Raw genomic sequence first — 56,632 nt, forward strand, 5'->3', positions numbered from 1 at the left:
CATTCGTCGAAGACCGGCATCTGCATGGCGAGCCCGGCTCCGGCGTTGAGCACGAACGAGCCGCCGTCGAACACCTGGTCGTCCTGGCCGCCGACCATGTTGAGATAGACGAGCGGCAACCCGGTCTCGATCACCCGAGACACCATGACCGCCACGCGGGTGTCGTACTTGTTGCGGTAATAGGGCGAGCCGTTCGGCACGAGCAGGATCTCCGCCCCGGTCTCGGCCAGCGTCTCGGTCACGTCGTCGAACCAGGCGTCCTCGCAGACAGGCGAGCCGACCCGCACCGGGCCGATCGCATAGGGTCCGCTCACCGGGGCGGAGGTGAACAACCGTTCCTCGTCGAAGACCGCCTCGTTCGGCAGATGATGCTTCAGCACCCGCGCCACGACCTTGCCGCCCTTGAGCACCCAGTAGGCGTTGTAGAGCTTGTCGCCCTCCCGCCACGGCCCGCCGATACCGAGCGCGGGGCCATCGGCGCAGTCACGCGCCAGCGCCTCGATCGCGGCCATCGCCGCTTCGGTGAAGGCGGGCTTCAGCACCAGGTCCTGGGTCTGGTAGCCGGTGATGAACATTTCGGTCAGCGCGACCATGTCGGCGCCGGCGGCCCGGCCGGCCTCCCAGGCGGCGCGGGCCTTCGCGGCGTTGGCGGCCAGCGCACCCACGATCGGGTTGAGCTGGGCGAGGGTCAGGCGGAACGTATCGGCCATGCGGGCTCCAGGGAATTGCTGGGTTCCGTATTACCAAACCTGCCGCCGAGGGAAAGACTGATCCCGGACGGCGGCGGTCCGCCCCACGTGTTGCCGCATGGCTTGTCACCGGGCCATGCCGGAATTAGGGTCGGCGCGGGGCGGCGACGGCGCTCCGGTCCGGAGCAGCCGCGCCCGCGCGCCGCCATGCGTCCGGTCCGGGCGGCGCGGCGGCGGCGATCGAAAAGGCGGAGCGGGAAATGATGCGCATCGACGGTGCAGGACTTCGGTCGGTTTTGCTGGCGGTCATGGTCACCGCGGCGGGGGCCGCGGCCGGTCAGGATGTCGTGACCAAGGAATACGAGGACGGCGGCATCTACGAGGGTACGTTCAAGGACGGCAAGCAGCACGGCAAGGGAACCTACCGGCTGCCCAACGGCTACGAGTATTCCGGCGACTGGGTCGAGGGCGAGATCCTCGGCACGGGCACCGCGCGCTATCCGAACGGCTCGGTCTACGAGGGCGATTTCGTCAAGGGCAAGCCGCACGGCAAGGGGAAGATCACTTTCGGCGACGGCGGCACCTACGAGGGCGACTGGGTCGACGGCGAGATCCAGGGCGAAGGCACCGCGCATTATGCGAACGGCGTCACCTATACCGGCAGCTTCGAGAAGGCGCTGCATCACGGCAAGGGCCGGATGGAGAGCCCCGGCGGCTATGTCTACGAGGGCGACTGGGTGAAGGGCGTCAAGGAGGGCAAGGGCACCATCACCTATCCCGACGGCGCGATCTACGAAGGCGACATGCTGCGCGGCCAACGCGCCGGCCAGGGCAAGCTCACGCTCGCCGACGGGCTTGTCTACGAAGGCGCATGGGCCGAGGGCCAGATGAGCGGCAAGGGCAAGCTCACCCAGCCGAACGGAGACATCTACGAAGGCGAGCTCGCGGCCGGCAAGCGTCAGGGCCAGGGCAAGGTCACCTATGCCAACGGCGATGTCTACGAGGGCGGCTTCGTCGCCGACCAGCGCCAGGGCAAGGGCACGTTCACCGGCACCGACGGCTACGTCTACGAGGGCGACTGGGCCGAGGGCCGGATCGAGGGCAAGGGCCGCGTCGCCTATCCCGACGGCTCGGTCTACGAGGGCGACTTCGCCGGCGACCTCGCCCACGGCACCGGCAAGATCACCTATGCCGACGGCGCCTCCTACGAGGGCCAGTGGAAGGACGGCGTGATCGAGGGTGAGGGCGTCGCGCGGTACACCAACGGCCTTGTCTACGAAGGCGCGTTCAAGGCCGGAAAGAATCACGGCCAGGGCAAGATGACCTATCCCGACGGCTATTCCTACGTCGGCACCTGGAAGAACGGCGCGCGCGAGGGCGAGGGCGTGGCGACCTATGCCGAAGGCGCGGTCTATACCGGCGCCTTCAAGAAGGGCCAGCGCGACGGCAAGGGCGAGATCGTGATGCCCGACGGCTTCCGCTATGCTGGTGACTGGAAGGCAGGCAAGATCGATGGCGAGGGCACCGCGACCTATCCCAACGGCGACATCTACGAGGGCAGCTTCAAGGCCGGCAAGCGCCAGGGCCAGGGAATCATGCGCTATGCCACCGGCGAGACCGCCTCTGGCACCTGGAGCGACGACAGGCTGGCCGAGCCGGACCCGGCCTCCGCCGCGCCCGAGCCGCAGCCCGATGCGTTGCCCGCGACCGACCCGGCCGCGGGCAACGACGCCACGGCGGCACCGGCACCGGCCGAACCCGCTTCCGAGCCGGCCGACGGCGCCACGGCCGGGGAAGCGCCCGCAAACTAGGACAGGCGGGGGGGGCGGACGGGGTGATTTTTCGCTTTTCCTTTCGCCCGCCGTGCGTATAGTCGCGCCCCATGACACGGAGCCAGCATATCCACGCCGCATCGGGTGCCCTGCGCGCCCTGCCGCCCCGTGCCCTTCTCCTCCTTAGCTGCCTCTGAGCGTGCCCTTGGGCGCGACCGCTCAGAGGTGACCAGCGCCAGGCAATGCTAAGGAACGAAAGAGAGATCAGGACGATGACCGACAAATCCAAGCAAGACCGCGTGGTGATCTTCGACACGACGCTGCGCGACGGCGAGCAGTCGCCCGGCGCGACTATGACCCATGACGAGAAGCTCGAGATCGCCGAGATGCTCGACGAGATGGGTGTCGACATCATCGAGGCGGGCTTTCCGATCGCCTCGGAGGGTGATTTCGCGGCGGTGAGCGACATCGCGAAACAGGCGAAGCAATCGGTGATCTGCGGCCTCGCGCGGGCGAACTTCAAGGATATCGACCGCTGCTGGGAAGCCGTGAAGCATGCGCGCCGCCCGCGCATCCACACCTTCATCGGCACCTCGCCCTTGCACCGCGCCATCCCCAATCTCGACATGGACCAGATGGCCGAGCGGATCCACGACACGGTGACGCATGCCCGCAACCTCTGCGACAACGTGCAGTGGTCGCCGATGGACGCGACCCGGACCGAGCATGACTACCTCTGCCGCGTGGTCGAGATCGCGATCAAGGCCGGCGCCACCACGATCAACATCCCCGACACCGTGGGCTACACCGCGCCGCGCGAATCCGCCGCGCTGATCCGGATGCTGATCGAGAAGGTGCCCGGCGCCGACGAGATCATCTTTGCGACGCACTGCCACAACGACCTCGGCATGGCGACGGCGAACGCGCTCGCCGCCGTCGAGGCCGGCGCGCGGCAGATCGAATGCACGATCAACGGGCTTGGCGAGCGCGCGGGCAACACCGCGCTGGAAGAGGTCGTGATGGCGCTGAAGGTCCGCAACGACATCATGCCCTACCGGACCGGCATCGACACGACGAAGATCATGAACATCTCGCGCCGCGTCGCCGCCGTCTCGGGCTTCCCGGTACAGTTCAACAAGGCCATCGTCGGCAAGAACGCCTTCGCGCATGAAAGCGGCATCCATCAGGACGGGATGCTGAAGAACGCCGAGACCTTCGAGATCATGCGCCCCGAGGATATCGGCCTCGCCGCCACCAACCTCGTGATGGGCAAGCATTCCGGGCGCGCGGCGCTCCGCTCGAAGCTGAAGGACCTCGGCTACGATCTGGCCGACAACCAGCTCAACGACGTCTTCGTGCGGTTCAAGGCGCTCGCCGACCGCAAGAAGGAGGTCTATGACGACGACCTCGTGGCCCTCATGACCGACCAGGCGTCGGAAGCCGCGGGCGACCACATGCAGGTCAAGTTCCTGCGGGTGATCTGCGGCACCGAGGCGCCGCAATCGGCCGACCTGATCCTGACCATCGACGGCAAGGACCACCAGGTGACGGCGCAGGGCGACGGACCGGTGGACGCGGCCTTCAACGCGGTGAAGAAGCTCTTCCCGCACGACGCGCGGCTCGCGCTCTACCAGGTCCATGCTGTGACCGAGGGCACCGATGCGCAGGCCACGGTCTCGGTCCGGCTCGAGGAGGACGGCAAGATCGTCACCGGCCAGTCCTCCGACACCGACACGGTCGTCGCCTCGGCCCGCGCCTATGTCAGCGCGCTCAACAACCTCGTGGTGCGGCGCGCCAAGACCAAGCCCGAGGACGAGCTGAAGTCTGCCGGCTGAACAACCCGCGGGGCCGCGCACCCAGGCGGCCCCGCCTTATGCCTCACAGGCTCGAACCCGCGTTCCACCCGGACGGGACTGCCCGGCCGTTCGGATCAAACCGCATGCTCGCAATCACGCCACGGCCCAACACATCATCGGGGCTTCCGGAGTAGACAGCCTCGCCCGCGGCGGGCCCAAACGCATGGCGTCAACGTGCGAGAATCCACGCCAGTACCTCCAGCGGACGCAGCGTCGCCTGAACACAACTCCTCCACGATCCACCGTCAAAATGCCAGCGCCGCGCCAGACGTGGCGAGCTTGGTCGCGGCCGGCGCGAGACCAAATCAGCGCGTGGCTTGCAAGAAAATGTTTGAATAGTGAAATAAAATTCCACTTTATCTCCAAATAATTTCCATTAATGATGATATTTTGATAGCGGCAGATTCCCGCGAAGGTGTGAAATGACGCCCCTTTCGCCTCTGGAGCCGGAAGCCTATAAGAGACGCGGCCTGCGGGTACGAGTCGCGGGCCGGGATCTGTTGGGGACAGGATTTGGACATGGCAAGTTGGGGCGGGCTGTTTTCGTCGGACATGGCGATCGACCTTGGGACGGCGAACACGCTCGTCTACATGCGCGGCAAGGGGATCGTTCTGAATGAGCCGTCCGTCGTCGCCTACCATGTCAAGGACGGCAAGAAGCAGGTGCTCGCGGTGGGCGAGGATGCCAAGCTGATGCTCGGCCGCACCCCTGGCTCGATCGAGGCGATCCGGCCGATGCGCGAAGGCGTCATCGCCGATTTCGACGTCGCCGAGGAGATGATCAAGCATTTCATCCGCAAGGTCCACAAGCGCACCACCTTCTCCAAGCCGAAGATCATCGTCTGCGTGCCCCACGGCGCCACCCCGGTCGAGAAGCGGGCGATCCGGCAGTCGGTGCTTTCCGCCGGCGCGCGGCGCGCGGGGCTGATCGCGGAACCGATAGCGGCGGCGATCGGCGCGGGCATGCCGATCACCGACCCGACCGGTTCGATGGTCGTCGACATCGGCGGCGGCACCACCGAGGTCGCGGTGCTCTCGCTCGGCGACATCGTCTATGCGCGCTCGGTCCGCGTCGGCGGCGACCGCATGGACGAGGCGATCATCAGCCACCTCCGCCGCCAGCAGAACCTTCTCATCGGCGAGTCGACCGCCGAGCGCATCAAGACCTCGATCGGCACCGCGCGGATGCCCGATGACGGGCGCGGCGCCTCGATGCAGATCCGCGGCCGCGATCTGCTGAACGGCGTGCCGAAGGAGATCGAGATCAACCAGGCCCAGGTCGCCGAGGCTCTGGCCGAGCCGGTCCAGCAGATCTGCGAGGCGGTGATGACCGCGCTCGAAGCCACGCCGCCCGACCTCGCCGCCGACATCGTCGACCGCGGCGTGATGCTGACCGGCGGCGGCGCGCTGCTCGGGGAGCTGGACCTGGCGCTGCGCGAGCAGACCGGGCTTTCGATCTCCATCGCCGACCAGTCGATGAGCTGTGTGGCGCTTGGCACCGGCAAGGCGCTGGAGTATGAAAAACAGCTCCGCCATGTGATAGACTACGACAGCTGAGGCTCCGGCCCAGCGCCCCGACCGCGAGGCTCAAGTGGCCCGAGACCACAGATCCGGCATAGAATTCCGCACGCCCATGCGCCGCATCCTGATTGGGGCGCTGGCCTTCGTCATGGCGTTGACCTTCCTGATCTGGCGCATCGACAGCCCGCGGGTCGAGCGGTTCCGTGCGGCATTCATCGACCGCGTCGTGCCGAACCTCGACTGGGCGCTGCTGCCGGTGACGAAGTTCGTGGATATGGTCGAGGGTTTCCAATCCTATGCGAGCCTTTACGAGCAGAACCAGGAACTGCGCCGCGAACTGCAGCAAATGAAGGCTTGGAAGGAGGCGGCGGTTCAGCTTGAACAGCAGAACGCCAAGCTTCTCGCACAGAACCAGGTCCGGCTCGATCCCAAGCTCACCTCGGTCTCCGGTGTCGTTCTGGCCGACGCCGGTTCGCCGTTCCGGCAGTCGGTGCTGCTCAATGTCGGCGCGCGCGACGGCATCGTCGACGGCTGGGCGACGATGGACGGGCTCGGTCTCGTCGGCCGGATCTCTGGTGTCGGCCAGACCACGGCCCGGGTGATCCTGCTCACCGATGCGTCGAGCCGTATCCCGGTGACGATCCAGCCCTCAGGCCAGAAGGCGATGCTCGTGGGCGACAATTCCGCCGCGCCTCCGGTCGAGTTCCTAGAATCGCCCGAGCAGGTGCGCCCCGGCGATCGCGTGATCTCCTCGGGTGATGGCGGCGTGTTCCCGGCCGGGCTTCTCGTCGGCCAGGTCGAGCTGGACAAGGACCGCCGGCTACGGGTGCGGCTCGCCGCCGATTACGAGCGGCTGAACTTCCTGCGCGTGCTGCGCAGCCACCCCGCCGAGCGGATCACCGCGCCCGGACGGCTGATCGCCCCGGCCGTCCCGCCCCGAGCCGAGCCCCTTCCCGCCGCCGAGGCGGCGCCGCAGGCGGAGGCCGGCGATGGTTGATCCCGCGACCGCCCGGCGCGCACGCTACTGCCTCCTCTTCCTCGGCCTCGCCGCGGCGATCCTCTTCGTCCGGCTGCTGCCGCTGTCCACAGTACCCGCGCGCTTCCCCGCGCCCGACCTCATTCTCTGTCTCGCGCTCGTCTGGGTGATGCGCCGGCCGGATTATGTCCCCGCGCTGGTGATTGCGCTCGTGTTCCTCGTCGATGACATCCTGGCGATGCGTCCTCCGGGGTTGTGGGCGCTGATCGTTCTTCTCGGCACCGAATTCCTGCGCGCTCGCGAAGCGACCTTGCGCGATCTGCCGTTCGCCGTGGAATGGAGCATGGCGAGCGCGTTGATCCTTGCGATGATGCTTGCCAACTGGTTCGTGCTCACGGTCTTCATGGTGCCGCAGATCGGCCTCGGGCCGACGGTGCTTCACGCCCTCGCCACGGGCCTTGCCTTCCCGCTCGTCCTCGCGGCGACGCTCGCGGCGCTCCGGCTGCGCAGCCCCGCCCGGGGCGAACCCGACACCCGAGGAGGACGGCGATGAGACGCCCCCCCCGCGACAGCCAGGAAAGCTTCCGCACGATCAGCCGGCGGGGCCTGATGCTCGCCTCGCTCCAGGCGGTCTTCATCGGGACGCTCGCCTACCGGATGCGCTACCTGCAGGTCGACCAGGCCGATGAGTTCCGCCTTCTGGCCGAGGAAAACAGCATTAAGGTGAGGCTGCTGCCACCCGCCCGCGGCTTGATTGTCGACCGCAACGGTGCGGTCGTCGCCAGCAACGAGCAGAACTACCGCATCACCATCATCAAGGAGGATGCCGGCGACACCGAAGCCGTGCTCGACCGGCTCTCTCAGTTGATCCCGCTGTCCGACGAAGACCGCGAGCGCACGCTCAAGGAGGCCGGCCGCACGCCGACGCTGCCGATCAGCGTCGCTGACCGCCTGAGCTGGGAGGAATTCAGCCGTGTCGCGGTAAACGCCCCTGCCCTGCCAGGCATCACGACCGAGGTCGGCCTGTCGCGCCATTACCCGCTCGGCCCCGACCTCGCCCATGTGCTCGGCTATGTCGGCCCGGTCAGCGACTACGACCTGTCGAAGATCGAAGACCCGGATCCGCTGCTGAAGATCCCGCGCTTTCAGATCGGCAAGATCGGGGTCGAGGCAAAGCTCGAGGCGGATCTGCGCGGCAAGGCGGGTTCGCGCCGGATCGAGGTGAACTCCGCCGGCCGCGTGATGCGCGAGATCGACCGCAAGGAAGGCGACACGGGCGCCGCGGTCCAGATCACCATCGACCGGCGGCTGCAGAACTATGTCCAGGCCCGTCTTGGCAGTGAAAGCGCCGCCTCCGTGGTGATGGACGTCAGAACTGGCGACATCCTGGCGATCAACTCTGCACCGAGCTTCGATCCCAACATGTTCGTGCGTGGCATCTCCGGCCCCGAATACCGCACGTTGACCGAGAACGACCACCGCCCGCTGGCGGACAAGTCGGTTCAGGGCGCCTATCCGCCGGGCTCGACCTTCAAGATGGTGGTCGCGCTCGCGGCGCTCGAGGCGGGCGTGATCGGAACCTCTGACACCGTCTGGTGCCCGGGCTACACCAAGCTCGGCAACCGCCGCTTCCATTGCTGGAAACGCGGCGGCCACGGCCATGTCGCCCTGACCGAGAGCCTTCAGCAATCCTGCGACGTCTATTACTACGAGGCCGCCCAGCGCGTCGGCATAGACGCGGTGGCTGCGATGGCGCGGCGGCTCGGGATCGGGGTGCGCTTCGACCTGCCGATGTCGGCGATCTCGGAAGGGCTCGCTCCGGACAAGCAGTGGAAGCAGGAGAAATACGGTCAGGGCTGGATGATGGGCGACACGCTCAACTCCGGGATCGGCCAAGGCTATGTCCTCGCCTCGCCGCTGCAACTTGCGGTGATGAGCGCGCGGATCGCGACCGGGCTCGAGGTGATGCCGCGTCTTGTCCGTTCGATCAACGGGGTGGAAGTTCCTCTGGCCGAGCCGCCCTCGCTCGGGCTGAAGGAGAACGCGCTGCGCGCCGTGCGCAAAGGCATGTTCGACGTGTCGAACTCGCAGCGCGGCACCGCCTACCGCTCGCGCATCGTCGACGAGACGATGTGGATGGCGGGCAAGACCGGCACGAGCCAGGTGCGCAACATCACGGCCGCCGAACGCGCCCGCGGCGTCACCAAGAACGAGGACCTGCCGTGGGAGCGGCGCGACCACGCGCTCTACGTTGCCTTCGCGCCCTATGAAGCGCCCCGGATCGCCGTTTCGGTGGTGGTAGAGCATGGCGGCGGCGGTTCGGTCGCTGCGGCACCGATCGCGCGCGACATCGTGCTGCAGGCGCTGAACGAGGGCTTCCCGCCGCTCACCGCCTACCCCGCCGACCAGAGGGAGGGGATCGAGGCCGGGCGCGAGCAGCTGCAGATTATCGAGCCAGAATTGCCGAGCGGAGGCCGGTCGCGGGCATGAGCTACCTTGAATACAACGTCAAGACGGTTCCCACGGGCCTGCGCAAGGTCCTCCATGTCAACTGGCCGCTGGTTCTGTTGCTGACCGCGGTCGCCTCGGTCGGCTTCCTGATGCTCTATTCGGTCGCGGGGGGGCGGATCGAGGTCTGGGCCGAACCGCAGATGGAGCGGTTCGCGGTCGGCATCGTGGCGATGCTCGCCATCGGCTTCGTGCCGATCTGGTTCTGGCGCAACCTCTCGGCGGTTGCCTATCTCGTCTCGCTCCTGCTTCTGGTCGCGGTCGAGATCTTCGGCACGATCGGCATGGGCGCCCAGCGCTGGATCGAGCTTGGCCCCCTGCGGCTCCAGCCGTCGGAGCTGATGAAGATCTCGCTCGTGATGCTGCTCGCGGCCTATTACGACTGGCTCGACATCAAGAAGGTCTCGCATCCTTTGTGGGTCATCATCCCGGTGGTAATCGTGCTGGCGCCGACCTTCCTCGTGCTGAAACAGCCCGATCTCGGCACCGCTATTCTCCTGCTCGCCGGGGGCGGCATCGTGATGTTCGTGGCCGGGGTGAGCCTTTGGTACTTCGCCGCGGTGATCGCGCTGGCCGTCGGGCTGGTGTTCACGGTGTTCGAAAGCCGGGGCACCGACTGGCAGCTGATCAAGGACTACCAGTTCCGCCGCATCGACACCTTCCTCGACCCGAGCACCGATCCACTGGGTGCGGGCTACAACATCACCCAGGCGCAGATCGCGCTCGGCTCCGGCGGATGGGCCGGCAAGGGCTACATGCAGGGAACCCAGTCGCGGCTGAACTTCCTGCCTGAAAAGCACACCGACTTCATCTTCACCACGCTGGCCGAGGAGTTCGGCTTCGTCGGCGCGGTCTCGCTGCTCGCGCTCTATGTGCTGATCCTCGTCTTCTGCATCCAGTCGGCGCTGTCGAACCGCGACCGGTTCTCGGCGCTCTTGACCTTCGGCGTCGGCGGTACGTTCTTCCTGTTCTTCATGGTCAACATGTCGATGGTGACCGGGCTGATGCCAGTCGTCGGCGTGCCGCTGCCGCTCGTTTCCTATGGCGGCACAGCAATGATCATCCTTCTCGGCGCCTTCGGCCTCGTCCAAAGCGCCCATATCCACCGACCGAGGTGACGATGCCGATCCAGATCCACTTCGCCGCCGGGGCCGATCGCTGGCCGGCCTACCGCGAACCGCTCGGGGCCGCGCTGGCCGACCTCGGGATCGCGGCCGAGCTGTCGGTGACCGTGCACGACCCGGCGGCGGTCGATTACATCATCTACGCGCCGGACGGGCCGGTCACCGACTTTTCGCCCTATACCCGCTGCAAGGCGGTCCTGAGCCTCTGGGCCGGGGTCGAGCGGATCGTCACCAATCCGACGCTGACGCAGCCCCTGACGCGGATGGTCGATGAGGGCCTGACGGAAGGCATGGTTGAATATGTCACCGGCCATGTCCTGCGCCACCACCTCGGCATTGACACGCATATCCACCGGCAGGACGGCGTCTGGCGCCAAGCCTCGACGCTGCCGCCGCTCGCGCGCGAGCGGCCCGTGGCGATGCTCGGTCTCGGGGCGCTCGGCCAGGCCTGCGCCGCCGCACTCGCGGCGCTCAACTTCCCGGTCATGGGCTGGAGCCGCAGCCCGAAGTCGATCCCCGGCATCGACTGCCATTCCGGGGAGGTTGGCCTTGCCTACGTCCTGTCGCGCGCCGAGATCGCCGTGCTTCTGCTGCCGCTCACCGAGGATACGCGCGACCTGGTGACCGCGGGAAGACTGGCGCTGATGCCCGAAGGCGCTGTCATCATCAATCCCGGCCGCGGCCCGCTGATCGACGACGCAGCACTTCTCGCGGCGCTCGATGCAGGCCAGATCGGCCACGCGACGCTGGATGTCTTCCGGGAAGAGCCGCTGCCCCCCGGCCACCCGTTCTGGGCGCATCCGAAGGTCACCGTCACGCCGCACATCGCCGCCGAGACCCGCCCCGCCACCGCCGCCCGCGTCGTGGCCGAGAACATCCGCCGCGGCGAGGCGGGAGAGCCCCTCCTCCACCGCGTCGACCGCTCGCTCGGCTACTGAGCCTCAGCGCAGCTTCGGCGGCCGCGCCGGGTCCATGCCCGGCGCCGAGGGCGCCAGCACCTGCGCCGTCTCCGACTGCGGTTCCGGAAGGTCGAACCTGAGCGCCACGCGGACGATCCGCGACGTGAGCGCGTCGTCCGCTGTCAGGAAGGCGACGTCGATCTCTCCCGCCTCGATTCCGGAAAAGACCAGCGCCTCGGACACCGCCTTGGCGAGCGCCGCCTCGGCCCCGGCCCGCGCTCCTTCGAAGGCGAGGAGATGCCCGCGCCGGCCACCCTGGTAGCCGACAGCCACCAGATGCGCCGCCCGCGCCAGCCCGGCGAGCCCCGCGAGCTTGGCATCGAGCGCCGCGACCACCGCCTCGGGCAGCCCCGCCGGGGCCGCAACCGAAATCGGCCGCGCCTCGGCGTGCTCCGGCGCATGGTCGAGCGTCCCGGCGAGCCAGGCGAGCGCCTCGGCCGGCATCAGGAATTCCGACGGCGCGACGCCGAGATTGAGCCCGAGCCCGACGCCCTGCCCCGCCAGTTCCCGCGCCACCACCCGACCAGGCAGGGCGACATAAGGCACCACCGCCTCGGCGAAGGCCGCAAGCCGTTCCTCGCTGTCGAAGGCGACCGCGAACGGCCCTTCCTCCAGTACGAAGAGCTGCGGTGCGACCGCGTCGTCCACCGGCTCCGCCTGCAGGAGCAGGAACAGCTCCGCATCGGCCAGCCGCTCGTAGAAGCGCAGCCGAGCCGTGTCGTCCTCGGGCGCTGCCGCCATCGCCGCATGGGCACGGTCCAGAATCGTCTCAACCATCGTTTAAAACCTCCGAAAGCCGCGCCCGCGCGGCCGGCAGGAGCTCGGCCTCGAACCAGGGATTGCGTTTCAGCCAGCCGGTATTGCGCCAGGACGGATGAGGCAAGGGAAAGACGCGCGGCGCGTGGTCGCGCCAGCCTGCGACCGTCTCCGTCACACCACGCTTCGCCACCCCGGAACCGAGGTGCCAGCGATGCGCGTAGCCGCCAACGAGAAAGGTGACGCGGACCTCCGGCAACCCCGCCATCACCCGGCCGTGCCAGGTCTCCGCGCAGCGTCGCGGCGGCGGCAGGTCGGCGCCCTTCGCGCTGTAGCCCGGGAAGCAGAAGGCCATCGGCACGATCGCCACCCGGTCGCGGTCGTAGAAATCCGCCTCGTCAAGGCCGAGCCAATCCCTGAGCCGGTCACCCGACGGGTCGGTGAAGGGTCGGCCCGAGGCATGGACCCGCGCGCCGGGCGCTTGGCCGGCGATCAGCACCCGCGCCGCGGGCCAGAACCACACGACCGGGCGCGGCTCATGTGCGGTCGCGGTCCGCGCGAAGTCCCCGGCGCAAAGCCGGCAGGCGGAGATCTCCTCGGTCACGGTCATGGCCGCACTCTGCCCGGCTGGCCGGCGCGAGAAAACCCGGAATCTCCTTACTTCGACGATCCTAGAAATATCTATTGCGTCGGAACGATATTTCTATAAATTTAGAAATATGAAACACACAGCCACCCCTGCCCCGATCTCGGAGATTCCCGTCGAAGTCGCCGCCTCGACCTTCGCCGCGCTCGGTTCCGAACAGCGACTCGCGGTGCTCGGCGCTCTGGTGCGGGCAGGGTCCGAGGGGCTGACGATCGGTGCGCTCGGCGAACGGTGTGGCGTGACCGGCTCCACCCTGACGCATCATCTGAAGATTCTCGCGCATACCGGCCTCGTGAGCCAGACGAAGCAGGGCCGGTCGATCATCTGCGCGGCCGTCGCCTACGAGCGGGTTCGCGCACTTTCGGACTTCCTGCTGCGCGAGTGTTGCGCCGATTGCGCCGACAAGAGGCACCATCATGGCTGAAACCGCCCATTCCCATGCCGGGCACGGCCACGGCGCGCGCGTCGACCGCGCCTGGCTTCTGCTCGCGGCGCTCCTGGCGGCGGTGGCGGTCATGGATGCCGCGGCACTCTGGCCCGTCGTGCGCTTCACCGGCGGCGCGCTTCTGGATACCGCGCCCTTCATCGCCTTCGCGGTCCTTGCCATCGGCGGTCTCAAGGCCAGCGGCGCCGAGAACCTCGTCGCCCGCGCCTTCCAAGGGCGCGAGACGCGGATGATCGTGCTCGCCGCCGTCGTCGGCGGGCTCGCGCCGTTCTGCTCCTGCGAGGTCATCCCCTTCATCGCAGCACTCCTCGCGCTCGGCGCGCCCTTGAGCGCGGTGATGGCCTTCTGGCTCGCCTCGCCGCTGATGGACCCGGCGATGTTCCTGATCACCTCAGGGACGCTCGGGCTCGACTTCGCGCTCGCCAAGACCGCCGCTGCGGTGGGGCTCGGGCTGATGGGCGGATTCGGCACCTGGGCCTTCGCCGCGACGCCCGTCCTCCGCGATCCGCTCAGGGCGCGGAGTGCGCCGACGTGCGAGACAAGCTGCTGCAGCTCGAAGACACCGTTTTCCGGGACGCCGGTCTGGCGGTTCTGGAATGACCCCGCGCGCCGCGCCACCTTCCGCTCTGCGGCTCTGGAGAATGCGGGTTTCCTTCTGAAATGGCTGACGCTCGCCTATGCGGTCGAGGCGGTGATGATCCGCTATGTTCCCGCCGAGTGGATCGCCGGCCTCGTCGGCGGTCCCGGCCTCGGGCCGATCGTGCTCGGCGCGCTTCTGGGCGCACCGGCCTATCTGAACGGCTACGCCGCGGTGCCGCTCGTCGACGCGCTGCTCAATCAGGGCATGTCGAACGGCGCGGCGATGAGTTTCATGCTCGCGGGCGGCGTGAGCTGCATCCCCGCCGCGATCGCCGTCTGGGCGCTGGTGAAGCCGCGCGTCTTCGCGGCCTATCTCGGCTATGCCTTTGCCGGCTCGGTCATCGCCGGCCTTCTCTGGCAGAGCATCGCCTGACCGTTCCACCGACCGTTGCCCCCTGTGCGGTTTTCCGCTAAGCCCGGCAAAACAGGGCCGTAGCGGGGAGGGAGAGCGCGGATGTATCGCGTCTGGAACTACGTCACCAACTATTCTCTGCTGCTGATCGCCGGCGCCCTGATCGCGCTCGTCTGGGCCAATATCGACGCGTCGAGCTACCATCATTTCGTCGACTTCGTGATCGTCGACAACTTCTTCATCGGCCATCTGCACGAGGAGGGCGGCCACGCCGTCCGCACGCTGACGCTGCACTACCTCGTCAACGATGTCGGCATGGCCTTCTTCTTCGCCATCGCCGCGAAGGAGGTCTGGGAGGCGATCATCCTCGAAAACGGTTCGCTCCGCGGCCGCAAGGCGATGACGCCGCTGATCGCGACCGCCGGCGGCATGTTTGGCCCGATCGCCGTCTATCTCGGCCTCGCCGCCGTGCTCGGCGTCTACGAGACGGTGAGCCGCGGCTGGGCGATCCCGACCGCGACGGATATCGCTTTCTCCTACCTCGTCGGCCGCATGGTCTTCGGTGCCGGGCATCCGGCGATCCGGTTCCTGCTGCTGCTGGCGATCGCCGACGATGCGGCCGGCCTCATCATCCTCGCGATCTTCTACCCGACGGGCGATCTTGCGCCGGAGTGGCTGATCGTGTCCTTCGGCGCCGCCGTCGCGGTCTTCTTCTTCTTCAACTGGCTGCCGCGCCGGATGGACCGCGGCAACCAGCTGCGCCCGAACTCGACCTGGGTCCGCCAGAAGCTCTCGTTCTGGCCCTACCTGGTCGCCGGCTGCCTGAGCTGGTACGGCTTCCAGGAATCCGGCATCCACCCCGCGCTCGGCCTGCTGCCGATCGTCCCGACGATTCCGCATGCCGACCGCGCCTTCGGGATCTTCGCCGAGGCCGAACAGTACCTCACCGACCTCCTCAACTGGATCGAGCACCACCTGAAGTATCCCGTCGAGATCGTCCTGTTCTTCTTCGGTCTGCTGAATGCCGGGGTCGAGTTCTCGGCGATCGGCGCGCCGACCTGGCTCGTGCTTCTCGGCCTCATCGTCGGCAAGCCGGTCGGGATCTTCCTCTTCGGCTGGTTCGCCGCCTATCCGATGCGGCTTGGCCTGCCGCAGGGAATGCGGCCCGTGGACCTCGTTGTGATCGGCTGCGTCGCTGCGATCGGCTTCACCGTTGCGCTCTTCGTGGCCTCGGTGGCCTTCCCGAGCGGCCCAGTCCAGGATGCGGCGAAGATGGGGGCACTCTTCTCCTTCGGGGCGGCACTCATCTCGCTCGCGGCGGGACGGATCTTCAGGGTCGAGAAGGTCTCCGGCTGAACCGGCACACCTCTGCCCGGGCGGCGTGATCGCCCGGGCGTTTCGCCATAATGCCGGCCAAGTTCCGGCGTAGCATGTATGTTAAGAAAAACGCCGTAACCACGGTCAGGCAGGCAGGGCAGCGCCAGGGCAATCGGATGCTCGAATTCGAGAATGTGAGCAAATCCTTCTGGACCGGAAGGGGCCGCAAGGTCATCCTCGACCGCGCTTCCTTTCGGGTTGAGCTCGGCCAGTCGCTGGGGATCCTCGCCCCGAACGGCACCGGCAAGACCACGATCATCAACATGATGGCCGGCCTCGAGAAGCCTGACGAGGGGGTAGTGCGCAAGTCCTGCCGCGTGTCGTTCCCGCTCGGCTTTATGGGCGGCGTCGTGAGCCGCCACACAGCGCGCGAGAACGCGCGCTTCATCGCCCGTCTCTACGGGCTCGATCCCGACTATGTCGAGGCGTTCAGCCGCTGGGTTTGCGGGATCGACGAGTATTTCGACATGCCCGTCGGCACGTTCAGCTCGGGGATGAAGGCACGGTTCAGCTTCTCGCTCCTCCTCGCGATCGAGTTCGACATCTACCTGATCGACGAGGGGATGCCCTCGACCACCGACGCGGAGTTCAACCGCAAGGCCGGCGCGATCCTGAAGGACAGGCTGAGGACCGCGACCGTCGTCGTCGTCTCCCATCAGGCCGAGACGCTGGAGAAATTCTGCCGCTCGGCGGCGGTTCTGCGCAACGGACGGCTACACATGTTCGACACCCTTGAAGAAGCGAAACGGATGTATGACTACGCCACCTAAGGCCCAGAAGTTCCGCATCCGGCGCCCCGAAACGCCGGCCACGACCAACCCTGGTTCCGCCGCGGACGACCTTGCCGCGATCGCGGCCGAGGGGCTCACCGGACGGCAGCTTCGTACGGCGCGCCGCCTTGCGCAGAAGCACGGTATCACGGCAACGACCGACTTCGACGCGGTGCTGAAGCTCCGCCAGCAGGGCATCGACCCGTTCCAGCCGAGCGCGGTCCTCAAGGTGATCACCTCCCGGAAGGCCACGCCCGATGAGGGCCGGGTTCAGCTGCCGCAGCCCGTCCGCACTCCGCCCGCGCCCGCCCCGCAGGTCGTGACCGAAGCCGACCGCACGCGCGAGATCATGGCGATCCAGCGCGACATCGTGCGCCGCCGCCGCCGCAACTTCGCGATGCTGATGGCGCGCCTCGCGGCATTGGTCCTGCTGCCGACGCTGGTGGCGGGTTTCTACTTCTTCCGGATCGCAACGCCGCTCTACGCTACCGTCAGCGAGTTCGTCATCCAGCAGGCCGACGGCCAATCCACGGGACTCGGCTCGATGCTCCGGGGCACGCAATTCGCGACCTCGCAGGATTCGATCGCCGTCCAGGGGTATCTTGGGTCGCGCGACGCGATGCTGCGGCTCGACTCCGATCTCGGCTTCAAGTCGCATTTCTCGCAGGACTTCATCGACCCGTTGCAGCGGCTCGACGCGGGCGCCTCGAACGAGGCAGCCTACAAGATCTATCAGCGCAACGTGAAGATCGCTTACGACCCGACCGAGGGGCTGATCAAGATGGAGGTGATCGCGGCCGATCCCATGATCAGCCAGAAGTTCTCCGAAGCCTTGATCGGCTACGCAGAACAACAGGTCGACCAGCTTTCCGCCCGCCTGCGCGAGGACCAGATGCAGGGCGCGCGCGAGAGTTACCAGGATGCTGAAGCCAAGGTTCTTGAGGCGCAGGAGCGTGTCCTCTCGCTGCAAGAGGAGCTCGGCGTCTTCGATCCGATGACCGAGTCGCACACCTTGATGAGCCAGGTCGCGACCTTCGAGGTCGAGCTGCAGAAGAAGCGGCTCGAACTGCAACAATTGCTCGACAACGCGCAACCGAACCAGGCGCGTGTCGCCGGTGTGGAGGGCGACATCGCCCGGCTTGAATCGATGGTGTCGAACATGCGCGCGGGCCTGACCGAGAGCACCGGCGGCGCGACCTCCCTGGCCCAGGTCACGGGCAAGCTCCGCATCGCCGACGCCGATCTGGAAAACCGCCAGCTGTTGCTGGGCCACGCGCTGCAGCAGCTCGAAACCGCGCGGATCGAGGCCAATCGCCAGGTCCGCTACCTCGAAACCAGCGTCAGCCCGGTCGCGCCGGACGAACCGACCTATCCGCGCGCTTTCGAAAACACGCTCTTGGCCTTCCTGATCTTCGGTGGCATTTACCTCATGCTGTCGCTGACCGCGTCGATCCTGCGCGAACAGGCGACCTCGTAAGGAGCCGAAGATGACCGAGATGAAGGACGTAAACGTCGGCGGGTTGACTGTCGGCAACGACCGGGCACTGACCGTGATCGCCGGCCCCTGCCAGATCGAAAGCGCCGACCACGCCCAGATGATCGCCGGAATTATGGCCGAGGCCTGTGCCGCCGTCGGCGCCCAGTACGTCTTCAAGGCAAGCTACGACAAGGCCAACCGCACCTCTCTCTCGGGCAGGCGCGGGCTCGGCATCGACGCGGGGCTAAAGGTGCTCGAAGGCGTGCGCGGAACGATGGGCCTGCCGGTCCTGACGGACATCCACGACGCCGAACAGGCCCGTATCGCCGCCGCCGTGGTCGACGTGATCCAGATCCCGGCCTTCCTCTGTCGCCAGACCGACCTCCTCGTCGCCGCGGGCGAGACCGGCTGCGTGGTCAACATCAAGAAGGGCCAGTTCCTCGCGCCCTGGGACATGGCCAATGTCGCCGCCAAGGTCGAGAGCACCGGCAACACCAGGATCCTCCTGACCGAGCGCGGCGCGAGCTTCGGCTACAACACGCTCGTTGCCGACATGCGGTCGCTGCCGACCATGGCGAAGACCGGCTACCCGGTGATCATGGACGCGACTCATTCGGTGCAGCAACCGGGCGGGCTTGGCGGCGCCTCGGGCGGCCAGCGCGAGTTTGCGCCCGCGATGGCGCGCTGCGCCGTCAGCCTCGGCATCGCCGGCGTCTTCGTCGAGACGCACGAAGCCCCCGACAGCGCGCCCTCGGATGGTCCGAACATGGTCCCGCTGGCAGATATGCCGAGACTTCTCGAGACGCTGATGGCGCTCGATCGCATCGCCAAGGCTGACCCGGTCCGGATCTGAGTAAAGGGGCGTTTCGCGGAAGGGCCCCGTTCCGCGACCGAACCCGAGCGATATGATCAGTCCTGCACGCTGCGGTCCAGAATCGCGGCGTTCAACCAGCGTATCTGGGTTGCACCGCGCAAGCCGGCCTTGGTGGCCGGATCGTTCGCAAGGAACCGCTCCGCTTCCTCGCGGGTTTCCAGATCGAGGAGAAGGACGCTGCCGGTCTTTGTCTCCCGGTCGTCCTGCCGCAAGCTGCCGGCCAGCAGAATTACCGAGCGGTTCGCGCATTCGTATTGCCAATGCGCCTCCATAACGCGGTCATCGGCCCGGATGGCCGCCCCGTTCGCCGCATCCTCGCTCACGATCAGCCAAGCCATCACCACCTCCTGCCTGTTCCGGACGCGCGCCTGCCCGCCTCCCAGCCGATGCGCCGTCCGGGCGCACCGGGCAGCGTATTCGGCGCCTTCAGACCGCCTGCCCCGCCGCCCAACCCGATGACCAGGCCCACTGGAAATTGTAGCCGCCGAGCCAGCCCGTCACGTCGACCGCTTCGCCGATGAAGTAGAGCCCCGGCACATTGCGCGCCTCCATGGTCCGAGAGTCGAGCCCGTCGGTATCGACCCCGCCGAGCGTCACCTCCGCCGTCCGGTAGCCCTCCGACCCCACCGGTTTGACCTGCCAGCGATGCACCGCCGCCCCGAGCCGGTCAAGCGCCGCATTCGACTGGTCGGCGAGGCGCCCCGAAACACCGGACAGGGACAGCACCATCGCCGCCACCTTCTCCGGCAGGAACCGCGCGAGCGCGGTCTGCACCGCGACCCGCCCCGCCTCCGCCCGCGCCGCCTTCAGCTCCGCCGCCACATCCCGGCCGCGCGCCAGATCGACGCTCAGTTCCTCGCCCTCGCGCCAGTAGGAACTGATCTGCAGGATCGACGGCCCCGAGAGCCCGCGATGGGTGAAGAGCAGTCCCTCCTCGAAGCCGATCCTGCCCGCCGTCACCCGCGCCTCGACCGACACGCCCGCGAGCGGCCGCAGCCGAACCAGCTCCTGTTCGGCGAAGGTCAGCGGCACGAGCGCCGGCCGGGTCTCGGTCACGGCAAGTCCGAACTGCTCGGCGATCCGGTAGGCGAGCCCGGTCGCTCCCATCTTGGGGATCGACTTGCCGCCGGTGGCGACAACCAGCCGGTCACTCCTTATCGGCCCGCGATCGGTGGCCACGACGAAGGCGCCGTCCGCCTCGATCCGCCGCACCGTATCCGCCAGCCGCACCTCGACCCCGACCTCCGCCATCTGGCCGAGCAGCATGTCGACGATCTGGCGCGCCGATCCGTCGCAGAAAAGCTGGCCGAGCGCCTTTTCGTGCCAGGCGATTCCCGCAGCGTCGATTCTCGCGATGAAATCGGCCGGCGTGAACCGTCGCAACGCCGACACCGCGAACCGCGGATTTCGCGACAGGAACCGCTCCGGCGGCACCGCCAGATTCGTGAAATTGCACCGCCCGCCGCCGGATATCCGGATCTTTTCTCCGGGTCGCGCGGCATGGTCCAGCAGAATGACCCTGCGCCCGCGCCTGCCGGCCTCGATGGCACACATCATGCCGGCCGCCCCGGCGCCAAGGATCAAAACGTCGGTCCGCTCCATGGCTCCGCGACTACTCCGGTTTGCGTGCATTCTCAACATCGGAAAGCGGAACTTTGGCCTTGCAGGCAGCAGCAGCCTTGGTTATGAACCCGCGCAGTTGGGGCGTGGCCAAGTGGTAAGGCGTCGGTTTTTGGTACCGTGTACCGTAGGTTCGAATCCTACCGCCCCAGCCATGAAACTCAGAAAATCCAGCAAGATCAAAGGCCGGACCCGGCCCACGCCCGCGCCTGTATCACAGGCGTCGCAGCCTGTGACACAGGCCGCGACACAGCCCGGGACCCGCTGCGAGTCGCCACGCCCGCGGCGGCCGCGTCGCGCCGGCCCCTACCTGATCCGCCGCGGCCGCATCTTCTATTTCCGCAAGCGCCTGCCGCGCGGGGAGTCAAACCCGCTGTCCAACCTGTTTCTCGTCCTCTCGCTGCGAACCGACCTCCCGCTCATCGCCGTGACGCGCAGTGCCGCGCTGCTCACGGTCTGCGAGCAGAAGGAAAAAGACATCGTGGACGCGCTGACCAAGAACATTCTGACCCCGGCCGAGGCCAAGGCCCTGCTGACCGAGATGCTGCGGGCCGAGCTCGAACGGATCCTCGCGCTGCAGCGCGGGATGGACATGATCCCGGACGCGGCGCTCGCGGCCCGCATCGCCGCGCTCTAGGCCGAAAACGCCCAGCTCCGCCGCGCCGCGCGCCTGGCCGACTGGGCCCAAGTCGCGGCGCTCATCGACGGCGCCGGCCGGCGCCTCTCGCTTGCCCGCCCGGAGCCGATCGACGCCGATCTCGGCCGCCAGGCGCTGTCGCTGAAAAAGCGCATCAACGAGGCCGAGCTCGGGGTGCTCGAGGGCGACGACGTCCGCCAGGCCGCGCGGGCCATGATCGTCGATCACGGCGGCGACGATTTCGAACGCTTCGTCGCGCCGCCGGTGCTTCTGTCGGCAACCTGGGACCGGACGCTGGAGAACCATCCGACCAAGGCGATGAAGGGCAATATCGACGCGATCGCCAAGCTGGCGCTGGCCTATTTCGGCGACGTGCCGGTCACCACGCTGACCGAGGATCGGCAGCAGGCGTTCTTCACCTGGATGTCGCGCCTGCCCAAGACCCAGGGCAGGAAGCATGGCAAGAACCGTTACACCTCGACGGGAAGGGAGATCTGCAAACATGCCGAGATCGCCGAGGCCGATGCGGCGGATGCCGCGGTCATCGCCGAGATCTGCCCCCGCGACGACATCTCGATCGCCGAGAAACGCGCCCTTCTTGCCGAGAGGCTGCTCCCGCGCCTGACGCTGGCGACGATCCAGCGCAACCGCAACGGCTTGAATCGGATGTTCAAGGCCGCGCGCGACCTCGGCGCCGCGGCGCCCAAGGCGCTGCCCTACAGGGCCATCGAGCGCCTCGTCGCGGCGCTCGGGCAGGACGATCCGCTGCATGTCCGGGTCACGCAGTCCAAGATCCGGATGCCCTGGACCGAGGAACGCCTGGCCCGGCTTCTCACCTGCCCGATCTATTCCGGCTGCGCCACGAAGAACAGGCGCTGGAAGCCGGGCCGGCTCATCCTCCGTGACGCCACCTACTGGGTGCCGCTGATCGTGCTCACGCTCGGCACGAGGATCGCGGAAGTGCTGCTCCTGAAGCGCAAGGACATCCGTCTGCGCAACGGCGTCCACTGCCTGGCGCTCGGCACCGGCTGCGACCAGAGCGGCAAGACCGAGAGCGGCACCCGCATCGTGCCGATCCCGCAGCTGCTGCTCGACCTCGGCTTCGTCGACTGGTTCCGGTCGCTCGGCGACGCGCACGGCGTGCTCCTCTTCCCCGAGGCCGCCCGCCGCTCGACCAGCGGCGACGTGACCAGCGCCTTCGGCAAGCACCTGCGGGGCATTCTCGCCCATCTCGGCCTCGCCGATTTCGACGAGGACTTCTACGCGATGCGCAAGACCTTCTCGAGCATGCTGCGCAGCGCCGAGGTTCACGATGACCAGCGCCGGGCCATCGCCGGCCATCGCGGCTGCAGCCTCGCCCCGTCGGAGACGCTCGCCGTCGCGGTCACGCTCGGCGAGGACGGCGCGGCGGAACGCATCACGGTTACCGGGAAAGGTGATGAGCCGGTGTTCCGGTTCGAGCGCGCCGCGCAGGGCTCCGGTGCCGAGCTGACAAGGGCCGCGCGGCGGCTCAAGGAGATCGTCGCCGGGCATGCGCTGGCCCTGCCGAAGAACGCGTCGAAGCGCGCCGCCTTCGAGCACCTGCAGGCGCTGGCGTGATCGTCATGCCAGGGCCGATGCGACGGCGTCCGGACGGGCTCTGCCGCATCGGCCCGATCCCGCCGGCGGCGGCATCGGTCCGCCCATGATCTGCGGGACCTCCAGGCTTAGCCCCGGGGCCCGATCCCGGTCACGTTCCCTTGTCGGCCGCGAGGCAGGCAAGGGCAACGGCCCGCTACCGGACAGATGGCCCGCCTGATTGACACGCCGTCTCATGCGTGTCGCGAGTCCATTGCCTGGTTTGGGACCGGTCAAGGGCGGCCTAATCCGCCGTGATGCCTCCAAGGCCTCTTGGACCTCGACCGATGCAGGCGGCACTGTCCACAACATCAAGAACCCCTTCGAGCAGGCCAAGACCGCAAAATACGCGCTGCTCGAGAAGGTGAAAGAAGCTCCGACATGGCAGAGATTGCGCATTGGCCGCTTCACCGTCGGCCATGCCGCATTCTTCCCGGATGTCGGCGACGCTGACCGCCTCAGTGATCCCGCCAACCCCGTTGCTTTGATCGGCGATCAGAATGACCTCCCCGCATTGTCCGGATGGGTCGAGAGGGCCTTCGACTTCTGGTTAGCGAGCGATGACGGCAAGCAGGGCGGCATCGGATAGAAAGGCGTACGGGCCTTTATCGATATTTTCGCCCGAGCTGCGACGACGCGTCCGCTTCTTTCGGCCAGGCTGAAGGAAGAAGAGGACAGGCGTATCGAACTTACCGAGCGCCAGGCGGGGATCCTTGATTTTCTCCAACGGCAAAGACGAGTCATGATCGCCGGCGGCGCGGGCACGGCGAAGACCTTAATCGCCAAGGAAAAGGCCATTCGGCTGGCCGGTGAAGGCATGCGGGCGCTGCTGCTCTGCTACAACCGTGGCCTGGCCGATCACCTTCGGGAACAATGCGCAGAGATCGAAGGGCTGGACGTCGCCTCGTTTCATCAGGTCTGCGATCTCTGGAACCGACGCGTGCTGGCCAAGACCGGGACCGATCTGCTCGCCGAAGCACGGCGGGACTATCCCGGCGCGGACCTCTACAACGAGCTCATGCCGATCGCGCTTTCGAACGCCGTCGATCGCAACGGGGGGATCTACGACGCCATTATCGTGGATGAGGCGCAGGATTTTGCCGATGATTTCTGGTTGCCCGTCGAAATGCTACTGACGGACCCCGAGGCCGCTCTGCTCTACGTGTTTCTCGACGAGAACCAAGACATCTATCGCCGATCGGCAAGCATCCCGGTTCCGGGTGAACCTCTCGTTCTCGATCGCAACTGCCGAAACACAGCGGCCATCCACGATGCGGCCTACCGTTACTACCGCGGCGGTTCAGTGCAGCAACCGGAAATCGCCGGCTCGCCGGTCGAAATCCTAACCGCGCCGACGCTGGAGCTCCAAGCACGGCAGATCTGCCAACTTGTTACCCGTCTCACGCAGACAGAGCGCATCGCCGCGCATGACATAGCCGTCTTGCTCTGCTCTGCCAGCAACCGAGAGACTTGTGAGAAGTTTCTGCGTCAATGCAACATGCCCAAGTCTATTCGGTTGGGTCGGATCGAGGATTATGGTCCAAACAGTCTCACAGTGGACATCGTGGCGCGCTTCAAAGGCCTCGAACGCGCCGTGACGATCGTTTGGGAATTTGGCGACTGTGACCCGGAGCGGGATCGCGAGACTCTATACGTTGGCCTCTCGCGCGCGAAAAGCCTGCTCTACGCGTGCGGGACTAAGGAGGCCTGTGCCGCGAAGTTCGAACGAGTTTGATGCGAGGGCGGGGAGCGATCGTTCGCCGCGATTCGTGATTCGCTCGGACGTCTACAATGTTGAAGGTTTTCCGATGCGGGCCGCGGCGTGAGGGTGGCGCTTGGCGGGTGATCGGCCGGCGTTGACAGAACTCGCAAGCAGGAAGCCGCGGGAGCTTGGCACTGCATAAGGGGAAAGAATGCTGATGGTGGGGGCCGTTGACCGTGTTCGATGTGGGCGTGATCACGGCGTTGTCGGTCGCTTCGGTCTTCGATGATACATCGCGCTTCAGACGCACATCGAGTGCGGTCGCTTAGGCGACAGTGACCCACCGCATTGTGTAAGAGGCCACGCGCGGAGCCTCCGGCGTAGCGCAGCGCACGGCCGGCCGAGCCGTTGTGCCGCGATCCAGATCAAGTAATCATGACGGATTAACACCGTGTGGGATACAAACCGGTTTCGTTTTTTCCGCTATTGACACCATATCCTAAGATGTGATATTTTTTTATTTGATATCAGCATCTTAGCTCGAAATCCTACCGCCCCAGCCAATCAGTTATCGAAATCGAGACAGCGCGAGGCTTCTCTCGGATAGTCACGCGTTTTCCGTGACTTGCGCGGCAGCGCTACCGGCGCAGACCGCCATGTCACCGCAAAAGCGGGCGCAAATGTCCGGAAGTCTGCGATTGGCATTTTCGCGGTGCGAGGTGTGGAGAGGGTCGATCAGAGCGCACTTACGACGCGGCGCTGGTCGTTCCAGCCGGACGGCAGCACATGGGTCTTGCACCAGTCTGACGTGAAGCCGTGCGGCTGTTTGCCATCGAGAACATCCCGGACGATCCTGGAGGCTAGGAAGGCGAGATCGATCATCTGCTGCACGCGGCGCTTCGAGATACCTTCGGCCACGGCGATCTCGTCAAAGCTGCGGCCTGCACTGTGCGTCGTCAAAGTGGACTGTCGCGCCAAGATCCGATCCACCAAATGCGGCGATCACACACCTAGATCAGCCGCCGAGCTGTCCTGAAAACTGAGACCCCTACACCTCAACCGCGGATGACGGAAAGCCCATCGGCGACGGCCAGTTCTTCGCGGCCGTTGCACCCGCCCTGTTTTCCGGCAATGTCTTCGCCGAGCGTATCGAGGCGCTCTACGCCTCGATCGAAGCACAGGAGGGTGCACGCATGCCCAACTCCGGCAGAACCGCGAACAGACGTCGGCTGGAGCGCGAGGGACTCGCGATCGAGCGTGATCTTCACGACCGGCGCCGGGCTTTCATCGGATGAGTGCAGAGGCTGTCGCCAGGGTGGAGGCCATTCTCAGGCAATCGGGCGTGATTGCCGGCCCCTGCGAGATCCGGCCGCTCACCGGCGGCTATGCGAATACGGTGCTGCGGATCGACACGTCGGATGGCCGGATCCTGGCCAAATCATTCGGGAAGCCGATGGCCGGCACGCTCTTCCCGAACCTGCCGGCCGACGAGGCCGAGGCGCTGCGGCGGCTGTCGGGCTTCGGCGTCGCGCCGGAACTGGTCGGCTTCTGGCCGGAGCACGATCTTCTTGCCTATGCCTATGTCGAAGGCGCGCCCTGGGACGGGGACGTTGCCGCGGTCGCGCGTCTGCTCCTGCGCAAGGAGGCCGCCGACGCGAAAGGATTCCGCAAGGTGTCGTTGACCCCGGCCGAGATCCTGCGCGAGGGCGACGCGCTTTTCGCCCGGTGCGAGGATGGCGCCCGGCCGCCGCGTCCGGTTCCGGCCGACCTCTCGCCGCCACGGCGCTGGTCGCTCATCCACACCGACGTCGGCCCGGGAAACCTCATCGGCTCGGGGGACGGGCTGCGGCTGATCGACTGGCAATGCCCGGCGATGGGAGATGCCTGCGAGGACATCTACGACTTCCTCTCCCCGGCCTTCCAGATCCTCAGCGAACGGACGCCGCTGGCGGCCCCGGAGACGGCCGCCTTCTTCGCCGCCCTCGACCGGAGCGATCTGGAGGCGCGCTACCTCGAGCTGCGGCCGTACTTCGCTTGGCGCATGACGGCCTATTGCCGACTGCGCGCCGAGCGCCACCCCGATGCCGCCGTCCGGGAACGCTACCGGCAGGCGGCGGCGGCCGAGATCGACCATCTTGCGGGATGACCCATGGACATTGACCTGACGATCCACTCCTTCAGCCTGTGGCACCATTTCGCCCACAAGCCCGGCTTTGACACCATCGCCTACGCCGATCTCGCCGAAGCTTTCGGGCTTTCGGGGATCAGCCTGTCGCTGAACGATCCGAATTACCGCCACCTCGGCGGGCGGGAGACCTCGCGCATGGACCGGCTGAGAGACCGATTGCAGCGCTTCGGCATGAGTCTCGAGATCGACACCTCCGGAACCGATCCGGCCCACATGATGGAGATGCTGGACGTCGCGGCGCGAATGGGCGCCACAAGCCTGCGAACCTACACGCGGCATGGCGGAACGACCGCCGAGATGATGGAAGCCACCACGCGGGATCTCGCCGCCGTGGCGGAGGCGGCGCGCCGGCACGGCGTGGTGATCGTGCTCGAGAACCACGAGGACTTCACCGGCCCGGAGCTCGCGCGCATCGTCGAGACGGTCGATCATCCGAATTTGAAGATCCTCTTCGACTACGGCAATTCGCAGATGGTTCTGGAGGATCCGGACGCGGCTCTGGACGCGGTCCTGCCGCATGTCCATTCGGTGCATGTCAAGGATCACGTCATGGTCCGGCCCGAACACGCGGGCCAGCTTACGGTCGCCGGCGTTCCGATCGGCGAAGGGTTCCTTCCCATCGCCGGCCTGACGAAGCGCCTTCTCGACGCCGGCCTCCGCCGCCTGACCTTCGAGAACGTCTGGGCCTACCGGGCGCCGATCCGGGGCGGGCGGACACCGCTGGCGGGAGTGGAGTTGGGCAAGGGCGCATTCGCTTTCCTCGAGCCCCCCTTCGACCCGGCCAGGCTTGTGCTCGATCAGTCCGAATTCGACGGCAAGCGGCTGGTCGAGCTGGAGTACGAGGCGTTGGTACGTGGGATGGCCTGGTTCAAGGACAGGCTGGCGGAACTGGGCTGCGCCGGGAAATGGTCCGCCCGCTGACGGGATTTGCGGAGCGTCGCCGCGCTGCTGGAATCGCCTTGTCACGATGCGCTCCGAACCGGACTTCCTATGCGGGTCCGAACATGCTCATACCGAAGGCTGGCGTCGGGTTGCCACCCTGTTACGCGGATCCGTAAAGGGATTCAGCTTGTGATCCCAGTGCTTTAGCCGCGATGCATGAGGAGACCGGCACTCCCAGGTGCCAAGGCGAGTGGCAAGCGCGCAAGTACGGCTTCCGCCAGCCGATCAGCCCCACCTGAGCGGCCCGGTTCGAGTGTCAGCTCATGATCGTGCTCTGGTGGATCCGGTCGACGTTGTCTCTTTCCCGACGCATGGATCTCACCATGAAACCGTGGGACCAAACACCTAGAGCCGGGCTCGCGGCATGGTCGGCAAGGCACCAGATACATTACGCCGGGTTTGCCTCGGCGGCACATGCATTGGCGGCGCCCCTCTGGACCGCTCGCATGCTTCACCCTAGCCTCGGCGACGGAAAGGGGCGGGACATGCTGCGCTATCTCCTCGGACGCCTGATCTCGCTCGGCCTGAGCCTCCTGGTCGCGAGCCTCGTCATCTTCACCGTGATAGAAATCGTGCCCGGCGATCCCGCCGCCTACATGCTCGGCCTCAACGCGAGCGAGGACACGGTGGCCGCGCTCCGCGAGAGGCTCGGGCTGAACGCCACCCCACCTATCCGCTATATCGACTGGATCACCGGCATGGCGCGGGGCGATTTCGGCCTTTCCTATACCTACAAGGTGCCGGTGGCCGATCTCGTCGCCCAGCGCCTCGCGGTGTCGCTGCCGCTCGCGGCCTATGCGCTCGCGCTCGCCACGCTGATCGCCTTCCCGGCCGGACTTCTCGCTGCCGCGCGGCGCGGGCGGGCGGCGGATGCGGCCGTGATGGGCGCGACGCAGATCGGCATCGCCCTGCCCAACTTCTGGTTCGCGATGCTCCTCGTCCTCGTCTTCGCGCTCCATTGGCAGATCTTCCCGGCCGGCGGCTTTCCGGGCTGGCAGAGCGTCGGCGCGGGCCTCAGGGCGCTGACGCTGCCCGCGATCGCGCTCGCCCTGCCGCAGGCCGCGATCCTCGCCCGCGTGCTCCGTTCGGCGCTGATCGAGACGCTCGACCATGACTACATCCGCACCGCCCGCGCCAAGGGGCTCACGCGCGGCCAGACGATCCTGCGCCATGCGCTCCGCAATGCGATGATCCCGGTCCTGACCATCCTCGGCATGCAGTTCTCGTTCCTCATCGCCGGCGCGATCATCATCGAGAACGTCTTCTCCCTGCCCGGCCTCGGACGGCTGATCTTCCAGGCGATCACCCAGCGCGACCTGATCGTGGTGGAAAGCGTGGTAATGATCCTCGTCTTCGCGGTGATCCTCGTGACCTTCCTCGTCGACCTCGCCTATGCCTCGATCGACCCGCGCCTGAGGCGGCGGGCATGAGGCTGCTGCTCCTCCTCGGCGCCGCGCTGTCGCTCGCCGCGCTTCTCGCGGCGCTCGTCTCGCTGGTCTGGACGCCCTATGACATCACCGCCATGGCGATCGCCGAGCGGCTTCAACCGCCCTCCCCCGCCCACTGGCTCGGCACCGACCATTTCGGCCGCGACATCGGCGCGATGCTGATGGCAGGTGCCCGGACCTCGATCGCGGTGGCGCTCGTCGCGGTCGGCATCGGCATGGGCGCAGGCGTGCCGCTCGGGCTTCTGGCTGCCGCCAGTAGAGGCAGCCTGATCGACGAGGCGGTGATGCGCCTCAACGACCTCGTCTTCGCCTTCCCCTCGCTCGTCATCGCGATCCTGATCACCGCGGTCTTCGGCCCCTCGGCCCTGAACGCGATCCTCGCCATCGGCATCTTCAACATCCCCGTCTTCGCCCGCGTCACGCGCGGGGCGGCGCTCTCGCTCTGGACGCTCGACTTCATCCGCGCCGCCGAGGTCGCGGGCAAGGGACCGGCCCGAATATCCTTCGAGCACATCCTGCCCAATGTCGCGAACCTCCTGATCGTGCAGGGCACGATCCAGTTCTCCTTGGGCATCCTCGCCGAGGCGGGGCTTTCCTATGTCGGTCTCGGCGCGCAGCCCCCCACCGCCTCATGGGGCCGGATGCTTGCGGAGGCGCAGACCATGGTGACGCTCGCGCCCCATGTCGCGATCTTCCCCGGCCTCGCCATCGTCCTCACCGTCCTCGGCCTCAATCTTCTCGGCGACGGATTGCGCGACCATCTCGACCCAAGGCTGAGGCGGATCCGATGACGTTGCTCTCGGTTCGGGGCCTGTCCCTGTCCATCGACGCGACCCCGATTCTCACCGGGGTCTCCTTCGACATCGCGCCGGGCGAGACCTTCGGCCTCGTCGGCGAATCCGGCTCCGGCAAGTCGATGACTGCGCTTGGCGTGATGGGCCTCCTGCCGCGCGGCGCGGTAGCCTCGGGAGAGGTGCGTTTCGCCGGTGAAAACCTGCTATCCCTGCCGGAACGACGCCTCACCGAGCTGCGTGGCAACGAGATCGGCATGATCTTCCAGGAACCGATGACGGCGCTCAACCCGATGCAGACGATCGGCGACCAAGTGGCCGAGACGCTCCTGATTCACCGCGCCGCAACCCGGTCCGAAGCCCGCGCCGCCGCCCGCGACCGGCTCGCCCGCGTCGGCCTGCCCGGGGAACGGTTCCCGCTCTCGCTCTACCCGCACGAGCTGTCGGGCGGCCAGCGCCAGCGCGTCGCCATCGCCATGGCCATCGCGCTCCGGCCGAAGCTCCTCATCGCCGACGAGCCGACGACCGCGCTCGACGTCACCACCCAGGCGCAGATCCTTGACCTCCTGAAGCGCCTGACGGCGGAGGAGAGCATGGCGCTGATGCTGATCACCCACGACCTCGCCGTTGTGGCGGGCATGGCGACCCATGTCGCGGTCATGCAACGGGGCCGCATAGTCGAGGACGGCGCGACCCGGACGGTGTTCCGCACCCGCGCGCACGACTACACGCGGAAGCTCTTTGCCGCCTCCGGGCACCGGCCCGCGCGCGTGGCCCGGCCCCGGCCCGAGACGCTCCTCGAGGTCGAGGAGGCGGTGCGCGAATACGTCCTTCCCCGCCCCTCGGCCTTCGCGCCGCATCCGCGCCTGCGCGCGGTGGACGGCGTTTCGCTGACGATACGCAGGGGTGAGAGCCTAGGCCTCGTCGGCGAATCCGGCTGCGGCAAGTCGACGCTGACCCGGGCGATCCTCGGGCTCGACCCGATCCAGTCGGGCCGGGTGCGGCTCGGCGGAGCCGAAGTGACGGCGGGGCGGACGATGCCACGCGCGCTCCGCGCCCGGATGCAGGTCGTGTTCCAGGACCCCTACGGCAGCTTCAACCCCCGCCACCGCGTCGGCCTCCTCGTCGCCGAGCCCTTCCACCTGACCGGCACCCCGAAGGACGCAAGCGACCGCATCGCCGCGGCACTTGAGGAGGTCGGGCTCAAGGCCAGCGACATGACGAAATACATCCACGAGTTTTCCGGCGGCCAGCGCCAGCGCATCGCCATCGCACGGGCGCTGATCATCCGGCCCGACCTTATCGTGCTCGACGAGGCGGTTTCGGCGCTCGACGTCCGGGTCCGCGCCCAGGTGCTCGACCTCCTCGCGCGCTTGCAGCAGAGCCACGGACTCGCATACCTTTTCGTCAGCCACGATCTCTCGGTCGTGCGCGCCGTCACCGACCGGGTCCTCGTCATGCGGTCCGGCCGGATCGTCGAGGAGGGCGGGACCGAGGCCGTCTTCACCCGCCCGTCCCATCCCTATACGCGGCAGCTCGTCGCGGCGACGCCGGTGATCCCGGCCAATTGGTAGGAGGAGGCCCATGACGATTGACCGGCTCTGGTTCGACCCGACCGAATGGCTCGCCGGCGGGGCCTGGCGCCCAGCGTCGCAGACGCTGCCGGTCGAGGACCCCTCGACGGGGTCCGAGATCGGAGCCCAGGCGAGGGGCGGGACGGCGGAGATCGACGAAGCAGTCGCCGCTGCCGAGGCTGCAAGGACCGGCGACTGGGGCCGCATGACGGCGGCCGAACGCGGCCGCATCCTCATGAAGATCGGCCGCATCGTCGAGACGCGCGCCGAAGACCTCGCGATCCTCGAATCCACCGATGTCGGCAAGCCGCTGAAGCAGGCCCGCGCCGATGTGGCAGCCCTCGCGCGCTACATGGAATTCTACGGCGGCGCGGCCGACAAGGTGATGGGCGACACGATCCCCTATCTCGACGGCTACACCGTCTACACGCTCCGCGAGCCGCATGGCGTCACCGGCCATATCGTGCCCTGGAACTACCCGATGCAGATCATCGGCCGCTCGGTCGGCGCGGCCCTCGCGATGGGCAATGCCTGCGTCTTGAAACCCGCCGAGGAGGCCTCGCTCACCGCCATCGCCTTCGCGCGCATCGCCACCGAGGCGGGCCTGCCTGCCGGTGCGCTGAATGTCGTCCCCGGCCTCGGCGAGGAGGCGGGTGCCGCGCTGTCCGCCCATCCCGGCGTCCAGCATCTGAGCTTCACCGGCTCGGTCGCGGTCGGCCGCCTCGTCCAGGCGGCAGCGGCGCGGAACGTCGTCCCCGTGACGCTGGAGCTTGGCGGCAAGTCGCCCCAGATCGTCTTCGCCGACGCCGATCTGGACGCTGCGCTCCCGTTCCTTGTCAATGCCGGCATCCAGAATGCCGGCCAGACTTGCTCCGCCTCCTCGCGGATCCTCGTCGAGCGGCCGCGATACGCCGAGGTCGTCGACCGCATGGCCGGGCGCTACCGTGCGCTGAAGGTCGGCCGCGCGCGCGACGATCTCGACGTGGGCCCGCTGATCTCGGCGCGCCAGAAAGCCATGGTCGAAAGCTACCTCGCCCGCTCTGACGACCTCACCGTCGCCGCGCGCGGCGAGATCACGGCGAGCGCGCCCCGGGGTGGCCATTACGTCGCGCCCATGCTTTTCGCCGATGTGCGCCCCGACCACGTCCTCGCCCGAGACGAGATCTTCGGGCCCGCGCAGGTCGTGATCCCCTTCGACGACGAGGACGAGGCCGTGGCCATCGCCAACGGCACCGACTACGGGCTCGTCGCCTCGGTCTGGAGCGGGAACGGCGCCCGCCAGATGCGGATGGCGAAGCGGATCCGCGCGGGTCAGGTCTTCATCAACAACTACGGCGCGGGCGGCGGGGTCGAACTGCCCTTCGGCGGCGTCGGCCGCTCCGGCCACGGACGCGAGAAGGGATTCGAGTCGCTCTACGGCTTCTCGGTCCTGAAAACCGTCGCTGCGCGCCACGGCTGAACGCGTCACCGACCGCGATCAGAAGCCTGCGCTTTGCCCTGCCTATCCTGCGGGCGGTTCCGGCTTTCAGGACAATAGAGCCATTGAACACGTCGAACGCCTGCACAAGGGCACCGTCGAGGAACTGGAGGGGCTCCTCAATGCCAAGAACGTGCTCGGCGACCCGATCGGATCGGACCGGGCGACGATCATCCCGATCGCCAGCCACGGCTTCGTCTTCGGTGCCGGCGGCGGCGTGATACAAAAAAGGGCGAGGGCGGCGGCACCGGCGAGCGCGGCCTCGCGCTGTGCTTGATCCGCGCGACGCCCCGGATCGCGCTCGACCTCTGCCCCGACTTCACCGGGCCGTGCTTGACCGGGCGGGCGGAGGTGTCACTGCGGCAAGAACGCGGTTGAGTTCGCGCCCGCAATCGGCAGGCTGGATGGCGGGAGGACGGCGATGCGACTCGAAGGCAAGACGGCGATCGTGACCGGCGCGGGATCGGGCTTCGGCGCGGGCATCGCGCGAAAATTCGCGGCCGAAGGCGCGCAGGTGATGGTGGCCGACATCAACTCCACTGCGGCCGAGGCCATCGCGGCCGAGATCGGCGGCATCGCCCGGCGCGTCGACGTCGCCTCGGCTGAGAGCGTGGCTGAGATGGCCGCGACCGCGACCCATGCCTTCGGCGCGGTCGACATCCTCGTCAACAACGCTGGCGTGACGCATCTGCCCACCCCCTTGGAAGAGGTGAGCGAGGCCGATTTCGACCGGGTCTTCGCCGTGAACTGCAAGGCGGTCTACCTGACGGCAAGGGCGCTCGTCCCGGCGATGAAGATAAGGCGCGCGGGTTCCATTCTCAACGTCGCCTCGACGGCGGGTCTCTCGCCCCGGCCGCGGCTCAACTGGTACAACGCCTCGAAGGGCTGGATGATCACCGCGACGAAGGCGATGGCGGTGGAACTGGCGCCGGCCGGCGTGCGGGTCAACGCGATCTGCCCGGTCGCGGGCGAGACGCCGCTTCTGAAAAGCTTTCTTGGCGAGGACACGCCGGAGGTGCGGGCGAAGTTCCTTTCAACGATCCCGATCGGGCGGTTCTCGACGCCCGAGGACATGGGCAATGCGGCATGCTTTCTCTGTTCAGACGAGGCGGCGATGATCACCGGCGTGGCGCTCGAGGTGGATGGCGGGCGCTGCATCTGAGGGCGGAGCCGGGGGCGCCGCCCGTCGTCCATTGGTTCTCGAACCAATGGCGCACCAACGGACACCCCCCGGGATATTTCGAAGAAGAAGGGGTGGGGCATGAAGGTCGTCAATCTCGCGGAAAAGCTCGCGCAGTTCGATGCGCATTGGCAGCCGAAGGTCGTGGCGGACTACAATGGCAACGACATCATGGTGGTGAAGTTCCGGGGCGAGTTTCCGTTTCATGAGCACCCTGACACCGACGACCTGTTCCTGGTTATCGCGGGTGAGGTGCTCCTCGATGTCGAGGAAGAGACCCATCGGCTGGGTCCGGGCGAGCTGTTTGTCGTGCCGAAGGGGGTGCGCCACCGGCCGCGGTCGGAGCGCGAGGCGCAGGTGCTGCTGATCGAGCCGAAGAACACACCCAATACCGGCGATCCGGCGACGGCGGCGGTGAAGGAGCGGATCTGATGCGGCCGGGGGCGCGCAACCTCATCACCGATGTCGCGGGGCTTGTGGTCGGCAATGCCGAGGACCACGGGCTCCGCTCGGGCGCGACCGTTCTTTCGGGCGCGCGGCCCTTCGTCGCGGCGGTGCATGTGATGGGGGGCGCGCCTGGCACGCGCGAGACCGACCTGCTCGCCCCGGACCGGCTGGTGGGCGAGGTCGATGCGCTGGTCCTGTCGGGCGGCTCGGCCTTCGGGCTCGATGCCTGTTCGGGCGTCGCGGACGGTCTTCGCGCGACGGGGCGCGGCTTTGCCGTGGGCGAAGCGAGGGTGCCGATCGTGCCGGGAGCGATCCTCTTCGACCTCCTGAACGGCGGGGACAAGGACTGGGACGAGAACCCGTACCGGCGGCTTGGCCGGGCGGCGCTGGACGCAGCCGGGGCGGCGTTCGCGCTTGGCACGGCTGGCGCTGGGACGGGGGCCACGGTGCATGGGCTGAAGGGCGGGCTCGGCTCGGCCTCGGCGGTGCTGGACAATGGCGTCACGGTGGGCGCGCTGGTCGCGGTCAACGCGCTCGGCGCGGTGACGGTGGGGGACGGGCCGCAGTTCTGGGCGGCGCCTTGGGAGATGGGCGCGGAATACGGCGGTTTGGGCCTGCCCGGCACCTTCGCCCCCGGCGCCGAGCCGGTGCCCGTAAAGCGCCCCGGCGAGGCCACCACGATCGCCATCGTCGCGACCGATGCCGCGCTCGACCGGGCGCAGGCGCATCGGATGGCGGTCGCGGCGCATGACGGCATGGCGCGGGCGATCGTCCCCGCGCATACGCTCCTCGACGGCGATCTGGTCTTCGCGGCGGCAACCGGGGCGCGGCCGCTCGCCGATCCGGTCGCCGACCTCTTCGCGCTTGGCCATGCCGCCGCGTGCTGCCTCGCCCGCGCCATCGCCCGGGGTGTCCATGCGGCGGAAGCGCGGCCGGGCGACCTCCTGCCGAGCTGGCGGCAGAAGTTCGCTCCCTAGCCGAGGAGCGCCGCCATCAGCGGGTTCCCGGGTGTCTCGAGCCCCTCGATGACGTCGAAATGGTGGCGCTTCGGCTCGATCGTCACCGGGCAGGCCCAGGCATTGCCGAGCCTGCGCGCCTGGTCGAGGAAGGCCGGGCGCTCGTCGCCGCCGACCCAGACATGCACGCTGGTTCCGGAGCGGCGCGGGTGCAGCGCCGGGCTCTCGGCCCGGGCTTCGGCCGCATCGAGCCGCAGATCCGCGTTCATCCCGGTCTCGATCAGCGGCCGCAGGTCGGCCAGCGGCGAGATCGGCACGATCCGGGCGATTCGCTCCGCCACCGGTGCCGACAGCGCGACATCGGCGGAAGCCATGCGCGCCGCGAGATGTCCGCCCGCCGAGTGGCCGGTGAGGACCACGGGACCCGCCACCGCGCCGGCCATCACCGGCAAGGCGGCGGCGATCTCGGCAGTCATTTCCGAGATCCGCGCCCGGGGTGCGAGCGTGTAGGCCGGCATCGCGACGGCCCAGCCGCGCGCCAGAGCGCCGGCGGCGAGATGCGAGAAGTCGCGCGGCCCGAAGGCCAGCCAATAGCCGCCATGGACGAAAACCATCAGCGCCAGAGGCTCCGCCTCGGGCAGAAAAAGGTCAAACCAGCCGGCTTCGGCGGGGCCGTAGCACAAACCGAGCCGCGCCCGCGCCCCGAGTGCCGCGCGGAACGCCACCGCGCGTTCCGCCCAGCGCGGCGGATAATCGGTGCCGCCGGGGATAAACTTTGCATTCGCGTAAGTGTCGTCATATCTCATGTGCGACCACCGCCACCCGGCAGGACGCTGGACTTTCGCGCCGGCCTCGTGCATTTGATCAAATTGCCAATACAGGGGGATTCCATGCTCGATTCCGTCACCGACCTCCGGTCGCTCTTGAAAGACCCGTCGCTTCTGGCCACGCAGGCCTATGTCGCCGGAGAATGGATCGACGCCGACGACGGCGCAACGTTCGAAATCACCAACCCGGCGCGCGGCGACGTGATCTGCACCGTGCCCGATCTTTCCCGCAAGGAGACCGCCCGGGCGATCGCCGCCGCCGACGCGGCGCGCAAGGCCTGGGCCGCCCGCACCGGCAAGGAGCGCGCCGGCGTTCTGCGCAAGTGGCACGACCTGATGGTCGCCAATGCCGACGATCTCGGCGCGATCCTGACCGCCGAGATGGGCAAGCCGCTGGCCGAGGCCAAGGGCGAGATCCTTTACGGCGCCTCCTTCGTCGAGTGGTTCGCCGAGGAAGCCAAGCGGGTCTATGGCGAGACCATCCCCGGTCACCAGCCCGACAAGCGCATCACGGTGATCAAGCAGCCCATCGGGGTCGCGGCCTCGATCACGCCGTGGAACTTCCCGAATGCGATGATCGCCCGGAAAGTGGCCCCGGCGCTCGCGGTGGGCTGCGGCTTTGTCGCGCGGCCGGCAGCCGAGACGCCCTTGTCGGCGCTCGCCATGGCGGTGCTCGCGGAACGCGCCGGGGTTCCGGCGGGGCTCTTCTCGGTCATCACCTCGAAGCGGTCGTCGGACATCGGCAAGGAGTTCTGCGAGAACCCGATCGTCCGGAAGCTCACCTTCACCGGCTCGACCGAGGTCGGCCGGATCCTCCTGCGCCAGGCCGCCGACCAAGTGATGAAATGCTCGATGGAGCTTGGCGGCAACGCGCCCTTCATCGTCTTTGACGACGCCGATCTCGACAAGGCGGTCGAGGGCGCGATGATCTCCAAGTTCCGCAACAACGGCCAGACCTGCGTCTGCGCCAACCGGATCTACGTCCAGGCCGGCGTCTATGACGCCTTCGCCGAGAAGCTCGCGGCGGCGGTGAAGAAGCTCAATGTCGGCGACGGGCTCAAGGACGGCATCACCACCGGCCCCCTGATCAACGAGGCGGCGGTCGAGAAGGTCGAGGAGCATATCGCCGACGCGCTCGCCGGTGGCGGGCAGGTCGTGACCGGCGGCCAGCGCCACGCGCTCGGCGGCACGTTCTTCGAGCCGACGGTCGTCACCGGCATCACGCCGGACATGAAGGTCTCGACCGAGGAGACCTTCGGCCCGCTCGCGCCGCTCTTCCGGTTCGAGACCGAGGAAGAGGTGATCGCGCATGCCAACAACACGATCTTCGGGCTTGCGAGCTACTTCTACGCCCGCGACATCGGCCGCATCACGCGGGTCCAGGAGGCGCTGGAATACGGCATGGTCGGCGTGAACACCGGCCTCATCTCCACCGAGGTCGCACCGTTCGGCGGCGTCAAGCAATCCGGCCTCGGCCGCGAGGGCAGCCATCACGGCGTCGAGGACTACCTCGAGATGAAATACATCTGCCTCTCTGTCTGAGGCGGCAACAGCGTCGGGAACCGGCCGCGGGATGCCTATCCTGCGGCCGGTTTCGTTTTCTGTGAGCGGCGGGTCATCTCCTGTTATCGTATCCTGAGAGGCCCGTTGGTCGGCTTCGCAGACGATTTCGGAGATGTACCCTTGGCCGAGGCACGTCTGACACTCCTGGGCGGGTTCGCCCTGCGGGACGCTCGGGGCGCGGCCTGCGAGATCCCCGGCGCAAAGCCCGTCGGACTGCTCGCCGCGCTGGCGCTCGCGCCCGAAGGGCGGCTCGGCCATGACCAGATCACCGCGCTCCTCTGGAGTGACCGCGCCGCGCCGCAGGCACGCGACAGCCTCAAGCATGCGCTTGCCGACCTCCGTCGCCGCCTCGACGCCGCCGGGCTCGACGCGCTGGATGTCGACCGCCAGTCGGTGCGGCTCGACCTCGGCCGGATCGCCGTCGACGCGTGCGAGTTCAAGGCCCTCGCCGCCGCCGCGGACCCCAAGGCGAAGTCACGGGCGCTGGAACTCTACGGGGGTGAGCTTCTCCACGGCGTCAGCGTGCGCGACCCGGCCTTCGACGACTGGCTCCGGCAGGAGCGCGCCACCTGCGCGGCGCTGGCGGAATCGACGGCGGCCATGCTCCTTGCCGATGCGGAGGCCGGGGCGGATAGCGCGGCGGTCCGCGAGGCCGCGACGCGGCTCCTCGGCCTCGATCCCTTGCGCGAGGACGCCGTGCGTGCACTCATGCGCCTGCACGCCGAAGCTGGCGAGCGGGCGACCGCGCTCCGCTGCTTCGAGGAATTGCGCGAACGGCTGACGGCCAACCTGCAGATCGAGCCTGCCCCGGAGACCGCGGCCCTTGGCGCCGCGATCCGCGAGGGCCGGATCGCGGTCAGCGTCACCGCAGCCGACCTGCCGCTGCCCGACCGCCCGTCCATCGCGGTGCTTCCCTTCCACACCCTCCCAGACGACCACGACCAGGCCTATTTTGCTGACGGCGTCGTGGAGGACGTCATCAACGCGCTCTCGCGCTACCGCTGGTTTTTCGTGATCAACCGCAACTCGAGCTTCGCCTTCCGTAACAGCGATCTGCCGATCAGAGAAATCGGCCAGAAACTCGGTGTCCGTTATGTCGTGACCGGCAGCCTGCGGCGTGCCGGGAGCCGCATCCGGCTCTCGGCCGCGCTGATCGAGGCGGATACCGGAATCCAGCTCTGGGGGGATCACTTCGACCGCGACCTGACCGACATCTTTGCCCTTCAGGACGAGCTGACGCGCCGGATCGTCGGTGCCATCGAGCCGGAGCTTCTGGTTGGCGAGGCCCGCCGCGCGCTCGACCGCTCGCCCGGCCAGCTTGCCGCCTATGACTGCCACATGAAGGGGATGTGGTTTCACAACCGGCAGCAGGGCGCCGAGGATTTCGCGCAGGCACTCCACTGGCAGCGCCGCGCGATCGAGCTCGATCCCGGGCTTGCGCGCGCCTACATGGTTCTGGCGCGCACGCTCTATGCGCGGAGCCTATTCGGCTTCAGCGACGATATCGCCCGAGACCGCGCCGAGCTGATGGCGGCGGCGGAGAAGGCCGTGGCGCTGGAAGAGGGGGACGGCTATTCGCACTACGCAATGAGCCTCGCCTGCCTGATGGACGAACGCCCGGTCGAGGCGCTGGCCGCGGCGGAACGCGCGGCCGCGCTCAACCCGAACCTGGCTCTGGCGCAGAACGCACTTGGCTGGACCCGCATCACCAACGGCCTTTTCGCCGAGGCGCTCGACCCGCTCGAGACCGCGCTCCGCCTCAGCCCGCGCGATCCCCTGACCTATCTGTTCCTGAGCCGCATCGGTCTCGCCCACTACCACCTACGCGACTACGGCAAGGCGCTGGAGTTCTCGCGGAAGGCCTTCGCGCTCCGGCGGCAGCCGTTCATCGCACTGGTCATCCTCGCGTGCCTCGGGCAGCTCGGCAGCCCGGAGGCCGAGCCGGTGCGGCAACAGCTTGCCGCGCTCGCGCCGGCCGGCGACCGGGACTATTGGCGGTTGCTGTTCGTCTACTCCGATCCGGCCGACGAGGACCATTTGCGCGACGGGCTGCGAAAGGCCGGTCTCGACGCGTTCCCGGAACCGAGCCAGTCCCGCAAGGCACCGAGCGCGCAGATCAGGCGGTAGACCGACCGTTGCGCCCCGGGCATCCGCTCGGCGCCATGGCTCTTCGTGCCGTTCGCGACGATTTCCCACGGCAGGAGCGGGATCTGCGTCATCCGGTCGGTTTCGCGGGGGGCTGTGTTTTTGCTGAGCATCGCTTCGTCTCCTGTTATCGTGAGGGCCTGTGCCATCTGTAAAACCCAGCATGCGCCCGGATGCGGGAGCGGGACGGGAACGCGGCGGGAAACGATCGGGAAATCGGCACCGAAGAAGGGGAAATCGCATCGTGGCCGAGGCAACCCTTTCGATTCTTGGAGGTTTCGCCCTCACCGACACGGCCGGTGGCGACTGCGCACCGGCCGGTGCCAAGCCGCGCGCCCTGCTCGCGGCGCTCGCCCTCGCCCCCGATGGCCGCCTCGGGCACGACCAGATCGCAGCACTCCTGTGGAGCGACCGCGCGGCGCCACAGGCACGCGACAGCCTGAAACACGCTCTGGCGGGGCTGCGCCGGGTGCTTGATCCGCTCGCGCCGGGCCTCCTTGACAGCGACCGTCACTCGGTAAGGCTTGATCTCACGCGGCTTGCCGTGGACGCCGTTGACTTTCGGCGCCTCGCCGCGGCGGAGGACGGCGCCGGCTGGGCCGAAGGCCTCGCTCTCTATCGCGGCGACCTTCTCGACGGGATCGCGGCGCGAGATCCGGCCTTTGACGACTGGCTGCGGCAGGGACGGCTGGAATTCAGCGCCATAGCCGAGTCGCTGGCGGCACGTCTCATGGCCTCGGCCGAAACCGAGGGCGACGGTGAGGTCACCCGCTCCGCCGCGATGCGTCTGCTCGTCCTCGATCCATTGCGCGAAGAAGCGGTGCGCGCGCTGATGCGGCTCCACGCCGCGCAGGGCGAACGCGCGGCAGCGCTGCGGCTCTTTGCCGAACTGCGCGACCGGCTGGCCGAGGAGGTGCAGGCCGAGCCGGACGGCGACACCGTGGCGCTGGAAGCGGAGATCCGCACCGGTGCGGGCCGGGCACCGGGTGCCGCGGCGCCCTACCCGCCGCTGCCCGACCGCCCGTCGATCGCGGTGCTGCCGTTCGCCAATCTCTCGGGCGATCCCGATCAGGACTATTTCGCCGACGGAATCGTCGAGGAGATCATCACTGCGCTGTCGCGCATCCGCTGGCTTTTCGTGATCGCCCGCAGTTCCAGCTTCACCTATCGCGGCCGCGCCGTCGACGTGAAGCAGATCGCCCGCGAGCAGGGGGTGCGCTACGTCCTGGAAGGCAGCCTGCGCCGGGCGGCCGATCAGGTTCGGATCACCGCCCGGCTCGTCGACGCCAGGACCGGCCTACAGCTCTGGGCCGACAGCTTCGACGGGGTCATGAGCGACATCTTCGACCTGCAGGGCCGGATTACCGCCCGCGTCGTCGGCGAGATCGCGCCCCGTATCGAGGAGGCCGAGATCGACCGGGCGACGCAGAAGCCGACAGCCCGGCTCGATGCCTACGACTATTACCTGCGCGGGCTCTCCTCGGTGCACCTGTGGACGCGGGACGGCAACGCGACGGCCATCGCGATGTTCGGCGAGGCGGTCAAGCGCGACCCGGATTTCGCGGCCGCCTACGGAATGGCGGTGCGCTGCCATTCGCAGCGCAAGGCCTGCGGTTGGGTCACCGATCCCGCCGCCGAGAAGCGCGCGGTCCGCGACCTCGCGGCGCGGGCGATCGCGACAGGCGGCGGGGATGCCGTCGCGCTCACGACGGCGGGGCTCGGCCTTGCCTTCGTCTGCGGCGAGATCGGCGGCGGCGGGTCGCTGATCGCGCGCGGGCTGGAGCTCAATCCCAACCTCGCCATGGCCTGGGGGTTCAGCGGCTGGATCAATGCCTGGGCGGGCCAGCCGGAGGAGGCAATCGCGGACCTTTCTCGCGCAATCCGTCTCAGCCCGCACGACCCCCATGCCGCGACGACCCACGGGGCGATGGCCTGCGCCCATTTCTTCGCCGAGCGGGACGACGAGGCCGTCCATTGGGCGGAAAGCTCGATCCGGCTGCGGCCGAGCTACCAGGTCGCGCATTGCATCCTCGCCGCCGCACTCGCCCGGTCCGGCCGGGCCGAGGACGCGCGGCAGGTCGTCGAGAGGCTCCGCCTGAGCGATCCGGGTCTGCGCATTGCGACCCTGCTCGAGGCGTATCCGTTCCAGCGCCCGCGCGACGCGGCGCGGCTCTCTGACGGGCTGGCCACCGCCGGCCTGCAGGAATGATGCGCTGAGGGGTCAGAACCAGCCAGCCGCGCGTAAGGACTTCTCGAACGACCGCCCGACCGGGATCACCGTCCCATCGGTCGCGACAAGAGAACGTTTGCGGTTTTCCAGGAGCGTCTCCGCGACCGCGGCGCGCGACACCCACCAGGACCGGTGGACCTGCAAGCCTTCGCACCCGGCGAGATCCTCGACCGCGTCGCTCATCCGGTGCAGCACGAGGCCGTCGCCCGAGTCCGTGTGCACCCGGAGGTAGTGATCCTCCATCTGCAGGTACCGGATCACACCCGTCAGCCCGTCGGGCCGCCGCCGCAGCATGCCGACGGTCGGCAGCGTCGGGCCGGGATCCGGTGAGGCGTCCGGCACCACGTCCGGCTGCTCGGTGCCGAGGACCGGCCAGCGCTCGATCAGGACGTACTGGATCACCGAGAAGACGGTGTTGATGACCACCACGTTGAGATAGGTGGCCCAGGGCGCCGGCAATCCGGCGTCAGGCGCGACGATCGTCTCCATCAGCCAGCGCACCTGGAACGTCAGCGGCACCGCCCCGAGAAAGGCCGAGGCCAGAAGCAGCGCCCAGCCCGGCCAGTTTCCGGCCCCGAAGGACGCACGCACCCCGCGCGCGATCAGGATCATCTGCAGCCAGCCGAGCGTGACCGAGGCAGTCCAGAACAGCATGAGCCCGCGCAGGTCTTCCCCCGCGCGCACCGCGTCCCCGGCCTGCCAGACCATGAAGGCCGCCGTCGAGAGAATCGCGATCAGGTAGCGCAGGGAGACGCTGTCGAGGATCCGTTGCGCTGCGGATCGGGGAGAGGGGTCGGTACGGTTCACGCTTCGCGAAGCGTACCACCGGCGGGATTGGCGAAACAACCGTGCCGGATCACGAAAGCCGGCTGGAACGGGCCGGGCGAGGACGCCAGAGCTGCCTCCATCGCAACCGGCATCCACTCGGACGAAAGGACATCAAGTGAAACAGAAGCTTGCGCTCTGCGCCCTGATCGCGGCACTCGGCACCGGCGCCGCGTCGGCCGCCGACATCGACCTCACCATCACCGGCTTCGGCGACGACACCGGCCTCGCACGCATCGTCGTGATGGACGGCGAGGCCGGCTATCGCGGCGAGATCCCGGTCGCCCGGATAGCCTCGGTCCCGATCCGCGCCGGTCGCGCCGAGTGGCGGGCGGACGACCTGCTGCCCGGCCGCTACGCGATCATCGCCCATCACGACCGCGACGGGGACGGCGCGCTCAACCGCCCGTTCCTCGGCCTGCCGCAGGAGCCCTACGGCTATTCGAACGGCGTCTGGACGAGCTTCGGCCTGCCCGATTGGGAGGCGGTCGCCGTCGATCTCGGCGAAGCGCCGGTCCGGCAGGCGATCCGGCTGCGCATGAATGCTTTCGCGGCCGTCTCGCAGATGGCGCTTGTCGGGCTTCCCGCGCTTGTCGCGGTGTTCGGCGCACTCGCTTTGCTGCGGCGGCTGCGCCGCACGGCAACGATCTGACCATTCTGGAACAGGAGAGAACCATGACCCGTGAAACGCTCATTCGCGCCGGTGCCGCCGGCATGATCGTCGCCGGTGCGGCGCTCGGCTATTCCTATGTCTCGCATCCGCACCACATGACACCCGAGACCATCGCCAGCCCCGGCTGGATCGCGATCCACGCGCTCTTCGCGCTGTCGCTCGTGCTCGGCCTGCTTGGCACGACCGCGCTCTATGCCGCGACGGCTCTGCGCAGCGGGGCGCTTGGTCTCGCCGGCTATGTGACGCTCTTCGTCGGCATGATGATGATCTTCGGCCTCGACTACTACGAGGTGCTGATCGCGCCCTACCTGGCGCTTCACTATCCCGCGGTCATCTCCGATCACGGCGCCGGCGACGCGATGGGCGCCGTGGCCGTGGCCTTTCCGCTGGCCGGCCTGCTCGCGGTCCTTGGCTACGCGGCCCTCGGTGCTGCCTGGCTCCGTGCCGGGATCATGCCGCGCGTGCCCGCCGTGGCGCTGATCGTCGCCGCGCTCGCCTTCGGCGCCGGGCTGAGTCCCCTTGGCGGTCTCGTGGCGGCACGGATCACGGCGGCGGCTTTCGGCCTCGCGCTGATCGCGATCGGGGCCGCCGCGTGGCGCGCCGCCGCGACCCGGAGGGCGGAGGCGTGACGGGCGCGTTCGGCACCGAAATGCCGATGGTTATCGAATAACCGAGGCCCGATGTTGCCTATCATGCGCGCCGGCTCCATTGCTGCCACATATTCGATCTCAACGAGGGAATCCCGATGCTGCACAAGTTCCGCACCTCCGCCATCGCCGCGCTCCTGATCGCTTCCACGGCCGCCGCACCCGCAAGCGCCTGGGGCCAGCGCGAGCAGGACATGCTCAAGGGCGCCGCCGCCGCGGCGGCGGTGGGCTACCTGCTGATGAACTCGCGCGCCAAGGCCCAGCAGCCGGCCCGCGCGCAGACCAGCTACCGGCAACCGCAGACCAGTTATTACCAGCCGCAGACGAGCTACCGGCAGCCGCAGACCAGCTACCGGCAGCCGCAGTCCAGCTATAACCCGCAGCCGACCTACCAGCAGCCCGCGCGCTACGAGCAGCCGAGCTACGGTTCCTCGGACGTCTATTCGACCCCGGCCGGACGCGCCTTCAACAGCTATCCGCTCTCGGATCGCCGCCGCATCCAGGCGCGTCTGTCCGAGTGGGGCTACTACAACGGCGGCATCGACGGCTCGTTCGGCCCGATGACCTACCGTGCCGTCACCGCCTTCGCCGGCGACTCGCAGGGCACGACCGAGCTTACCACGGTGGCCGGCGCCTACGACTTCTACGGCCGACTTCTGCGCTGAAGCCTCCCGGTCGGGAGGCCAGCGCTTCCCGGCAGGATGAGACACCAGAGCGGCGGGCGCATGTCGATCGCGCCCGCCGCCCCCCTTGGCAGAGCCGCAGCGCCGGCACTCTCCCCGCGCCCCGAGGGCGGCCCCCACCGGTTCGGCGTGAAATATTTCCCACCACCGCCAAGGATTGACGCCCCGCCCGCGTCATAGTTCCGTCATGCGCATGCAAACCCCGGACGAAGAGCTGGCCGAAGCCGCCGCAGGAGGAGACCGCAACGCCTTCGCGGCGCTTCTCGCGCGGCATTACGACCGGCTCCACGGCCTGTCGTTCCGCCTGACCGGCAGCCGGACCGAGGCCGAGGATCTCGCGCAGGACATCTGCCTCGCGCTCCCGGCGAAACTCGGGAGCTACCGGCGCGAGGCGCGGTTCACGACCTGGCTCTACCGGGTCACGGTGAATGCCGCGCATGACCGCCGCCGCCGCATGGCCGCCCACGCGAGGGCTGCCGACGGCTGGGGTGATTGGGAAATCAACCGCCGGGCCGGGATCGCCGAGGCGGCGGAGGCCGGGGACTGGCTCGCCGCGACCATGGCGCGGCTCTCGCCGGAACTGCGCGACACCGTCGCGCTCACGCTCGGGGAGGAACTGAGCCAGAAGGAGGCCGCCGAGGTGCTCGGGCTGTCCGAAGGCACGGTCGCCTGGCGGATGAGCGAAGTGAAGAAGCGCCTGCGCGAGATGGCGCGGGCGGAGGGCATGCTATGACCGACGATCTCGACCGCCTGCGCACCGCGTTGAAGTCGCACCCCGCCCCCGACGGGGCGGCGAAGGCCGAAGCCCTGCGGCTGGCGATGGAAAATTTCGATCGCCACCAAGAAAGCGCCAAAGCGTCGCGTCCCATTCAGGACCGCCCCGACCGGGCGGGTGTCCTGCAAGGAGTACGCGAGATGATTTCGAGACTGACCACGAGACCGGCACTGGCCGCCACCGCCTCGGTCGTCGCCATCGGCGTGGCGATCGCCGTCTACCCCGAACTGCGGCGGAGCGTTCCGGCGCCGTCCCCCGTCACCACGGCGACCAGCGAGGCCGAGATCGGCGAGACCCGCGCGCGGCAATCCTCCCCCGAGGTCGGACGGGACGACCGCACCGCCCTCGACAACCTTGCCACCCTGACTGAGCCCACCGCGCCAGCCATAACCGCGCCCCCCCGGCCGGAACCCGCCCCGGAAGCCGACGCTCTCGCCGACATGCCCATCGCACCCGCGGCGCCCCCCCTGCGGAAGGAGGCCGCCGCCGCGCAGAGCGGCATCGTGGCCGAGGAAGCGTTCCGGCCCTCACCCTCCGGCGATGTCGCGGGCTACGCCCTGCCCGAGGCCGAGCCGGTGCTGGCACCGGCGCCGCTCACCGAGGCCTATCCCGAAGCCGACCCCAATCCGGTGAAGGTCACCGCCGAGGAGCCGGTATCGACCTTCTCCATAGACACCGACACGGCCTCCTACGCGGTGGTCCGCTCCTCGCTCACCAACGGCTATCTGCCGCCCGCCGAGGCCGTGCGGGTCGAGGAGATGGTGAACTACTTCCCCTATGCCTACCCCGCGCCGGGGGAGGGCGACGCCCCGTTCCGCGCCTCGGTAAGCCTCTTCGAGACGCCGTGGAACGCCGAGACAAGGCTTCTGCGCATCGGCCTGCAGGGCGAGCTTCCCGCGACCGACGACCGGCCGCCCCTCGACCTCGTCTTCCTGATCGACACCTCGGGCTCGATGGACGATCCGAAGAAACTGCCGCTCCTGAAGCAGTCGCTCGCGCTGATGCTCGGCGAGTTGCGCCCCGAGGACCGGATCGCGATCGTCACCTATGCCGGCTCCGCCGGCCTCGTGCTGGAACCCACCGAAGCCGCCGACCGCGCCACGATCCTCGCGGCCCTCGACCGGCTCGACGCGGGCGGCTCGACCGCCGGGGCGGAGGGCCTGCAACAGGCCTATCAGACCGCCGAGAGCATGGCCGAGAACGGCCGGATCGGCCGCATCCTTCTGGCCACCGACGGCGACTTCAACGTCGGCATCCACGACCCCGAAGAGCTGAAGCACCTCATCGCCAGGAAACGCGAGAGCGGCATCTACCTTTCGGTCCTCGGCTTCGGTCGCGGCAATCTCGACGACGCGACGATGCAGGCGCTGGCCCAGAACGGCAACGGCACGGCGGCCTATATCGACACGCTCGCCGAGGCGCAGAAGGTGCTCGTCGACCAGCTTTCCGGCGCCCTCTTCCCCATCGCCGACGACGTGAAGATCCAGATCGAGTTCAACCCCGCGGCCGTCGCCGAATACCGGCTGATCGGCTACGAGACCCGCGCCCTCGCGCGCGAGGATTTCAACAACGACCGGGTCGACGCCGGCGAGATCGGCGCGGGCCACCAGGTGACCGCGCTCTACGAGATCACCCCGGTCGGCAGCCCTGCGCGCCAGACCGACCCCCTGCGCTACGCCGAGCAGCAACTGGCCGGCGACGCAGCCGAACTTGGCTTTCTCAAGCTGCGCTACAAGGCGCCGGGCGCGGCGACCTCGCGGCTGATCGAGACGCCGATCCCGATCGCGCCCGCCGAGGCCGAAAGCGACGCTCGCTTCGCCGCCGCGATCGCCGGCATGGGCCAGCTTCTCTCAGACCCGAAATACCTCGGGCAATGGGGCTGGGACGACGCCATCGCGCTTGCCGCCGGCGCCAGGGGAGACGACCCCTATGGCTACCGTGCCGAGGCGGTGCAGCTCATGCGGCTGGCCCAGAGCCTCTCGCGCTAAGGCAGCCTTCGGATCACGGCCGGGAGGGACGCTTGCCGGCCCTCCAGTCCCGCACCTGGTCGCTCAGCCCGTCATGGTCGCCCATCGGGCGGACGGGCGCATCCTCCCACCAATCGTCCCGCAGGGGCCTTTGTTCCGGATTGCGCGGATAGACGATGCGGTTCTCGCCCTTGGACGCCTCGCCCACGACAAGCAGCCGCACCTCGGCATCGGTATTGTTGATGAAGGTATGGCACTGTCCGGTTCCGGCCGGAAATCCGACGGCATCGCCGGGCGCAAGCCGGTGCAGATGACCGTCGAGCCAGACATCGGGCGTACCCTCGATGACGTAAACGAACTCCTCCTCGGCACTTTCGGCATGCGGGTAGGAGGTTCGGCGGCCGGGCAGAAGGCGTTCGTGATGGATACCGATCATTGTCAGCCCGAAATGCCGGCCGAACGGCGCGCCGATGGCGAGCCTTTCGTCGTCACCATCGTAGCAGGTCGTATCCCCCGCCTCGATCTCGCGCCAATGCGCGATGCAGTCCGGGCGTTCGTCTGCCGGCATCTTCGGAGCCTCCTTGGCCGTTACCCCCGGCAGCGTAGACGCGGCCGTCCAAAAGCAGAAGGGGCGCCGTCGGCGCCCCCCTTGTTTCACTCTTTGACGAATGTTCAGGCCTTCTCGACCGCCTTCGCCTCGACCGTATCGCCCCTGGCGATCTCGATCCGGCGCGGTTTCAGCGCCTCGGGAACTTCGCGGACGAGATCGACATGCAGCATGCCGTCGACATGCACAGCGTTCGTCACCTTGACGTGCTCGGCCAGCGCGAAGCGGCGCTCGAACGCGCGGGTCGCGATGCCGCGGTGCAGGTAGGTCTTGGCCTCGTCCTCGGCGGCCTTGCGGGCCGAGACGATCAGCGCGCCGTCCTTGACCTCGACATTCAGCTCATCGCCCGAGAATCCGGCGACGGCGATGGAGATGCGGTAGGCATTCTCGTCGGTCTTTTCGATGTTGTACGGCGGATAGGTCGGCTGGGCCACGTCGGCCGACAGGACCCGGTCCATCAGGTCGGCGACGCGGTCGAATCCGACGGTCGCGCGGTAAAGCGGGGTGAAATCATAGGTTCGCATGGTCATCCTCCATTGAGCGATGTCTCTCGCCCTCCCTCCTCGGGACGAGCGATTGATGATCCGGAGCCCTCAAGCGGCACCCCGGCAAACATCACATGTGAAGGCTTTTTGCGGTTTTCAAGGGTCAGGGACGCACGAACCGCGCCCCGGTGTCCGCCTTCGTGCCGGGGAGAATCCGGCGCGGCTCGATCCGGCGCGAACCGCCGGCCACGAGCACACCCTGCCCGGTCCTCAGCGCCCTGCGCAGCTCCGCGACCGGCTTTTCTAGTTCCATGCCGACCGAGACCACCTTGCCCTCTTCACGCGTGCCCGCGGCGATGATCGCGACGATCCTCGGCCTGCCGGCCGAGCGGTCGAAAACCGGCGCGCCGGACGAGCCGAAATGGACATCGCAATCGAAAGCGATGAGCCCCACGTCACGGCCGACGACCCGGCAACCGTCCTGCCACGACAGCGCGGCATCGCGACCTTTCGCGAAGGACACGACGTCGATCTGGCGCACCTGATTGCCGAGGCGCGCGATCGCAAAGGGCGCGGCGGTGGCGGCGGGGATTGGCTCCGCAAGCTCCAGAAGCGCGACATCGTGGCGGACGCTGTCGAGGTCCTTCGGATTGGCCGGATCATAGCGCGGATGCCCCACCGCGCGCGCGACGCCGCTCTCGGCCACCGCGACGCCGTCCCGCAACCCGGCGCGGAAACGCATGCCGGCGATGTCCGGCGCCTCGTCCGAACTGCCGCCGCGAAGGCAATGCGCCGCCGTTAGAACGAGGTCTGGCGCGATCAGGGCGCCGGTGCAATAGCCCTGCGCGCCGATCTCGACCCGGCCTACCGCCTCGAAACCGAGCACATCCTGGCGGAGCGTCAATCGCTTGAGCGGCGGCGCCTCGGCCGCCGCGGCCCCCGCGAGCGCGGCGACGGCCAGGGCGGCGAGGCCGATTATCCGCGCTGACGGCCTCACGGCTTGACGAATTTCGCGCCGATCGAGCCGGCCTCGACCGATGGCGACGCGCCAAGACGGGGCGCGGCCCTCTGGAACGGGCTTTCCCCGGCGGCGAAAGCCGCCCGCAACTCGTTCAGGGGCTGCGCCATCTGCGTCGCGAGCGCGACCCGCTTGTCGTCCATCTCCGCCTTCGCCGAGACCACCGAGACGATCTGCGCGTTGCCATCATTGACCGCGAAAACGGGTGCGCCCGAGGAACCGAAATCGACCGAGCAGGTCAGCACGAGCACGCCGGGCTGGCGGCCGAGCACGAGGCAGGCATCCTGCATCGAGGGCGCTTCGGACCGGTCGAACGCGTAGGACACGATGCTCACCTCGTCGCCGCGCATCGGATCGGTGCCCACGTCGAACGGCTGGATCGACGGCAGCCGGATCGGCTGGTCGAGTTCCAGCAGCGCGAGATCGTAGGCCACCCGGTCCATCGGGTTCGGCCCCTCGTAAACGTAGTCGGGATGCGCCATCGCCCGCTTCACACCGCGATAGGCCGCGGCGCGGCCGTTGCGCCATCCGGCAAGGAAGGTCAGTTCGGACGCGTCGATTTCCGAGCCGGTGCGCTGATCGACGAGACAATGCGCGGCGGTCAGCACAAGCGAGGGCCCGATCAGCGCGCCGGTACAGAAGGAGTTGTCGGCGATATTGAGCCGGCCGACCGCCTCCCAGCCGCGGGTCTCGTCCGCCGAGGTCATTGCATGGAGCGCCGCCGCGTCCTCCGCCGGGGCCGTCAGGGGCCAGCCCGCCAACATCAACGCCGCAATCCATGTCCGCATGTCGTCTCCCCTCCGTCATCCCGCACTTACCCGTCCGTTGGGGCAAATTTGTGACCGAGGGCAACCCGGCGCCGCGCCCACCTCGTCACGGCCTGCCACTTTCACGGGGTCTCGGCGAAGATCCGCTCTCTTGTTCGCGCGGCGACGGCGTTACCGCGCCAACGCCCTCGGCCGGGGTCCGCCGGTCGCCCAGTCCAGAAGCTCCACCGTATGAACGACGGGCACACCGGTCCCGGCACCGATCTGCATCATGCAGCCGATGTTTCCGGCCGCGATCACGTCCGGCGCCCGCGCCTCCAGCGTTGCGACCTTGCGCCGCTTCAGCTCGGCCGAAATCTCCGGCTGAAGGAGATTGTAGGTCCCGGCCGAGCCGCAGCAGAGATGCGCGTCGGCCGGCTCGACGACATCGAACCCCGCGGCCTTCAGGAGCGCCTTCGGCGCCGTTCGCACCTTCTGGCCGTGCTGCAGCGAGCAGGCCGCGTGATAGGCGACCACCAGCGACTCGGGCGCCTTGCCCGTCGGCCCAAGCCGCTCCAGCAGCTCGCTCACGTCGCAGGCGAGGCCCGCGATCTCCGCCGCCTCCTCCGCGAGCGGGTCGGTGCGGAACATGTGCCCGTAATCCTTCACCGTCGTGCCGCAGCCCGACGTGTTGATCACCACCGCGTCGAGCCCGCCCGCGCGCTTCTCGGCGATCCAGGCGCGGATATTGGTCGCGGCCGAGGCGTGGCTCTCGCCAGTCTTTCCCATGTGATGGGTCAGCGCCCCGCAACAGCCCGCGCCCTTAGCGACCACCATCTCGCAGCCAAGCCGCCTGAGAAGCCGGATCGTCGCGTCGTTGATGTCGGTGTTGAGCGCCTTCTGCGCGCAGCCCGTCATGAGTGCGACCCGCATCCGCCGAGTTCCCGTCGCCGGGAAGACCTGCGGCGCGTCGTTGCGGCTCGCCGGCGGCACCCTGTCCGGCGCCATCGCCACCATCGCCCTGAGCCGCGCATCGGGCAGCCACGCGGCGAAGGGCCGCACGAACCGGGCGCCGGTCAGCGCCAGCCGAAACCGGCCCGGATGCGGGATCACCCGCGCCAGCAGCCATCGCAGCGCCCGGTCGCGCCACGGACGGCGATAGGTCGCCTCGATATGGGCCCGCGCGTGATCGACAAGATGCATGTAATGCACGCCCGAGGGGCAGGTCGTCATGCAGGCAAGACACGACAGGCAACGGTCGATATGCCTGACCGTCTTCTCGTCCGCCGGCCGCCCGGTCTCCAGCATCTCCTTGATCAGGTAGATCCGCCCGCGCGGAGAATCGAGTTCATCACCCAGAATCTGGTACGTCGGACAGGTCGCGGTGCAAAAGCCGCAATGGACGCAGGCGCGCAGGATCTCGTTGGCGCGCTTGAGTCCGGGGTCCTTAAGCTGCTCTTCGGTGAAGTTCGTCTGCATCGTTCAGCCCATCAGCCCCGGATTGAGAATGCCGCGCGGATCGAACCGGGCGCGCAAGCCCGCCGAGATCGCGGCGAGTGCCGCGGGCTCCGGCGCAAAGGTCGCGACCCGGGCGCGGGTCGCCGCCGCCGCGCGAACCAGCGTCGCATGGCCCCGGAGCGGGCCGAGCGCCGCGCGCAAGTCGCTCCCTTCCGAAACCAACGCCCAGACGAGGCCGCCGCCCCAGTCGAGCATCCACTCCCCGCCGATCCGCACGACAAGCCCCGGCGCGTCCGAGGGCCGGACCGAGATCCGCCAGACTTCGCCCGCCTTGCCGTGGAACGGCGCCACCTCCCTGACCCGGCGCCAGAGCGCCGCGACCCGCTCCGCATCCCTTTCAACCGCGACCGGCCCATGCGCCCCGAGAGCCGCGGCGAGCCGCTCCGCCCGATATGCGACCGAGGCGGCAAAGCCCTCGATGCGCACCAGCGCCCCCTCGCCCGGAAGGAAAGCCGCGCCGGTCACGTCAAAGGGCGTGCCGAGCGCCGCAGAGAGAACCCGCACGGCCGCGTCCGCACCCTCGACCCCGATGACGACCGTCGCCGCCGCCTCCGGCGCCGGCAGCACCTTGAACGCCGCCTCGGTCAAGACGCCGAGCGTGCCCCAGCTTCCCGCCATGAGCTTCACGAGATCGTAGCCGGTGACGTTCTTCATCACGCGCCCGCCGTTCTTCACCACGGCCCCCGTCCCATCGACGAAGCGCACGCCAAGAAGCGCATCGCGGCACGCCCCCGCCTGCACCCGCCGCGGCCCCGAGACGTTCGCGGCCACCATGCCGCCCACCGTCGGCTCCCCCTCGGTACCGAGAAGCCCGCGCCAGTCCGCGGGCTCGAAGGCGAGCCGCTGCCCTTCCGCCGCAAGTGCGGCCTCGAGCGCGGCCAAGGGCGTGCCCGCCTTCGCGACGACCGTCAGCGCGCCCGGCTCGTAGAGCGTGATCCCGTCCAGCCCAGAGGTCTCCAGCACCTCGCCCGCGACCGACGCCCCGACGGGCCGCGTCCCGCCGCCCCGCACCACGAGCGGCCCCGCCGCCCCCCGGACCGCCTCAGCCAGCTCCTCTTCGGATGAAACCCTCACGCTGCCGCCTTCACCTTTTTGAAAATATCCTCCGGGGGTCCGGGGGTGGAAAACCCCCGGCGCCTCCGACTCACCGCGCCCGCCGCCCGGCACTCATGTGCAGCGGGAACACCTTAGCGGGATTGAGCAGCCAGCAGGGATCGAACACGTCCTTGACCCGCATCTGCGCTTCCATGTCCGCCGCCGAATACTGCACCTCCATGAGGTCGCGCTTCTCGATGCCGACGCCGTGCTCGCCGGTCAGGCAGCCGCCGACCTCGACGCAGAGCTTCAGGATCTCCGCCCCGAGCGCCTCGCAGGTCTCCAGATCCCCCGGCTTGTTGGCGTCGTAGAGGATCAGCGGATGCATGTTGCCGTCGCCGGCATGAAAGACATTCGCCACATCGAGCCCGAAGTCGCGGCTCATCTCGCCGATCCGCTTCAGCACCTTTGGCAGGGCCGAGACCGGGATCGTCCCGTCGAGGCACATGTAGTCGTTGATCTGCCCTACGGCGCCGAAGGCCGACTTGCGGCCGAGCCAGATCTTCTGCGCCTCCTCCGCCGACCGGCTCTCGCGGAACTCGACCGGATCGTGCCGCGCCGCGATCTGGCGGATCAGGCCGAGCTGCTCGTCGATCTCGGCCTCCGCACCCTCCACCTCGACGATCAGGAGCGCCTCGCAATCCGGATAGCCGGCATGGGCGAAGGCCTCGCAGGCGTGGATGCAGGGCCGGTCCATGAACTCGATCGCGACCGGCAGCACGCCCGCCTTGATGATGTCGGCGACGCAGGCGCCCGCGACCTCGTTCGAGCCGAAGGCGATCAGCACCGGCCGCGCCCCCTCGGGCTTGGGCAGGATCCGCAGCACCGCCTCGGTGACGACGCCAAGCTGCCCCTCCGAGCCGCAGATCACCCCGAGAAGGTCGTACCCCCCGGCATCGAGATGCGCACCGCCGATCTCGACGACCGTGCCCTCCATCGTCACCAGGGTGACGCCCATCAGGTTGTTGGTCGTCACCCCGTATTTCAGGCAATGCGCCCCGCCAGAATTCATCGCGATATTGCCCGCGATAGCGCAGGCGAGCTGCGAGGAGGGATCGGGCGCGTAGAAGAAGCCCTCCTCCTCGACCGCGCCGGTGACCGAAAGATTCGTGCGCCCCGCCTCGACCCGGATGAAACGGTTGTCGTAATCCACGTCGAGCACCCGGTTCATACGCGCCACCCCGAGGATCACGCTGTCCGCCGTCGGCAGCGCGCCGCCGGCGAGCGAGGTTCCCGCCCCGCGCGGCACCACCGGCACCCGCTCCTCGTGACAGACCTTGAGCACCGCCGCGACCTCGGCGGTCGAGCCGGGCAACACGACGGCGAGCGGTGCGCAGCGGTAGGCGGCAAGCGCGTCGCATTCATAGGCGCGGGTCTCGGCGGGATCGTCGATCACCGCCCCGTCCGCCATCGCAGCACGAAGCCGCGCGACGATTTCTGCCTTGCGTTCAAGAACGGAACGGTCAGCGATGGGAAGATCCATGGTGCACCTCGAAACTGGTAAGAAATTATAACCAGTTTTCGAGAAACGCAATCGAAACCTGCGCGCGCAGCCCTCGCTTCGGGAAGAAAACCAGGAACCCGCACATCAATGTGATCCCGATTCCGGCCCCGCCGTGGCACTCTGCGGCCATGTTCCGCCTGAGTCTCGTCGTCCTCACCCTGGCAGCCGGACCGGCCTGCGCCGACCCTCCTCAGGTTACCGGTGCGCGTGCGGAAGGCCACGGCGACAACCTCACCTTCAGCGTCACGCTGACCCATCCCGATACCGGCTGGGACCATTATGCCAGCGGCTGGGAGGTGCTCGCGCCCGACGGCGACCGGCTCGGCTATCGCGAGCTCACCCATCCCCATGTCGAGGAGCAACCCTTCACCCGGAGCCTCTCCGGCGTGGCGATTCCCGATGGCATCGACCATGTGCTGATTCGCCCGCGTTGCACGCTCGACGGCTGGGTCGCGACACCAGTCAGGCTGGATTTGGCCGATTAGATTGCCTCTGGAAATGATCTGACAAGAAATTGTCGCAATTCCGCGCAATGCTTACGCCGCGTCAAGTTGACCGGACATTAGCGTACCAAGAATCGTTTGGGTTGTGTTACGCTCCGGCCGTGCCGTCACCTTGCGCACCATTGCGCAACCAAAACAAACAATCGGGAGGATGTCATGAGCCAGGCGAAGCGCCGCGACGAGATTGATCTGATCGTGGACGATATTCTGGCAAAGCCCGAGCGTGCCGAAGAGCTGAAGCGCCTGCTGCGCGACCGTCTCGGAGCGCCGGCCGAAATACGGCAGAGCCGGCTGCGGGTCGTGGTCTCGAACGACGATCCTGACAGCCTGTGGGACAACATGCCGATCTGATCGAATTGCCGTAAAGGCGATCGAATTTCCCACCCTAATCAAAACGCCCTGACGCGCCCTTTCGGGCGCGTCAGCGTTGGCCCTCGCGAAGCCAGGCGAACACGCTGAGGCCCAGCGCGATCAGGAGGAACGCCCAGGCGGGCAGCAGCGGCGCGATGCGGATATCGGTGGTCCGGTAGGCGTCGCGCGGCGTGATCCCGACCCAGCCGCGCCCGATCGCCGGGCGCCCCGCGCGCACCGTGCGGACATCCGGAAGCCCGTCCTCGATCCGCAGGAACCCGCCCTGGCTCGCTTCCGCCGCCGGCGCGAGCGGCACCTCTGAGGCGATCGTCTCCTCGAACTCGCGCGGCGCCGCCGGGCCGAGCGCCACCACCCGGTTCAACTCGCCATCGGTCAGCCGATAGAGCCCGATCTCGGTCGCCGCGAATTCGGCCTTGTAGCGCCCCGGTGCGGCTTCGGTCAGTTGCAAAACCGTCTCGGTGCCGTCCGGCGCGGTCACAGTGACTTCACGGGCGCCCTCGCTCAGCGTGCGCCGGGTGATCGTCAGCGCCTGACCCTCGGCGGTCGCGACCAGCGCCTCCTCCTCCAGCTCGGGCTCCTTCATCATCCAGTGCGCCAGCCGGCGCAGCAGTTCGAGCTGCGGCCCGCCGCCCTCGAACCCGCGCCCCCAGAGCCAGGCCTGATCGGAGCCGAGAAGCGCCACCCGCCCCTCGCCCACCCGGTTGAGCACCAGGAGCGGGCGGCCACCGGGCGCCTCCATCACCACCTGCCCGGCAGGATCGGCAAGCTCGAGATAGCGCATCCAGCGCCCCCAATTGGGCGCCCCGACCGTCCCGGACGCCCCGCCCTCCGGCGTGAACACCTCTAGCCCCTCAGCCACCGGATGGCGCTGGCCGAGATCGGAGACGCGCGGCGTGAAGCCGCCTCCGATCACCCGCGCCGTCGGCCGCGCCGGCAGGATGTCGCCGAGCCCCGAGTGGTAGAGGCTCTCGGCCGAGGCGAAATCCGGCCCGGCCGCGACCAGCACCGCGCCGCCGGCAAGCACATAGTCGCGGATATTGTCGAGATAGGCCGACGGCAGGATGCCCCGCAGCCGGTATCTGTCGAAGATGATCAGGTCGAACTCCGTGATCTTCTCGACGAAGAGCTC

At 68.2% G+C, this 56,632-nt stretch carries 54 protein-coding genes and 1 tRNA gene (2 of these 55 cut by a window edge); 38 read left to right on the top strand and 17 right to left on the bottom strand.

Features of this window, described 5'->3' with window-relative positions:
- Positions 1-710, bottom strand: the 5' portion of a protein-coding gene (locus R5H32_RS11125; protein WP_318338755.1) for an NAD+ synthase. Its footprint begins 949 nt before the window's first position; 710 of the gene's 1,659 nt are visible here — the first part of the coding sequence; the start codon lies at positions 708-710; its stop codon lies off the left edge, out of view.
- A gap of 242 nt (positions 711-952) precedes the next feature.
- Here R5H32_RS11125 and R5H32_RS11130 point away from each other — a divergent pair, with 242 nt between their 5' ends.
- From R5H32_RS11130 to R5H32_RS11165, 8 genes are all read left to right on the top strand, one after another.
- Positions 953-2,500: an MORN repeat-containing protein gene (locus R5H32_RS11130; RefSeq protein ID WP_412099017.1), complete on the top strand. Its 1,548-nt coding sequence runs from the start codon at positions 953-955 to the stop codon at positions 2,498-2,500.
- Positions 2,501-2,733: 233 nt separating this feature from the next.
- Positions 2,734-4,296 (top strand): 2-isopropylmalate synthase, encoded by a 1,563-nt coding sequence (locus R5H32_RS11135; protein ID WP_318338756.1) that lies wholly within the window; start codon positions 2,734-2,736, stop codon positions 4,294-4,296.
- Positions 4,297-4,836: 540 nt separating this feature from the next.
- The gene (locus R5H32_RS11140) at positions 4,837-5,874 is read left to right on the top strand and encodes a rod shape-determining protein (protein WP_263338377.1); all 1,038 of its coding nucleotides are present in this window, start codon (positions 4,837-4,839) and stop codon (positions 5,872-5,874) included.
- A gap of 34 nt (positions 5,875-5,908) precedes the next feature.
- Entirely contained in the window at positions 5,909-6,835 is a 927-nt protein-coding gene (gene mreC / locus R5H32_RS11145; protein ID WP_318338757.1) for a rod shape-determining protein MreC, read from the top strand.
- Positions 6,828-7,367: a rod shape-determining protein MreD gene (locus R5H32_RS11150; RefSeq protein ID WP_318338758.1), complete on the top strand. Its 540-nt coding sequence runs from the start codon at positions 6,828-6,830 to the stop codon at positions 7,365-7,367. The genes mreC and R5H32_RS11150 overlap by 8 nt, the downstream gene beginning before the upstream one ends.
- Positions 7,364-9,304: a penicillin-binding protein 2 gene (mrdA, locus tag R5H32_RS11155; protein WP_318338759.1), complete on the top strand. Its 1,941-nt coding sequence runs from the start codon at positions 7,364-7,366 to the stop codon at positions 9,302-9,304. The genes R5H32_RS11150 and mrdA overlap by 4 nt, the downstream gene beginning before the upstream one ends.
- Positions 9,301-10,440: a rod shape-determining protein RodA gene (gene rodA, locus R5H32_RS11160; protein WP_318338760.1), complete on the top strand. Its 1,140-nt coding sequence runs from the start codon at positions 9,301-9,303 to the stop codon at positions 10,438-10,440. The genes mrdA and rodA overlap by 4 nt, the downstream gene beginning before the upstream one ends.
- Before the next feature lie 2 nt (positions 10,441-10,442).
- On the top strand, positions 10,443-11,384 hold the full coding sequence (locus tag R5H32_RS11165) for a glyoxylate/hydroxypyruvate reductase A (protein WP_318338761.1): 942 nt from the start codon (positions 10,443-10,445) through the stop codon (positions 11,382-11,384).
- A gap of 3 nt (positions 11,385-11,387) precedes the next feature.
- Here the strand turns inward: R5H32_RS11165 and R5H32_RS11170 are convergent, their stop codons facing one another.
- Both R5H32_RS11170 and R5H32_RS11175 read right to left on the bottom strand, forming a co-directional pair.
- Positions 11,388-12,182 carry an SseB family protein gene (locus tag R5H32_RS11170; protein WP_318338762.1) on the bottom strand — a complete coding sequence of 265 codons (795 nt, stop codon included), beginning with the start codon at positions 12,180-12,182 and terminating at the stop codon, positions 11,388-11,390.
- On the bottom strand, positions 12,175-12,771 hold the full coding sequence (locus R5H32_RS11175; protein WP_318338763.1) for a uracil-DNA glycosylase family protein: 597 nt from the start codon (positions 12,769-12,771) through the stop codon (positions 12,175-12,177). The genes R5H32_RS11170 and R5H32_RS11175 overlap by 8 nt, the downstream gene beginning before the upstream one ends.
- A gap of 109 nt (positions 12,772-12,880) precedes the next feature.
- On the opposite strand from R5H32_RS11175, the gene R5H32_RS11180 reads away from it, so the two are divergent.
- From R5H32_RS11180 to kdsA, 6 genes are all read left to right on the top strand, one after another.
- Positions 12,881-13,231 (top strand): metalloregulator ArsR/SmtB family transcription factor, encoded by a 351-nt coding sequence (locus R5H32_RS11180; protein ID WP_318338764.1) that lies wholly within the window; start codon positions 12,881-12,883, stop codon positions 13,229-13,231.
- Positions 13,224-14,264, top strand: coding sequence for a permease (locus R5H32_RS11185; protein WP_318338765.1), 1,041 nt, complete (start codon positions 13,224-13,226; stop codon positions 14,262-14,264). The genes R5H32_RS11180 and R5H32_RS11185 overlap by 8 nt, the downstream gene beginning before the upstream one ends.
- 81 nt (positions 14,265-14,345) lie before the next feature.
- Complete coding sequence (locus R5H32_RS11190) at positions 14,346-15,599, top strand: Na+/H+ antiporter NhaA (protein ID WP_318338766.1); 1,254 nt, start codon at positions 14,346-14,348, stop codon at positions 15,597-15,599.
- 137 nt (positions 15,600-15,736) lie between these two features.
- Positions 15,737-16,390 (top strand): ABC transporter ATP-binding protein, encoded by a 654-nt coding sequence (locus tag R5H32_RS11195; RefSeq protein WP_318338899.1) that lies wholly within the window; start codon positions 15,737-15,739, stop codon positions 16,388-16,390.
- Positions 16,374-17,867 (top strand): capsule biosynthesis protein, encoded by a 1,494-nt coding sequence (locus R5H32_RS11200; protein ID WP_318338767.1) that lies wholly within the window; start codon positions 16,374-16,376, stop codon positions 17,865-17,867. The genes R5H32_RS11195 and R5H32_RS11200 overlap by 17 nt, the downstream gene beginning before the upstream one ends.
- 19 nt (positions 17,868-17,886) lie before the next feature.
- Positions 17,887-18,720 (top strand): 3-deoxy-8-phosphooctulonate synthase, encoded by an 834-nt coding sequence (kdsA, locus tag R5H32_RS11205; RefSeq protein WP_318338900.1) that lies wholly within the window; start codon positions 17,887-17,889, stop codon positions 18,718-18,720.
- A gap of 56 nt (positions 18,721-18,776) precedes the next feature.
- On the opposite strand, the gene R5H32_RS11210 is transcribed toward kdsA, so the two are convergent.
- Both R5H32_RS11210 and R5H32_RS11215 read right to left on the bottom strand, forming a co-directional pair.
- On the bottom strand, positions 18,777-19,079 hold the full coding sequence (locus tag R5H32_RS11210; protein WP_318338768.1) for a YciI family protein: 303 nt from the start codon (positions 19,077-19,079) through the stop codon (positions 18,777-18,779).
- 88 nt (positions 19,080-19,167) lie between these two features.
- Positions 19,168-20,343 carry an NAD(P)/FAD-dependent oxidoreductase gene (locus R5H32_RS11215; protein ID WP_318338769.1) on the bottom strand — a complete coding sequence of 392 codons (1,176 nt, stop codon included), beginning with the start codon at positions 20,341-20,343 and terminating at the stop codon, positions 19,168-19,170.
- 98 nt (positions 20,344-20,441) lie between these two features.
- On the opposite strand from R5H32_RS11215, the gene R5H32_RS11220 reads away from it, so the two are divergent.
- The 5 genes from R5H32_RS11220 to R5H32_RS11240 all read left to right on the top strand — a co-directional run bounded on the left by R5H32_RS11220 (position 20,442) and on the right by R5H32_RS11240 (position 24,350).
- Positions 20,442-20,516: transfer RNA gene (locus R5H32_RS11220), tRNA-Gln, on the top strand.
- Positions 20,516-20,998: a hypothetical protein gene (locus tag R5H32_RS11225; RefSeq protein WP_318338770.1), complete on the top strand. Its 483-nt coding sequence runs from the start codon at positions 20,516-20,518 to the stop codon at positions 20,996-20,998. The genes R5H32_RS11220 and R5H32_RS11225 overlap by 1 nt, the downstream gene beginning before the upstream one ends.
- A 174-nt stretch (positions 20,999-21,172) precedes the next feature.
- Positions 21,173-22,597, top strand: coding sequence for a hypothetical protein (locus R5H32_RS11230; protein WP_318338771.1), 1,425 nt, complete (start codon positions 21,173-21,175; stop codon positions 22,595-22,597).
- A gap of 214 nt (positions 22,598-22,811) precedes the next feature.
- Positions 22,812-23,204: a hypothetical protein gene (locus tag R5H32_RS11235; protein ID WP_318338772.1), complete on the top strand. Its 393-nt coding sequence runs from the start codon at positions 22,812-22,814 to the stop codon at positions 23,202-23,204.
- A 120-nt stretch (positions 23,205-23,324) separates the two neighbouring features.
- On the top strand, positions 23,325-24,350 hold the full coding sequence (locus tag R5H32_RS11240; protein ID WP_318338901.1) for an AAA family ATPase: 1,026 nt from the start codon (positions 23,325-23,327) through the stop codon (positions 24,348-24,350).
- 702 nt (positions 24,351-25,052) lie between these two features.
- Here the strand turns inward: R5H32_RS11240 and R5H32_RS11245 are convergent.
- Both R5H32_RS11245 and R5H32_RS11250 read right to left on the bottom strand, forming a co-directional pair.
- Positions 25,053-25,277: a hypothetical protein gene (locus tag R5H32_RS11245; RefSeq protein WP_318338773.1), complete on the bottom strand. Its 225-nt coding sequence runs from the start codon at positions 25,275-25,277 to the stop codon at positions 25,053-25,055.
- A 95-nt stretch (positions 25,278-25,372) separates the two neighbouring features.
- The gene (locus tag R5H32_RS11250; RefSeq protein WP_318338774.1) at positions 25,373-25,585 is read right to left on the bottom strand and encodes a hypothetical protein; all 213 of its coding nucleotides are present in this window, start codon (positions 25,583-25,585) and stop codon (positions 25,373-25,375) included.
- Between the two features lie 23 nt (positions 25,586-25,608).
- Between R5H32_RS11250 and R5H32_RS11255 the strand changes: the two genes are divergently transcribed.
- From R5H32_RS11255 to R5H32_RS11295, 9 genes are all read left to right on the top strand, one after another.
- Positions 25,609-26,463, top strand: a complete 855-nt coding sequence (locus tag R5H32_RS11255) for a phosphotransferase (protein WP_318338775.1) — start codon at positions 25,609-25,611, stop codon at positions 26,461-26,463.
- A gap of 3 nt (positions 26,464-26,466) precedes the next feature.
- Positions 26,467-27,426 carry a sugar phosphate isomerase/epimerase family protein gene (locus R5H32_RS11260; RefSeq protein WP_318338776.1) on the top strand — a complete coding sequence of 320 codons (960 nt, stop codon included), beginning with the start codon at positions 26,467-26,469 and terminating at the stop codon, positions 27,424-27,426.
- 506 nt (positions 27,427-27,932) lie between these two features.
- Positions 27,933-28,877, top strand: coding sequence for an ABC transporter permease (locus tag R5H32_RS11265; protein WP_318338777.1), 945 nt, complete (start codon positions 27,933-27,935; stop codon positions 28,875-28,877).
- A complete protein-coding gene (locus R5H32_RS11270; protein WP_318338778.1) occupies positions 28,874-29,686 on the top strand; it encodes an ABC transporter permease in 813 nt (270 codons plus the stop codon). Before R5H32_RS11265 ends, R5H32_RS11270 begins: the two co-directional genes overlap by 4 nt.
- Positions 29,683-31,260 (top strand): dipeptide ABC transporter ATP-binding protein, encoded by a 1,578-nt coding sequence (locus R5H32_RS11275; protein WP_318338779.1) that lies wholly within the window; start codon positions 29,683-29,685, stop codon positions 31,258-31,260. Before R5H32_RS11270 ends, R5H32_RS11275 begins: the two co-directional genes overlap by 4 nt.
- 10 nt (positions 31,261-31,270) lie before the next feature.
- A complete protein-coding gene (locus tag R5H32_RS11280) occupies positions 31,271-32,719 on the top strand; it encodes an aldehyde dehydrogenase family protein (RefSeq protein ID WP_318338780.1) in 1,449 nt (482 codons plus the stop codon).
- Between the two features lie 439 nt (positions 32,720-33,158).
- Entirely contained in the window at positions 33,159-33,899 is a 741-nt protein-coding gene (locus R5H32_RS11285) for an SDR family oxidoreductase (protein WP_318338781.1), read from the top strand.
- A 99-nt stretch (positions 33,900-33,998) separates the two neighbouring features.
- The gene (locus tag R5H32_RS11290; protein WP_318338782.1) at positions 33,999-34,349 is read left to right on the top strand and encodes a cupin domain-containing protein; all 351 of its coding nucleotides are present in this window, start codon (positions 33,999-34,001) and stop codon (positions 34,347-34,349) included.
- Positions 34,349-35,341, top strand: coding sequence for a P1 family peptidase (locus R5H32_RS11295; protein ID WP_318338783.1), 993 nt, complete (start codon positions 34,349-34,351; stop codon positions 35,339-35,341). Before R5H32_RS11290 ends, R5H32_RS11295 begins: the two co-directional genes overlap by 1 nt.
- Here R5H32_RS11295 and R5H32_RS11300 read toward each other — a convergent pair.
- On the bottom strand, positions 35,338-36,126 hold the full coding sequence (locus R5H32_RS11300) for an alpha/beta hydrolase (RefSeq protein WP_318338784.1): 789 nt from the start codon (positions 36,124-36,126) through the stop codon (positions 35,338-35,340). The genes R5H32_RS11295 and R5H32_RS11300 overlap by 4 nt on opposite strands.
- Before the next feature lie 84 nt (positions 36,127-36,210).
- On the opposite strand from R5H32_RS11300, the gene R5H32_RS11305 reads away from it, so the two are divergent.
- From R5H32_RS11305 to R5H32_RS11315, 3 genes are all read left to right on the top strand, one after another.
- Entirely contained in the window at positions 36,211-37,689 is a 1,479-nt protein-coding gene (locus R5H32_RS11305; RefSeq protein WP_318338785.1) for an NAD-dependent succinate-semialdehyde dehydrogenase, read from the top strand.
- 141 nt (positions 37,690-37,830) lie between these two features.
- Positions 37,831-39,837, top strand: a complete 2,007-nt coding sequence (locus R5H32_RS11310) for a BTAD domain-containing putative transcriptional regulator (RefSeq protein ID WP_318338786.1) — start codon at positions 37,831-37,833, stop codon at positions 39,835-39,837.
- 262 nt (positions 39,838-40,099) lie between these two features.
- The gene (locus R5H32_RS11315) at positions 40,100-42,064 is read left to right on the top strand and encodes a BTAD domain-containing putative transcriptional regulator (protein ID WP_318338787.1); all 1,965 of its coding nucleotides are present in this window, start codon (positions 40,100-40,102) and stop codon (positions 42,062-42,064) included.
- A gap of 12 nt (positions 42,065-42,076) precedes the next feature.
- Here the strand turns inward: R5H32_RS11315 and R5H32_RS11320 are convergent, their stop codons facing one another.
- On the bottom strand, positions 42,077-42,892 hold the full coding sequence (locus tag R5H32_RS11320) for a LytTR family DNA-binding domain-containing protein (protein WP_318338788.1): 816 nt from the start codon (positions 42,890-42,892) through the stop codon (positions 42,077-42,079).
- Positions 42,893-43,028: 136 nt separating this feature from the next.
- Between R5H32_RS11320 and R5H32_RS11325 the strand changes: the two genes are divergently transcribed.
- The 5 genes from R5H32_RS11325 to R5H32_RS11345 all read left to right on the top strand — a co-directional run bounded on the left by R5H32_RS11325 (position 43,029) and on the right by R5H32_RS11345 (position 47,676).
- The gene (locus R5H32_RS11325; protein ID WP_318338789.1) at positions 43,029-43,562 is read left to right on the top strand and encodes a DUF2141 domain-containing protein; all 534 of its coding nucleotides are present in this window, start codon (positions 43,029-43,031) and stop codon (positions 43,560-43,562) included.
- Between the two features lie 23 nt (positions 43,563-43,585).
- Positions 43,586-44,212 carry a hypothetical protein gene (locus tag R5H32_RS11330; protein WP_318338790.1) on the top strand — a complete coding sequence of 209 codons (627 nt, stop codon included), beginning with the start codon at positions 43,586-43,588 and terminating at the stop codon, positions 44,210-44,212.
- A 116-nt stretch (positions 44,213-44,328) separates the two neighbouring features.
- Entirely contained in the window at positions 44,329-44,895 is a 567-nt protein-coding gene (locus R5H32_RS11335) for a peptidoglycan-binding domain-containing protein (protein WP_318338791.1), read from the top strand.
- 211 nt (positions 44,896-45,106) lie between these two features.
- Positions 45,107-45,646 (top strand): RNA polymerase sigma factor, encoded by a 540-nt coding sequence (locus R5H32_RS11340; RefSeq protein ID WP_318338902.1) that lies wholly within the window; start codon positions 45,107-45,109, stop codon positions 45,644-45,646.
- On the top strand, positions 45,643-47,676 hold the full coding sequence (locus R5H32_RS11345) for a vWA domain-containing protein (RefSeq protein ID WP_318338792.1): 2,034 nt from the start codon (positions 45,643-45,645) through the stop codon (positions 47,674-47,676). The genes R5H32_RS11340 and R5H32_RS11345 overlap by 4 nt, the downstream gene beginning before the upstream one ends.
- Before the next feature lie 13 nt (positions 47,677-47,689).
- Here the strand turns inward: R5H32_RS11345 and R5H32_RS11350 are convergent, their stop codons facing one another.
- From R5H32_RS11350 to R5H32_RS11380, 7 genes are all read right to left on the bottom strand, one after another.
- Positions 47,690-48,223 carry a cupin domain-containing protein gene (locus R5H32_RS11350; RefSeq protein ID WP_318338793.1) on the bottom strand — a complete coding sequence of 178 codons (534 nt, stop codon included), beginning with the start codon at positions 48,221-48,223 and terminating at the stop codon, positions 47,690-47,692.
- 104 nt (positions 48,224-48,327) lie between these two features.
- Positions 48,328-48,786, bottom strand: coding sequence for an Hsp20 family protein (locus tag R5H32_RS11355; RefSeq protein WP_318338794.1), 459 nt, complete (start codon positions 48,784-48,786; stop codon positions 48,328-48,330).
- Positions 48,787-48,910: 124 nt separating this feature from the next.
- A complete protein-coding gene (locus tag R5H32_RS11360) occupies positions 48,911-49,744 on the bottom strand; it encodes a trypsin-like serine peptidase (protein WP_318338795.1) in 834 nt (277 codons plus the stop codon).
- The gene (locus R5H32_RS11365) at positions 49,741-50,553 is read right to left on the bottom strand and encodes a trypsin-like serine peptidase (RefSeq protein WP_318338796.1); all 813 of its coding nucleotides are present in this window, start codon (positions 50,551-50,553) and stop codon (positions 49,741-49,743) included. Before R5H32_RS11365 ends, R5H32_RS11360 begins: the two co-directional genes overlap by 4 nt.
- 150 nt (positions 50,554-50,703) lie before the next feature.
- Complete coding sequence (gene glcF / locus R5H32_RS11370) at positions 50,704-51,990, bottom strand: glycolate oxidase subunit GlcF (RefSeq protein WP_318338797.1); 1,287 nt, start codon at positions 51,988-51,990, stop codon at positions 50,704-50,706.
- 3 nt (positions 51,991-51,993) lie between these two features.
- Positions 51,994-53,103 (bottom strand): FAD-binding protein, encoded by a 1,110-nt coding sequence (locus tag R5H32_RS11375; protein WP_318338798.1) that lies wholly within the window; start codon positions 53,101-53,103, stop codon positions 51,994-51,996.
- A gap of 70 nt (positions 53,104-53,173) precedes the next feature.
- On the bottom strand, positions 53,174-54,607 hold the full coding sequence (locus R5H32_RS11380) for an FAD-linked oxidase C-terminal domain-containing protein (protein ID WP_318338799.1): 1,434 nt from the start codon (positions 54,605-54,607) through the stop codon (positions 53,174-53,176).
- Between the two features lie 149 nt (positions 54,608-54,756).
- Between R5H32_RS11380 and R5H32_RS11385 the strand changes: the two genes are divergently transcribed.
- Both R5H32_RS11385 and R5H32_RS11390 read left to right on the top strand, forming a co-directional pair.
- A complete protein-coding gene (locus R5H32_RS11385; protein WP_318338800.1) occupies positions 54,757-55,113 on the top strand; it encodes a hypothetical protein in 357 nt (118 codons plus the stop codon).
- Positions 55,114-55,287: 174 nt separating this feature from the next.
- The gene (locus tag R5H32_RS11390) at positions 55,288-55,482 is read left to right on the top strand and encodes a hypothetical protein (protein WP_318338801.1); all 195 of its coding nucleotides are present in this window, start codon (positions 55,288-55,290) and stop codon (positions 55,480-55,482) included.
- Positions 55,483-55,552: 70 nt separating this feature from the next.
- On the opposite strand, the gene R5H32_RS11395 is transcribed toward R5H32_RS11390, so the two are convergent.
- Positions 55,553-56,632: the 3' portion of a hypothetical protein gene (locus R5H32_RS11395; protein WP_318338802.1), read on the bottom strand. 1,005 nt of this gene lie beyond the right edge of the window; 1,080 of the gene's 2,085 nt are visible here — the last part of the coding sequence; its start codon lies beyond the right edge, outside the window — the gene reads right to left on this strand; the stop codon is at positions 55,553-55,555.

Origin of the sequence: Defluviimonas sp. D31, assembly GCF_033436765.1 — a bacterium.
In the GTDB taxonomy this organism is placed as follows: Bacteria; Pseudomonadota; Alphaproteobacteria; order Rhodobacterales; family Rhodobacteraceae; genus Albidovulum.

Coding starts and splice junctions, on each gene's coding strand:
- R5H32_RS11385 (WP_318338800.1), top strand. CDS start 54,757: ATGTTCCGCCTGAGTCTCGTCGTCCTCACCCTGGCAGCCGGACCGGCC.
- R5H32_RS11280 (WP_318338780.1), top strand. CDS start 31,271: ATGACGATTGACCGGCTCTGGTTCGACCCGACCGAATGGCTCGCCGGC.
- R5H32_RS11350 (WP_318338793.1), bottom strand. CDS start 48,223: ATGCCGGCAGACGAACGCCCGGACTGCATCGCGCATTGGCGCGAGATC.
- R5H32_RS11305 (WP_318338785.1), top strand. CDS start 36,211: ATGCTCGATTCCGTCACCGACCTCCGGTCGCTCTTGAAAGACCCGTCG.
- R5H32_RS11185 (WP_318338765.1), top strand. CDS start 13,224: ATGGCTGAAACCGCCCATTCCCATGCCGGGCACGGCCACGGCGCGCGC.
- R5H32_RS11175 (WP_318338763.1), bottom strand. CDS start 12,771: ATGACCGTGACCGAGGAGATCTCCGCCTGCCGGCTTTGCGCCGGGGAC.
- R5H32_RS11295 (WP_318338783.1), top strand. CDS start 34,349: ATGCGGCCGGGGGCGCGCAACCTCATCACCGATGTCGCGGGGCTTGTG.
- R5H32_RS11390 (WP_318338801.1), top strand. CDS start 55,288: ATGAGCCAGGCGAAGCGCCGCGACGAGATTGATCTGATCGTGGACGAT.
- R5H32_RS11210 (WP_318338768.1), bottom strand. CDS start 19,079: ATGGCTTGGCTGATCGTGAGCGAGGATGCGGCGAACGGGGCGGCCATC.
- R5H32_RS11225 (WP_318338770.1), top strand. CDS start 20,516: ATGAAACTCAGAAAATCCAGCAAGATCAAAGGCCGGACCCGGCCCACG.
- R5H32_RS11365 (WP_318338796.1), bottom strand. CDS start 50,553: ATGCGGACATGGATTGCGGCGTTGATGTTGGCGGGCTGGCCCCTGACG.
- R5H32_RS11235 (WP_318338772.1), top strand. CDS start 22,812: ATGCGTGTCGCGAGTCCATTGCCTGGTTTGGGACCGGTCAAGGGCGGC.
- R5H32_RS11340 (WP_318338902.1), top strand. CDS start 45,107: ATGCAAACCCCGGACGAAGAGCTGGCCGAAGCCGCCGCAGGAGGAGAC.
- rodA (WP_318338760.1), top strand. CDS start 9,301: ATGAGCTACCTTGAATACAACGTCAAGACGGTTCCCACGGGCCTGCGC.
- R5H32_RS11260 (WP_318338776.1), top strand. CDS start 26,467: ATGGACATTGACCTGACGATCCACTCCTTCAGCCTGTGGCACCATTTC.
- R5H32_RS11190 (WP_318338766.1), top strand. CDS start 14,346: ATGTATCGCGTCTGGAACTACGTCACCAACTATTCTCTGCTGCTGATC.
- R5H32_RS11270 (WP_318338778.1), top strand. CDS start 28,874: ATGAGGCTGCTGCTCCTCCTCGGCGCCGCGCTGTCGCTCGCCGCGCTT.
- R5H32_RS11180 (WP_318338764.1), top strand. CDS start 12,881: ATGAAACACACAGCCACCCCTGCCCCGATCTCGGAGATTCCCGTCGAA.
- R5H32_RS11290 (WP_318338782.1), top strand. CDS start 33,999: ATGAAGGTCGTCAATCTCGCGGAAAAGCTCGCGCAGTTCGATGCGCAT.
- R5H32_RS11345 (WP_318338792.1), top strand. CDS start 45,643: ATGACCGACGATCTCGACCGCCTGCGCACCGCGTTGAAGTCGCACCCC.
- kdsA (WP_318338900.1), top strand. CDS start 17,887: ATGAAGGACGTAAACGTCGGCGGGTTGACTGTCGGCAACGACCGGGCA.
- R5H32_RS11215 (WP_318338769.1), bottom strand. CDS start 20,343: ATGGAGCGGACCGACGTTTTGATCCTTGGCGCCGGGGCGGCCGGCATG.
- R5H32_RS11165 (WP_318338761.1), top strand. CDS start 10,443: ATGCCGATCCAGATCCACTTCGCCGCCGGGGCCGATCGCTGGCCGGCC.
- R5H32_RS11195 (WP_318338899.1), top strand. CDS start 15,737: ATGCTCGAATTCGAGAATGTGAGCAAATCCTTCTGGACCGGAAGGGGC.
- R5H32_RS11130 (WP_412099017.1), top strand. CDS start 953: ATGCGCATCGACGGTGCAGGACTTCGGTCGGTTTTGCTGGCGGTCATG.
- R5H32_RS11300 (WP_318338784.1), bottom strand. CDS start 36,126: ATGAGATATGACGACACTTACGCGAATGCAAAGTTTATCCCCGGCGGC.
- R5H32_RS11265 (WP_318338777.1), top strand. CDS start 27,933: ATGCTGCGCTATCTCCTCGGACGCCTGATCTCGCTCGGCCTGAGCCTC.
- R5H32_RS11355 (WP_318338794.1), bottom strand. CDS start 48,786: ATGCGAACCTATGATTTCACCCCGCTTTACCGCGCGACCGTCGGATTC.
- R5H32_RS11330 (WP_318338790.1), top strand. CDS start 43,586: ATGACCCGTGAAACGCTCATTCGCGCCGGTGCCGCCGGCATGATCGTC.
- R5H32_RS11335 (WP_318338791.1), top strand. CDS start 44,329: ATGCTGCACAAGTTCCGCACCTCCGCCATCGCCGCGCTCCTGATCGCT.
- R5H32_RS11275 (WP_318338779.1), top strand. CDS start 29,683: ATGACGTTGCTCTCGGTTCGGGGCCTGTCCCTGTCCATCGACGCGACC.
- R5H32_RS11285 (WP_318338781.1), top strand. CDS start 33,159: ATGCGACTCGAAGGCAAGACGGCGATCGTGACCGGCGCGGGATCGGGC.
- R5H32_RS11135 (WP_318338756.1), top strand. CDS start 2,734: ATGACCGACAAATCCAAGCAAGACCGCGTGGTGATCTTCGACACGACG.
- R5H32_RS11140 (WP_263338377.1), top strand. CDS start 4,837: ATGGCAAGTTGGGGCGGGCTGTTTTCGTCGGACATGGCGATCGACCTT.
- R5H32_RS11170 (WP_318338762.1), bottom strand. CDS start 12,182: ATGGTTGAGACGATTCTGGACCGTGCCCATGCGGCGATGGCGGCAGCG.
- mrdA (WP_318338759.1), top strand. CDS start 7,364: ATGAGACGCCCCCCCCGCGACAGCCAGGAAAGCTTCCGCACGATCAGC.
- glcF (WP_318338797.1), bottom strand. CDS start 51,990: ATGCAGACGAACTTCACCGAAGAGCAGCTTAAGGACCCCGGACTCAAG.
- R5H32_RS11200 (WP_318338767.1), top strand. CDS start 16,374: ATGACTACGCCACCTAAGGCCCAGAAGTTCCGCATCCGGCGCCCCGAA.
- R5H32_RS11150 (WP_318338758.1), top strand. CDS start 6,828: ATGGTTGATCCCGCGACCGCCCGGCGCGCACGCTACTGCCTCCTCTTC.
- R5H32_RS11255 (WP_318338775.1), top strand. CDS start 25,609: ATGAGTGCAGAGGCTGTCGCCAGGGTGGAGGCCATTCTCAGGCAATCG.
- R5H32_RS11380 (WP_318338799.1), bottom strand. CDS start 54,607: ATGGATCTTCCCATCGCTGACCGTTCCGTTCTTGAACGCAAGGCAGAA.